The sequence below is a fragment of the Streptococcus sp. Z556 genome, from assembly GCF_053010225.1.
Genome location: NZ_JBRKNU010000006.1, coordinates 57,672 through 114,520 on the forward strand (window position 1 = coordinate 57,672; position 56,849 = coordinate 114,520).

Annotated in this window: 54 protein-coding genes and 1 tRNA gene (1 of these 55 only partly in view); 40 read left to right on the forward strand and 15 right to left on the reverse strand. The window is 41.9% G+C overall.

Annotated elements, in window-relative coordinates:
- From ACVC7S_RS07755 to ACVC7S_RS07800, 10 genes are all read left to right on the forward strand, one after another.
- Positions 1–228: the final stretch of a carbohydrate-binding domain-containing protein gene (locus tag ACVC7S_RS07755; protein WP_447266740.1), read on the forward strand. It extends 1,008 nt beyond the left edge of the window; only the last 228 of its 1,236 coding nucleotides appear in the window; its start codon lies beyond the left edge, outside the window; it ends in the stop codon at positions 226–228.
- Between the two features lie 125 nt (positions 229–353).
- Complete coding sequence (locus tag ACVC7S_RS07760) at positions 354–1,118, forward strand: nucleoside phosphorylase (protein ID WP_447266741.1); 765 nt, start codon at positions 354–356, stop codon at positions 1,116–1,118.
- A gap of 33 nt (positions 1,119–1,151) precedes the next feature.
- Entirely contained in the window at positions 1,152–2,531 is a 1,380-nt protein-coding gene (locus ACVC7S_RS07765; RefSeq protein WP_447266742.1) for a TrkH family potassium uptake protein, read from the forward strand.
- 13 nt (positions 2,532–2,544) lie between these two features.
- Positions 2,545–3,210 (forward strand): potassium channel family protein, encoded by a 666-nt coding sequence (locus ACVC7S_RS07770; RefSeq protein WP_447266743.1) that lies wholly within the window; start codon positions 2,545–2,547, stop codon positions 3,208–3,210.
- A 158-nt stretch (positions 3,211–3,368) separates the two neighbouring features.
- Positions 3,369–5,456 carry an SSURE domain-containing protein gene (locus ACVC7S_RS07775; protein ID WP_447266744.1) on the forward strand — a complete coding sequence of 696 codons (2,088 nt, stop codon included), beginning with the start codon at positions 3,369–3,371 and terminating at the stop codon, positions 5,454–5,456.
- A gap of 80 nt (positions 5,457–5,536) precedes the next feature.
- Positions 5,537–6,235, forward strand: coding sequence for a response regulator transcription factor (locus ACVC7S_RS07780; RefSeq protein WP_096405812.1), 699 nt, complete (start codon positions 5,537–5,539; stop codon positions 6,233–6,235).
- Positions 6,232–7,266 carry a sensor histidine kinase gene (locus tag ACVC7S_RS07785; RefSeq protein WP_447266745.1) on the forward strand — a complete coding sequence of 345 codons (1,035 nt, stop codon included), beginning with the start codon at positions 6,232–6,234 and terminating at the stop codon, positions 7,264–7,266. The genes ACVC7S_RS07780 and ACVC7S_RS07785 overlap by 4 nt, the downstream gene beginning before the upstream one ends.
- Before the next feature lie 202 nt (positions 7,267–7,468).
- Positions 7,469–8,080, forward strand: coding sequence for a 30S ribosomal protein S4 (gene rpsD / locus ACVC7S_RS07790; protein WP_447266746.1), 612 nt, complete (start codon positions 7,469–7,471; stop codon positions 8,078–8,080).
- 219 nt (positions 8,081–8,299) lie between these two features.
- Positions 8,300–9,106: a hypothetical protein gene (locus ACVC7S_RS07795; protein WP_080978818.1), complete on the forward strand. Its 807-nt coding sequence runs from the start codon at positions 8,300–8,302 to the stop codon at positions 9,104–9,106.
- A 21-nt stretch (positions 9,107–9,127) separates the two neighbouring features.
- On the forward strand, positions 9,128–10,375 hold the full coding sequence (locus ACVC7S_RS07800) for a toxic anion resistance protein (protein WP_447266747.1): 1,248 nt from the start codon (positions 9,128–9,130) through the stop codon (positions 10,373–10,375).
- 36 nt (positions 10,376–10,411) lie between these two features.
- Here ACVC7S_RS07800 and ACVC7S_RS07805 read toward each other — a convergent pair whose 3' ends face one another.
- The 3 genes from ACVC7S_RS07805 to rpmF form a co-directional block, all read right to left on the reverse strand.
- The gene (locus ACVC7S_RS07805) at positions 10,412–10,933 is read right to left on the reverse strand and encodes an HXXEE domain-containing protein (protein ID WP_447266748.1); all 522 of its coding nucleotides are present in this window, start codon (positions 10,931–10,933) and stop codon (positions 10,412–10,414) included.
- Positions 10,934–11,011: 78 nt separating this feature from the next.
- Positions 11,012–11,161, reverse strand: coding sequence for a 50S ribosomal protein L33 (rpmG, locus tag ACVC7S_RS07810; protein WP_001265622.1), 150 nt, complete (start codon positions 11,159–11,161; stop codon positions 11,012–11,014).
- Positions 11,162–11,176: 15 nt separating this feature from the next.
- The gene (gene rpmF / locus ACVC7S_RS07815; RefSeq protein WP_000290417.1) at positions 11,177–11,359 is read right to left on the reverse strand and encodes a 50S ribosomal protein L32; all 183 of its coding nucleotides are present in this window, start codon (positions 11,357–11,359) and stop codon (positions 11,177–11,179) included.
- A gap of 231 nt (positions 11,360–11,590) precedes the next feature.
- Between rpmF and ilvD the strand changes: the two genes are divergently transcribed.
- Positions 11,591–13,294 carry a dihydroxy-acid dehydratase gene (gene ilvD / locus ACVC7S_RS07820; protein WP_000137380.1) on the forward strand — a complete coding sequence of 568 codons (1,704 nt, stop codon included), beginning with the start codon at positions 11,591–11,593 and terminating at the stop codon, positions 13,292–13,294.
- A 166-nt stretch (positions 13,295–13,460) separates the two neighbouring features.
- Here the strand turns inward: ilvD and ACVC7S_RS07825 are convergent, their stop codons facing one another.
- Complete coding sequence (locus ACVC7S_RS07825) at positions 13,461–13,802, reverse strand: metal-sulfur cluster assembly factor (RefSeq protein ID WP_001204052.1); 342 nt, start codon at positions 13,800–13,802, stop codon at positions 13,461–13,463.
- A 123-nt stretch (positions 13,803–13,925) separates the two neighbouring features.
- Between ACVC7S_RS07825 and ACVC7S_RS07830 the strand changes: the two genes are divergently transcribed.
- The 11 genes from ACVC7S_RS07830 to ACVC7S_RS07880 all read left to right on the forward strand — a co-directional run bounded on the left by ACVC7S_RS07830 (position 13,926) and on the right by ACVC7S_RS07880 (position 22,963).
- Positions 13,926–14,777, forward strand: a complete 852-nt coding sequence (locus ACVC7S_RS07830) for an Rgg family transcriptional regulator (RefSeq protein WP_447266749.1) — start codon at positions 13,926–13,928, stop codon at positions 14,775–14,777.
- A gap of 188 nt (positions 14,778–14,965) precedes the next feature.
- Positions 14,966–16,213, forward strand: coding sequence for a transporter (locus tag ACVC7S_RS07835; RefSeq protein WP_447266750.1), 1,248 nt, complete (start codon positions 14,966–14,968; stop codon positions 16,211–16,213).
- A gap of 76 nt (positions 16,214–16,289) precedes the next feature.
- Positions 16,290–17,570: a histidine--tRNA ligase gene (hisS, locus tag ACVC7S_RS07840; protein ID WP_447266751.1), complete on the forward strand. Its 1,281-nt coding sequence runs from the start codon at positions 16,290–16,292 to the stop codon at positions 17,568–17,570.
- 146 nt (positions 17,571–17,716) lie between these two features.
- Positions 17,717–17,920: a helix-turn-helix transcriptional regulator gene (locus ACVC7S_RS07845; RefSeq protein WP_000916945.1), complete on the forward strand. Its 204-nt coding sequence runs from the start codon at positions 17,717–17,719 to the stop codon at positions 17,918–17,920.
- Entirely contained in the window at positions 17,920–18,117 is a 198-nt protein-coding gene (locus tag ACVC7S_RS07850) for a hypothetical protein (RefSeq protein ID WP_061587480.1), read from the forward strand. Before ACVC7S_RS07845 ends, ACVC7S_RS07850 begins: the two co-directional genes overlap by 1 nt.
- A gap of 2 nt (positions 18,118–18,119) precedes the next feature.
- Positions 18,120–18,470, forward strand: a complete 351-nt coding sequence (locus tag ACVC7S_RS07855) for a PspC domain-containing protein (protein ID WP_447266752.1) — start codon at positions 18,120–18,122, stop codon at positions 18,468–18,470.
- Between the two features lie 18 nt (positions 18,471–18,488).
- Entirely contained in the window at positions 18,489–19,223 is a 735-nt protein-coding gene (locus ACVC7S_RS07860; protein WP_447266753.1) for a DUF3169 family protein, read from the forward strand.
- 9 nt (positions 19,224–19,232) lie between these two features.
- Positions 19,233–19,874 carry a CPBP family intramembrane glutamic endopeptidase gene (locus ACVC7S_RS07865; protein WP_447266754.1) on the forward strand — a complete coding sequence of 214 codons (642 nt, stop codon included), beginning with the start codon at positions 19,233–19,235 and terminating at the stop codon, positions 19,872–19,874.
- A 17-nt stretch (positions 19,875–19,891) separates the two neighbouring features.
- On the forward strand, positions 19,892–20,122 hold the full coding sequence (locus ACVC7S_RS07870) for a hypothetical protein (protein WP_096405856.1): 231 nt from the start codon (positions 19,892–19,894) through the stop codon (positions 20,120–20,122).
- Positions 20,123–20,280: 158 nt separating this feature from the next.
- Positions 20,281–22,044 carry an aspartate--tRNA ligase gene (gene aspS, locus ACVC7S_RS07875; RefSeq protein ID WP_447266755.1) on the forward strand — a complete coding sequence of 588 codons (1,764 nt, stop codon included), beginning with the start codon at positions 20,281–20,283 and terminating at the stop codon, positions 22,042–22,044.
- Positions 22,022–22,963 carry a YitT family protein gene (locus ACVC7S_RS07880; RefSeq protein ID WP_447266756.1) on the forward strand — a complete coding sequence of 314 codons (942 nt, stop codon included), beginning with the start codon at positions 22,022–22,024 and terminating at the stop codon, positions 22,961–22,963. Before aspS ends, ACVC7S_RS07880 begins: the two co-directional genes overlap by 23 nt.
- Before the next feature lie 30 nt (positions 22,964–22,993).
- Here ACVC7S_RS07880 and ACVC7S_RS07885 read toward each other — a convergent pair whose 3' ends face one another.
- The 5 genes from ACVC7S_RS07885 to ACVC7S_RS07905 form a co-directional block, all read right to left on the reverse strand.
- Positions 22,994–23,980 carry a LacI family DNA-binding transcriptional regulator gene (locus ACVC7S_RS07885; RefSeq protein WP_447266757.1) on the reverse strand — a complete coding sequence of 329 codons (987 nt, stop codon included), beginning with the start codon at positions 23,978–23,980 and terminating at the stop codon, positions 22,994–22,996.
- A gap of 9 nt (positions 23,981–23,989) precedes the next feature.
- On the reverse strand, positions 23,990–24,790 hold the full coding sequence (locus ACVC7S_RS07890) for a DUF1189 domain-containing protein (RefSeq protein ID WP_447266758.1): 801 nt from the start codon (positions 24,788–24,790) through the stop codon (positions 23,990–23,992).
- Positions 24,791–24,970: 180 nt separating this feature from the next.
- On the reverse strand, positions 24,971–25,813 hold the full coding sequence (locus ACVC7S_RS07895) for a sugar ABC transporter permease (protein WP_096405864.1): 843 nt from the start codon (positions 25,811–25,813) through the stop codon (positions 24,971–24,973).
- A 1-nt stretch (position 25,814) separates the two neighbouring features.
- A complete protein-coding gene (locus tag ACVC7S_RS07900) occupies positions 25,815–27,107 on the reverse strand; it encodes an ABC transporter permease subunit (RefSeq protein ID WP_447266759.1) in 1,293 nt (430 codons plus the stop codon).
- Between the two features lie 126 nt (positions 27,108–27,233).
- Complete coding sequence (locus ACVC7S_RS07905; protein ID WP_447266760.1) at positions 27,234–28,505, reverse strand: extracellular solute-binding protein; 1,272 nt, start codon at positions 28,503–28,505, stop codon at positions 27,234–27,236.
- A 476-nt stretch (positions 28,506–28,981) separates the two neighbouring features.
- On the opposite strand from ACVC7S_RS07905, the gene malQ reads away from it, so the two are divergent.
- The 6 genes from malQ to ACVC7S_RS07935 all read left to right on the forward strand — a co-directional run bounded on the left by malQ (position 28,982) and on the right by ACVC7S_RS07935 (position 35,905).
- Positions 28,982–30,499 carry a 4-alpha-glucanotransferase gene (malQ, locus tag ACVC7S_RS07910; RefSeq protein ID WP_447266761.1) on the forward strand — a complete coding sequence of 506 codons (1,518 nt, stop codon included), beginning with the start codon at positions 28,982–28,984 and terminating at the stop codon, positions 30,497–30,499.
- Positions 30,500–30,521: 22 nt separating this feature from the next.
- Positions 30,522–32,780, forward strand: a complete 2,259-nt coding sequence (glgP, locus tag ACVC7S_RS07915) for a glycogen/starch/alpha-glucan family phosphorylase (protein ID WP_447266762.1) — start codon at positions 30,522–30,524, stop codon at positions 32,778–32,780.
- A gap of 241 nt (positions 32,781–33,021) precedes the next feature.
- Positions 33,022–33,918 carry a helix-turn-helix domain-containing protein gene (locus tag ACVC7S_RS07920; protein ID WP_070657030.1) on the forward strand — a complete coding sequence of 299 codons (897 nt, stop codon included), beginning with the start codon at positions 33,022–33,024 and terminating at the stop codon, positions 33,916–33,918.
- 157 nt (positions 33,919–34,075) lie between these two features.
- Positions 34,076–34,297, forward strand: a complete 222-nt coding sequence (locus ACVC7S_RS07925; protein WP_070657026.1) for a hypothetical protein — start codon at positions 34,076–34,078, stop codon at positions 34,295–34,297.
- 41 nt (positions 34,298–34,338) lie between these two features.
- Positions 34,339–35,163: an ABC transporter ATP-binding protein gene (locus ACVC7S_RS07930; RefSeq protein ID WP_447266763.1), complete on the forward strand. Its 825-nt coding sequence runs from the start codon at positions 34,339–34,341 to the stop codon at positions 35,161–35,163.
- The gene (locus ACVC7S_RS07935) at positions 35,156–35,905 is read left to right on the forward strand and encodes an ABC transporter permease (protein ID WP_447266764.1); all 750 of its coding nucleotides are present in this window, start codon (positions 35,156–35,158) and stop codon (positions 35,903–35,905) included. Before ACVC7S_RS07930 ends, ACVC7S_RS07935 begins: the two co-directional genes overlap by 8 nt.
- Positions 35,906–36,008: 103 nt before the next feature.
- Here ACVC7S_RS07935 and ACVC7S_RS07940 read toward each other — a convergent pair whose 3' ends face one another.
- Positions 36,009–36,857 carry a putative RNA methyltransferase gene (locus tag ACVC7S_RS07940; protein ID WP_447266765.1) on the reverse strand — a complete coding sequence of 283 codons (849 nt, stop codon included), beginning with the start codon at positions 36,855–36,857 and terminating at the stop codon, positions 36,009–36,011.
- Positions 36,858–36,910: 53 nt separating this feature from the next.
- Positions 36,911–38,167, reverse strand: coding sequence for a tyrosine--tRNA ligase (gene tyrS / locus ACVC7S_RS07945; RefSeq protein WP_447266766.1), 1,257 nt, complete (start codon positions 38,165–38,167; stop codon positions 36,911–36,913).
- Between the two features lie 140 nt (positions 38,168–38,307).
- Between tyrS and pbp1b the strand changes: the two genes are divergently transcribed.
- From pbp1b to ACVC7S_RS07975, 6 genes are all read left to right on the forward strand, one after another.
- Complete coding sequence (pbp1b, locus tag ACVC7S_RS07950) at positions 38,308–40,803, forward strand: penicillin-binding protein PBP1B (protein ID WP_447266767.1); 2,496 nt, start codon at positions 38,308–38,310, stop codon at positions 40,801–40,803.
- 76 nt (positions 40,804–40,879) lie between these two features.
- Positions 40,880–41,791: a DMT family transporter gene (locus tag ACVC7S_RS07955; protein WP_061409855.1), complete on the forward strand. Its 912-nt coding sequence runs from the start codon at positions 40,880–40,882 to the stop codon at positions 41,789–41,791.
- An 85-nt stretch (positions 41,792–41,876) separates the two neighbouring features.
- Positions 41,877–42,575 (forward strand): 2,3,4,5-tetrahydropyridine-2,6-dicarboxylate N-acetyltransferase, encoded by a 699-nt coding sequence (gene dapD, locus ACVC7S_RS07960; protein WP_447266768.1) that lies wholly within the window; start codon positions 41,877–41,879, stop codon positions 42,573–42,575.
- Between the two features lie 69 nt (positions 42,576–42,644).
- Positions 42,645–43,775 (forward strand): N-acetyldiaminopimelate deacetylase, encoded by a 1,131-nt coding sequence (locus ACVC7S_RS07965; RefSeq protein ID WP_447266769.1) that lies wholly within the window; start codon positions 42,645–42,647, stop codon positions 43,773–43,775.
- 11 nt (positions 43,776–43,786) lie between these two features.
- A complete protein-coding gene (locus tag ACVC7S_RS07970) occupies positions 43,787–44,326 on the forward strand; it encodes a 5-formyltetrahydrofolate cyclo-ligase (protein WP_447266770.1) in 540 nt (179 codons plus the stop codon).
- Positions 44,310–44,990 carry a rhomboid family intramembrane serine protease gene (locus tag ACVC7S_RS07975; RefSeq protein WP_447266771.1) on the forward strand — a complete coding sequence of 227 codons (681 nt, stop codon included), beginning with the start codon at positions 44,310–44,312 and terminating at the stop codon, positions 44,988–44,990. The genes ACVC7S_RS07970 and ACVC7S_RS07975 overlap by 17 nt, the downstream gene beginning before the upstream one ends.
- 81 nt (positions 44,991–45,071) lie before the next feature.
- Here the strand turns inward: ACVC7S_RS07975 and ACVC7S_RS07980 are convergent, their stop codons facing one another.
- The 4 genes from ACVC7S_RS07980 to ACVC7S_RS07995 all read right to left on the reverse strand — a co-directional run bounded on the left by ACVC7S_RS07980 (position 45,072) and on the right by ACVC7S_RS07995 (position 48,849).
- Complete coding sequence (locus ACVC7S_RS07980) at positions 45,072–45,971, reverse strand: hypothetical protein (RefSeq protein WP_447266772.1); 900 nt, start codon at positions 45,969–45,971, stop codon at positions 45,072–45,074.
- A gap of 289 nt (positions 45,972–46,260) precedes the next feature.
- Complete coding sequence (locus ACVC7S_RS07985) at positions 46,261–46,548, reverse strand: hypothetical protein (RefSeq protein WP_447266773.1); 288 nt, start codon at positions 46,546–46,548, stop codon at positions 46,261–46,263.
- 363 nt (positions 46,549–46,911) lie between these two features.
- Positions 46,912–47,811, reverse strand: coding sequence for a UTP--glucose-1-phosphate uridylyltransferase GalU (gene galU, locus ACVC7S_RS07990; protein WP_447266774.1), 900 nt, complete (start codon positions 47,809–47,811; stop codon positions 46,912–46,914).
- A 21-nt stretch (positions 47,812–47,832) separates the two neighbouring features.
- Positions 47,833–48,849, reverse strand: coding sequence for an NAD(P)H-dependent glycerol-3-phosphate dehydrogenase (locus ACVC7S_RS07995; protein WP_447266775.1), 1,017 nt, complete (start codon positions 48,847–48,849; stop codon positions 47,833–47,835).
- A 206-nt stretch (positions 48,850–49,055) separates the two neighbouring features.
- Here ACVC7S_RS07995 and ACVC7S_RS08000 point away from each other — a divergent pair, with 206 nt between their 5' ends.
- The 6 genes from ACVC7S_RS08000 to ACVC7S_RS08025 all read left to right on the forward strand — a co-directional run bounded on the left by ACVC7S_RS08000 (position 49,056) and on the right by ACVC7S_RS08025 (position 56,724).
- Positions 49,056–50,762: an ABC transporter ATP-binding protein gene (locus ACVC7S_RS08000; RefSeq protein WP_447266776.1), complete on the forward strand. Its 1,707-nt coding sequence runs from the start codon at positions 49,056–49,058 to the stop codon at positions 50,760–50,762.
- A 1-nt stretch (position 50,763) separates the two neighbouring features.
- The gene (locus ACVC7S_RS08005; protein ID WP_447266777.1) at positions 50,764–52,530 is read left to right on the forward strand and encodes an ABC transporter ATP-binding protein; all 1,767 of its coding nucleotides are present in this window, start codon (positions 50,764–50,766) and stop codon (positions 52,528–52,530) included.
- 138 nt (positions 52,531–52,668) lie between these two features.
- The gene (locus ACVC7S_RS08010) at positions 52,669–53,358 is read left to right on the forward strand and encodes a gamma-glutamyl-gamma-aminobutyrate hydrolase family protein (RefSeq protein WP_447266778.1); all 690 of its coding nucleotides are present in this window, start codon (positions 52,669–52,671) and stop codon (positions 53,356–53,358) included.
- Between the two features lie 168 nt (positions 53,359–53,526).
- Positions 53,527–54,876: a glucose-6-phosphate isomerase gene (locus ACVC7S_RS08015; protein WP_447266779.1), complete on the forward strand. Its 1,350-nt coding sequence runs from the start codon at positions 53,527–53,529 to the stop codon at positions 54,874–54,876.
- 127 nt (positions 54,877–55,003) lie between these two features.
- Positions 55,004–56,464 (forward strand): glutamate--tRNA ligase, encoded by a 1,461-nt coding sequence (gene gltX / locus ACVC7S_RS08020; protein WP_447266780.1) that lies wholly within the window; start codon positions 55,004–55,006, stop codon positions 56,462–56,464.
- Positions 56,465–56,652: 188 nt separating this feature from the next.
- A tRNA-Glu gene (locus tag ACVC7S_RS08025) sits at positions 56,653–56,724 on the forward strand.
- Positions 56,725–56,849 lie beyond the last annotated feature (125 nt).

Consider the following 56,849-nt stretch of genomic DNA (forward strand, 5'->3'; position numbering starts at 1 on the left):
GGAGATACAGACCCAATCGACTCAAACGGGAACGTGACAGTTGCTGGAGGAACCATTAAAATGATTGGTCAATCAGGTTTTGACTTTGATGGAACTGCGACCTACACAGGTGGTGACATCTATCTCAATGGTGAAAAACAAACGGAAATCGTCAATTCTATGCCTGGAGGCGGTGGGCCGAATGGAGCTCCTCAAGGCACAGGTTCAGCCCCTAGCGGACAAGGATAAGTAAAATTCTCCTTTCTCGAAAGAGAAGGGAGAGTTTTGTGTTCTTACTAGAGGAAATGTAAAGACAACTCCTTGACACTCCGTCAGTTTTTGATACAATAGTACAAAATTAGAGGAGGTGGGCGATGATTCAGAAGCATGCGATTCCTATTTTAGAGTTTGATGATAACCCCCAAGCGGTCCTTATGCCAACACATGAGGGGTTAGACTTGAAGTTGCCAAAGAAGTGTATCTATGCATTTTTGGAGGAGGAGATTGACCACTATGCTCAGGAAGTAGGGGCGGACTGTGTTGGTGAGTTCGTTTCTGCCACCAAAACCTATCCAGTATATGTCATCAACTACAAGGACGAGGAGATTTGTCTGGCCCAAGCGCCCGTTGGTTCTGCCCCAGCGGCCCAGTTTATGGATTGGTTGATTGGCTATGGTGTGGAGCAAATCATTTCCACTGGTACTTGTGGAGTCCTAGCCGATATAGAGGAAAATGCCTTTCTCGTCCCTGTTCGCGCTCTGCGAGATGAGGGGACCAGCTACCACTATGCAGCGCCTTCTCGTTATATGGAGATGCAGCTTGAGGCTATCTCTGCCATTGAGCAAGTCTTGGAACAAAGAGGCATTCCTTACGAGGAGGTCATGACCTGGACGACAGATGGTTTTTATCGAGAGACAGCTGAAAAGGTTGCCTATCGCAAGGAAGAAGGCTGTGCTGTTGTGGAGATGGAGTGCTCTGCTCTTGCGGCAGTTGCCCAACTACGTGGGGTTGTCTGGGGGGAATTGCTCTTTACCGCAGATTCCTTGGCAGATCTGGACAACTACGACAGTCGTGACTGGGGCTCAGAAGCTTTTGATAAGGCACTCGAACTCTGTCTTGCCATTGTGCACCACATGTGAGTGTTCTTGCTGTTTTTATGGTAGAATGTAGTTATGTTATTCAAATCTTTTTTGGAAAAAATCAAGACGATACTGGGACGCTTGTCGCCAGCCCGTCGCATCTTTTTAAGTTTTGCCCTAGTGATCTTCTTAGGTTCGCTTCTTTTAAATCTCCCCTTTGTGCAGGCAGCTACGTCACAAGCGACCTACTTTGACCATCTCTTTACGACCGTGTCCATGGTCTGTGTGACAGGGCTCTTTACCCAGCCGGTAGCCTCTACTTACAATATCTGGGGCCAGTTGATTTGTATGATTTTGATCCAGATTGGTGGTTTGGGGCTCATGACCTTTATCGGAATCTTTTATATCCAAGGCAAGCAAAAGCTCAGTCTTCGTGGTCGTGAGACTATTCAAGAAAGTTTTGCTTATGGAGAAACCCAGTCTCTAAAGGACTTCATCCGCTCAATCTTTCTGACGACTTTTCTAGTGGAAGGGCTCGGTGCCTTTCTCTTGAGTTTCCGCTTTATTCCTGAATTTGGCTGGGGGCGAGGAATTTTAACCTCTATCTTTTTGGCTGTTTCCGCTTTCTGTAATGCTGGATTTGATAATTTTGGAAGTACGAGTTTGGTAGCCTTTCAAACGGATCCCTTGATCAATCTAGTGATTGCAGGATTGATTATCACGGGTGGTCTAGGATTTATGGTCTGGTTTGACCTAGCGACCCAGTTTGGGAAAAAGAAAAAACGCCGCCTGCGTTTCCATACCAAGTTAGTTCTCTTTTTAACGGTGGGAATTTTACTCTTTGGAACCGTATCGACTTTGTTCATCGAGTGGAATAATCCTGGGACGATTGGAAATCTCAGCGCTCCAGAGAAACTGCTGGTTAGCTTTTTCCAGACCGTCAGCATGAGAACGGCAGGCTTTGCTTCAATTGACTACACCCAGACTCGACCAGTTACCTTACTGATCTACATCTTGCAGATGTTTCTGGGAGGGGCACCTGGAGGGACAGCAGGGGGGCTCAAGATTACGACCTTCTTTGTCTTGTTGGTCTTTGCTCGTAGCGAACTATTGGGCTTGCCTCATGCCAATGTAGCTCGGAGGACCATTGAACCCCGAACCGTGCAAAAATCTTTCAGTGTCTTTATTATCTTCTTGCTGACCTTCTTGCTGGGCTTGATCCTGCTAGGAATAACAGCAGAGGGAAATCCGCGTTTTATCTACCTCATGTTTGAGACCATTTCAGCCCTTGCGACAGTTGGAGTGACGGCAAATTTAACGCCGGAGTTAGGTAAGTTAGCCCTCAGCATCGTTATGTTGTTGATGTTTATCGGCCGTATTGGTCCCTTGACACTACTGGTCAGTGTAGCGGAATACCAGCCAGACAAGAAAGACACGATTCACTATATGAAAGCAGATATCACTATCGGATAAGAAAGGAAGAACGATGTCAGATCGGACAATTGGAATTTTAGGCTTGGGAATTTTTGGGAGCAGTGTTTTGGAAGCTCTAGCCAAGCATGACATGAATATCATTGCTATTGATGACCACGAGGAACGCATTAATCAATTTGAACCAGTGTTGGCGCGAGGGGTAGTTGGAGATATCACGGATGAAGAACTCCTTCTATCAGCGGGGATTGACACCTGTGATACCGTAGTTGTCGCAACGGGTGAAAATCTGGAGTCCAGTGTTCTCGCGGTTATGCACTGTAAGGGTCTAGGAGTGCCGACCGTCATTGCCAAGGTCAAAAGCCATACAGCTAAAAAGGTGTTGGAAAAAATTGGTGCAGACGCAGTCATTTCACCAGAGTTTGAAATGGGGCGCTCATTAGCACAGACCATCCTCTTTCATAACAGCGTGGATGTCTTTCAGCTAGATAAGAATGTTTCGATTGTCGAGATGAAAATCCCCCAATCGTGGAAGGGTAAAAGCCTCAGTCAGTTAGATTTACGTGGAAAATACAACCTCAACGTACTTGGTTTTCGTGCCTACGAAAATGCTCCTCTGGATGTCCAATTCGGACCTAATGACCTCTTGCAGGCAGATACCTATATCATGGCAGTCATTAATAACCAACATTTGGATACCCTAGCTGAACTGAGTGAGTAGGAGAGGAAGGGCTACTCTCTTTCCTAATAATCAACGAGTCAATATAAGTATTTTATAAGAGGGATTTAAGAAAAATTTTAACTTTTTCTTAATCCTTTTTAATTTTAGGAGATTATACTAGAGTCATCAAAAAAAAAGAAAACTCTAAGGAGAATCCTATGAAATTCAATCCAAATCAGAGATATACTCGTTGGTCTATTCGCCGTCTCAGTGTCGGTGTTGCTTCAGTTGTTGTGGCTAGTGGCTTCTTTGTCCTAGTCGGTCAACCAAGTTCTGCACGTGCTGATGTCGTCAATCCGACTCCTGCCCAAGTCGTGTCAGACGCAACTTCGGTGAGTGAAAAGAGCGACTTACCAGCAGAGCTTCTCAAAAAAGTAGTCGATGTAGCTCTTCCTTCAGAACAGTCTATTCCAACACCTAAAGCAAGTGTGGATACCACAAGCTCTTCAGAAAAAGCGGACGAAATTGCTAAAGAGCCAGTAGTAGCACCAAAAGAAGAAGTGCAAGCACAATCTGACTCTAAGAAACAAACAGAAGATGCAGTTAAACCTGTGGAAAGTTCTGCGTCTACAGTTTCTGGACAAGACCGTGAAGCCAGTGAAGCACAACCAGCGACCACACCAGCTGAAGTGCAAAAAGGTGTAGCTGACAATACCAAAGATACAGTAGATGTCCCAGCTTCTTACTTGGATAGAGCTAATTTCCCAGGACCATTTACAGCTGGTGTCAACCAAGTCATTCCATACGAATTCTTCGCTGGTGATGGCATGTTGACTCGCCTCTTGTTAAAAGCTTCAGACAAAGCTCCGTGGTCAGACAACGGAACGGCTAAAAATCCCGCCCTCCCACCAGTAGAGAAATTGGGCAAAGGCCTTTACTTCTACGAAGTAGACTTGGCAGGCACCCAAGGCAAATCAGATAAAGAGCTGCTTGACCTCTTGAAACAAAATGGAACACAAAGTTATAAAGCTACTATTAAAGTGTACGGTGCGAAAGACGGCAAACCTGACTTAACTAATCTGGTAGCGACTAAAGATTTGACTGTTAACTTGAATGGCTTGACCACACCAGCTGAAGTCCAAAAAGGTGTGGCTGACAACACCAAAGACACAGTAGATGTTCCAGCTTCTTACTTGGATAGAGCTAATTTCCCAGGACCATTTACAGCTGGTGTCAATCAAGTCATTCCATATGAATTCTTCGCTGGAGACGGCATGTTAACTCGTCTTATCTTGAAAGCATCCGATAAGGCTCCATGGTCAGACAACGGTTCGGCTAAAAATCCTGCTCTCCCACCAGTAGAAAAATTGGGCAAAGGTCTCTACTTCTATGAAGTAGACTTGGCCGGAACTCAAGGCAAATCAGATAAAGAGCTTCTTGACCTTTTGAAACAAAATGGTACGCAAAGTTATAAGGCAACCATCAAAGTGTACGGTGCAAAAGACGGCAAGCCTGACTTAACTAATCTGGTAGCGACTAAAGATTTGACTGTTAATTTGAATGGTTTAACCACACCAAGTCAGGTTAAAGAGTCTGTTGTTAACAATGTCAAAGACATGATTGATGTTCCAGCTAGCTACCTTGAAAAAGCAAATGTTCCAGGTCCATTCTTGGCAGGTGTCAATCAAGTTATTCCATACGAAGCTTTTGGTGGAGATGGTATGTTGACTCGCCTCTTGTTAAAAGCTTCAGACAAAGCTCCATGGTCAGACAACGGCTCAGCTAAAAATCCTGCTCTATTGCCACTTGAAGGCTTGGCTAAAGGCCAATATTTCTACGAAGTGGATTTGAATGGCAACACGACAGGCAAAGAAGGACAAGCCCTTCTAGACCAACTTCGTGCCAATGGCACTCACACTTACCAAGCTACTGTCAAGGTGTACGGTGCAAAAGACGGCAAACCTGATTTGACCAATCTGATTGCTACTCGTCAAGTAACGATTCAGCTTCGTGGAAAAGAAATGGCGACAATACCATCTCAACAAGGTCAGATGAATACGAAGCCTTCTGAAACAGGCTCTACAGGTATGACTGAGGGTATGGTGGGTACAAATCACCATATGTCAGATATGAAGGTCGATCAATCAGCTTCTAGCCCAATGGCTAATATGATGAAAAAAGATGATAAAGCGATGCTACCAAATACTGGTGAAGCTCAAACGGCTACAGCTGGCCTTGGTATCTTTGGTCTAGCCTTGGCAGGTCTTGTTGGACTTTTGGGTTTGACAACCAAACGAGAAGATTAAGATTCAAATCACTTAAACATTAGGGAAAATAGTGTTATACTAAAGCAAGTATAACACTGTTTTTATCGAAGGAGTGTCAGATGAAAAAGACAATTTTGCTGGTTGATGATGAGATAGATATTCTAGATATTCAAAACCGCTATCTTATACAGGCAGGTTACGATGTTTTGGTCGCCCATGATGGTAAGGAGGGGTTAGAACTTTTCAGAAAAAAATCTATCGACCTCATTATCACAGATATCATGATGCCCAATATGGATGGCTATGATTTTATCAGTGAAGTTCAATATATCGCTCCGGATCAACCCTTCCTCTTTACAACTGCTAAGACAAGCGAACAGGATAAGATTTATGGCTTAAGTTTGGGGGCAGATGATTTTATAGTCAAACCCTTTAGCCCACGCGAATTGGTTTTAAGAGTGAATAATATCTTGCGTCGCCTTAGCCGTGGAGGAGAGACAGAACAGATCGAGTTTGGTGACTTAGTGATCAACCATGTGACTCATGAGGTTCGCATTGGGGGTCAACCTTTGGAATTGACAGTAAAATCCTTTGAACTTCTATGGGTATTAGCCAGCAATCCTGAGAGAGTCTTTTCAAAGACGGAACTTTACGAGAAGGTATGGCAAGAGGACTATGTGGATGATACCAATACACTCAATGTTCATATCCATGCTTTGAGGCAAGAGTTGACCAAGTATACGAATTCCAATGCTCCTGCTATCAAAACTGTCTGGGGTTTGGGCTATAAGATGGAAAGACCAAGAGGTAGAAAATGAAATTAAAAAACTATATTTTAGTGGGGTATCTAGTGTCGACTCTACTAACGATTTTGGTCGTTTTCTGGGCAGTCCAACGAATGTTGATCGAGAAAAGTGAAGTTTACTTTCTAGTTGGAATGACTTTGATTGCTAGTTTCATTGGCGCTGCAGTGAGCATCTTTCTTTTGTCACCTGTTTTTTCTTCTCTGAAACATTTGAAAAAACAAGCTCAGAATATAGCTGGCAAAGATTTCAGTACAGAAATTGAAACCAAAGGGCCGATAGAATTTCAAGAGTTAGGCCAGGCTTTTAATGACATGTCCCGCAATTTACAGGCTACCTTTCAATCACTTGATGAGAGCGAGCAAGAAAAGAGAATGATGATTGCGCAGCTCTCTCACGATATTAAAACTCCCATTACCTCCATTCAGGTTACTGTGGAGGGAATTCTAGATGGAGTGATTAAGGAAGAGGAGCGGCTCCACTACTTAGCCACGATTGGTCGGCAAACTGAGCGTCTAAACAAGCTAGTGGAGGAATTGGATGTTTTGACTCTTAACACACAACCTCAAGATACTGCTGATGAAGAAGTCGAAGAGGTATTTTTAGATCAGTTGCTGATTGAGTCAATGAGTGAATTTCAACTCCAGATTGAACAAGAGGAGCGGGATGTTTACATTCAAGTATCACCTGAGTCAGCGAAAATCAAGAGCCATTCTGACAAACTTTCTCGCATTCTAGTCAATTTGTTAAACAATGCCTTTAAATATTCAGAACCAGGAACCAGAATCGAGGTTCTTGCCCAATTAACAGAACAAGAGCTGACAATCAGTGTGAAAGACGAGGGTCAGGGGATTCATCCTGAGGATTTGGAAAAGATCTTTAAACGACTTTATCGTGTAGAAACTTCGCGCAATATGAAGACAGGTGGACATGGCTTAGGTCTTGCGATTGCACGAGAACTAGCTCATCAGCTTGGTGGCGAAATCACAGCAGAAAGTCAATATGGCTTAGGAAGCAAGTTTACATTCAGCCTCAATTTGAAATAAAGCCGTAAAATCCCTTTACAAATCTAGCTTTTCATGGTAAAATAGCCTTTGTGTGAAATAGCAGCAGGAAAGCATGAAGCTCGTCAACAGGTGTCTTATGACAAGTAACCTTGGCTGTTTAGGCGAAGGGCATCTGCACGAATCAGGGCTTTCTAAGTGACTATTTCCACCGAAATATTATTTATATCAGGAGGACATTCACATGTCACGTTATACAGGACCATCTTGGAAACAAGCTCGTCGCCTTGGCCTTTCACTTAAAGGTACAGGTAAAGAATTGGCACGTCGTAACTACGTACCAGGACAACACGGACCAAACAACCGTTCTAAATTGTCAGAATACGGTTTGCAATTGGCTGAAAAACAAAAACTTCGTTTCACTTACGGTGTAGGTGAAAAACAATTCCGTAACTTGTTCGTACAAGCTACAAAAATCAAAGGCGGAATCCTAGGTTTCAACTTCATGCTTCTTTTGGAACGTCGTTTGGATAACGTTGTTTACCGTCTTGGTCTTGCGACTACTCGTCGTCAAGCTCGTCAATTCGTAAACCACGGTCACATCCTTGTTGACGGAAAACGCGTTGATATCCCATCATACTGTGTAACTCCAGGTCAAGTGATCTCAGTTCGTGAAAAATCATTGAAAGTTCCAGCTATCCTTGAAGCAGTAGAAGCTACTCTTGGACGTCCAGCATTCGTATCATTCGACGCTGAAAAGTTGGAAGGTTCATTGACTCGCTTGCCAGAACGCGACGAAATCAACCCAGAAATCAACGAAGCGCTTGTCGTTGAATTCTACAACAAAATGCTTTAATTTTAAGAAATATCTTACAGAAAGCCTACAAGAGTGGGCTTTTTGATTTGTCTTAAAACGTTGATTTCTGGGTTTAGGCAATGTCGGAAGGAGTGCTTTTAGTCATCGAAAATCTTCCTAGCTATAGTCTAAAGAAATCCGTGTTTTAGGTGACTTTTCCGCCCTCATTTTCAGCTTTTGTGCTAAAATAGATTTATAAACTTAAGATAAGGAATGTTTATGAAATCGGGTAATGTATTATTGAAAGGATGCCTTTATTTCTGGGGTGGCTTATTTTTACTAGGTCTCTTGGTTCAGGTAGCTCTGCCTTTGGCAATTTGTGGCTTGATAGGTTTCGGGGCTTATCTAGCCTATAAGCGTTGGCGTTATCCTCTTTTGAAGGATCGTTCTTTGGAAGATCAGATTGAGCTTTTAAAAGCGCGGATTCGTCAGGCCGATAAAGATATCCAGCAGTTAGAAGAGACCTTGTCTGAAAAAGGATCAGCAGCCTATAAAAGCCTAGCTAACCAGGTCTTGATTGAACTTCAAGAAATTCATCAAGAGGCCAATCGTTTGAAATCTTATATTGACGAAGCTGTTTATAGTCGCATTGATAAAAAGGTTCGCTCAGTAAGGGCGACCATAGACGTCCAGCTAGAGCGACTAGAAAGAGAGAGTCTGGTAGATATCGAAAATAAGGAGCCCGAAGAATTGGCGCCTGAATTGTCTCAGACCTTGGCAAATATTGCTGCGGACCATCAAGCGATTCTCGACAAAATTGAGTCATCGGATGTTGGAGCCAAAGAAGAGCTGACGGCCATCCATAGTTTAAAAATGGAGAAATTCCAAACGATTTTAGAGGGCTATTTAAAGATTAAGGCAAATCCCAAAAATTATAATCGGGCGGAAGAACGCTTGGAACAAGCTAAAGCAGCTATCGAACAATTTGACCTTGAGCTAGACCAAGTTTTGAGAGAACTCAATGAAACAGATATGCGCGATTTTGATATTAGCCTGCGTATCTTAGGAAAAGATCGCAAAGAATAGGGTAGACACAAAGGAGTAACCATGACAGAATTTAATTTTGATATTGATCAGATTGCTAATAATACAGTGGTCAAAGTGGACAAGACAACCGAAATCATCGAGACCAATACAGGCTCAGCCCAGACGATCACTTTTCTTGAAAAGCTAAGTCCTGAGCAACAAGAGCAGATTAAGGGGCGCGTGCCTCAGTTGGTAGATCAGTTTGTCACAGACCAAAATGCTCTCTTGGACTTTGGTCAATCAGCGGTGGAAGGTGTCAATGGTACGGTTAACCGTATCTTGACCGAGCAGAAGAAACTGCAAATTCCTCAGGTGGATGACTTGCTGAAAAATACCAACCGTGAACTCCAAGGTTTTGTAGCCAAATACAAAAATGCTGAAATTGCAGAATTGGAAGAAAAGCCAAACTTTTTGCAAAAATTGTTTAAAAAAAGTCAGAACAGTCTGCAAGAATTTTATTTTGACTCAAAAACAGTTGAGCAAAAGCTAGATGGTATGGCTGCTGCTGTGGTCAAGCAAGAAGATGTGCTGGCGCGAAATATTGTTTCTGCTGAAATGCTGATTGAGGACAATACCAAATCCATTGAAAATCTAGTGGGAGTTATTTCCTTTATCGAGGCCAGTCAGGCAGAAGCTGGGAATCGCGCTACAGAATTGAAGGCTCAAGTTGATCAACTAGATTCAAGTACGGTAGAATATCAAACCAAGTCCCAAGAATTAGCTCGTATGGCAGAAGTGGTCAATACACTGGAACAACAACATACAGAGTATGTTAGCCGCCTTTACGTAGCTTGGACGACGACTCCACAAATGCGTAATCTCGTCAAAGTTTCATCGGACATGCGCCAAAAATTGGGCATGCTTCGTCGCAATACCATTCCAACCATGAAGCTTTCGATTGCCCAACTTGGTATTTTGCAACAATCGATGAAATCAGGTGTCGTGGCAGATGCCATTGTCAATGCCAACAATGCTGCTCTTCAGATGCTAGCTGAAACCAGTAAGGAAGTGATTCCGCAGATGGAACGAATTGCCCAAAGTCCAACAGTAGCTGTTGAATCGGTTACCAAACTTGCTGAAAGTCTAGTCGCTCAAAATCAAGGTATCGTTGCTGCCATTGAGTTGGGACGCCAGAAACGTGCTCAACTAGAAACAACCATCGTCAAATCTGCAGAAATGATCAACGACTCTGTTAAACTCCGCGATGAGAAAATCGTCCAAGCCCTTCTAGACCAAGGAAAGGCTGCTCAGAAAGAAGTGCAAGAATAAAAATAAATCCTCTGCAATGTAGATTTGCAGGGGATTTTATTCGTTTTTGTGGACAAGCCAGGTGGAATACTTTTTCCCAATCCAGAGAGCAAAGAGGAGATTGATGACGACGATTCCTGAACTGACCAGTGAAAATAGGAAAAATTCGCTAGTCGAAACTTGCCACAAATGCACGATGTCTGTAATCAAATAAGCACTGATAGGAAAACAAAGGATAGAAGTAATCAGAGCAGGGATATACTTGCGGAGAAGAATTGATTGTCCGATATGGAGCAAGAGATGAAGCGCAAAGGCCACAAATCCCCCTAACCATACTAATTCGAAAACTCTAGATTGAGTAAAATACGTTAATAAAGTGATGGTTAAGACAAGGAAAAATTCTTCAAAAACAGCAAGGGCAAATCCCTCTGTTGTCATTTCTTTGTGGATTTTGAGAATAGTTGGCGCCTTTTGGGTCAGTAAGGTTTTGTTGAGACGGATCCAAGGGACAAGACCGATAATTTCTTCCATATCGTGAAAGATAAAAAGTAGAGGAAACATCCAAAGATAAAATGCCATAAATCTCTCCTGAAAAGCTATAGACTGCCAGCCAATAAAGCAAAAAACGCCCAGTAAGGCGTTTTGAGTTAGGTATGCTTATTTCACTTCTGTAAACACAACGTGTTTGCGAAGTTTTGGTGAGTATTTCTTCAATTGAAGACGGTCTGGAGTGTTACGTTTGTTTTTAGAAGTAAGGTACAAGCGTTCACCAGATTCTTTGTGTTCAAGTGTAATATTTACGCGCATGGTATCTCCCTTCTATTATTCAGCTGATGCGGCTTTAGCGATCTTACGTCCTTTGTAGTATCCTTTAAGTGATACGCGGTGAGAACGTGAGTAATCTCCAGTAGTTTCGTCAAAGTTTACAGATGGAGCTGTTACTTTGTAGTGTGTGCGACGTTTGTTTTTCTTCGCTTTTGAGGTGCGACGTGCAGGTACTGCCATTTTCTTTTCTCCTTTAGGTATTTAAATTCGATTCAATCTACTGATTTTCATCAACCATATTAGAATAACACATTTTTTTTGTAAAGTAAAGTTACTTGACAAAAAAAGATGAAAAAATTAGAAGTCATTCAATCAAATTAATCGAAATTTTCTGAAAATTCAAGAATTTTATTCTGTTCTTCATGCGGAAATTATGCTATAATGGTAAAAACTGAAATGGGAGGGAACATAATGACAGAATTAGATACACGTCACCGCAGTAGCGTTTATGACAGCATGGTTAAATCACCAAACCGTGCCATGCTTCGTGCCACTGGAATGACAGATAAGGACTTTGAAACACCGATTGTGGGAGTGATTTCGACTTGGGCGGAAAATACACCATGTAACATTCACTTGCATGATTTCGGGAAATTGGCCAAAGAAGGTGTCAAATCGGCAGGTGCTTGGCCTGTTCAGTTTGGAACTATCACGGTAGCGGACGGGATTGCCATGGGAACGCCTGGGATGCGTTTCTCTCTAACATCTCGCGATATCATTGCGGACTCAATCGAAGCGGCAATGGGTGGTCACAATGTGGATGCCTTTGTGGCTATCGGTGGCTGTGACAAGAACATGCCTGGTTCTATGATTGCCATTGCCAATATGGATATCCCGGCTATTTTCGCTTATGGGGGAACCATTGCGCCTGGAAATCTTGATGGCAAAGACATCGACTTGGTTTCGGTATTTGAAGGAATCGGTAAGTGGAACCACGGTGACATGACAGCTGAGGACGTGAAGCGTCTCGAATGTAATGCCTGCCCTGGACCTGGTGGCTGTGGTGGTATGTATACGGCTAATACCATGGCGACTGCTATCGAAGTTCTAGGGATGAGTTTGCCAGGATCTTCATCTCACCCAGCTGAATCAGCTGACAAGAAAGAAGATATCGAAGCAGCAGGACGAGCTGTTGTTAAGATGTTGGAGCTCGGTCTCAAACCTTCAGATATCTTGACTCGTGAAGCCTTTGAAGATGCCATCACTGTAACTATGGCTCTCGGTGGGTCAACCAATGCCACTCTTCACTTGCTCGCTATTGCCCATGCGGCTAATGTTGACTTGTCACTTGAGGACTTCAATACGATCCAAGAACGTGTGCCTCACTTGGCTGACTTGAAACCATCTGGTCAGTATGTCTTCCAAGACCTCTACGAAGTCGGTGGTGTGCCAGCGGTTATGAAATACCTTTTGGCAAATGGTTTCCTTCATGGCGACCGTATCACATGTACTGGTAAGACAGTCGCTGAAAACTTAGCTGACTTTGCAGACCTTACACCAGGTCAAAAAGTCATTATGCCACTTGAAAATCCAAAACGTGCAGACGGTCCGCTTATCATCTTGAACGGGAATCTTGCCCCTGATGGTGCGGTTGCCAAGGTATCAGGTGTTAAAGTGCGTCGCCACGTTGGACCAGCTAAGGTCTTTGACTCAGAAGAAGATGCTATCCAGGCTGTCTTGACAGACGAAATCGTTGATGGCGATGTTGTCGTTGTTCGTTTCGTTGGACCTAAGGGTGGTCCTGGTATGCCTGAGATGCTATCACTTTCATCAATGATCGTTGGTAAAGGTCAAGGAGACAAGGTTGCCCTCTTGACAGACGGCCGTTTCTCTGGTGGTACTTATGGTCTGGTTGTTGGACATATCGCTCCTGAAGCTCAGGATGGTGGACCGATTGCTTACCTTCGTACAGGTGATATCGTTACGGTCGACCAAGATACCAAAGAAATTTCCATGGCCGTATCCGAAGAAGAACTTGAAAAACGCAAGGCAGAAACAACCTTGCCACCACTATACAGCCGTGGTGTCCTCGGTAAATATGCCCACATCGTATCATCCGCTTCTCGCGGAGCAGTGACAGACTTCTGGAATATGGATAAGTCAGGTAAAAAATAAACTCATACTCTTCAAAAATCAAATTCAAACCACGTCAACGTCGCCTTGCCGTACTCAAGTACAGCCTGCGGCTAGTTTCCTAGTTTGCTCTTTGATTTTCATTGAGTATCAAAAAGCAAGCCATCTTCGGCTTGCTTCTTTTTATCTTCAAAAGTGATTTGCCTACTTAACGAGGTGGCAGTCCAAGGGCAATACGGCCGTAGCGACTGATTCGTGTGATCTTCCAGGCAGGCGACCAGGTAACTTCAACCTTGACATCTTCGATACCCTCGATTTGTTTTAGACCTGCGACGATTTCGATAGGCAAACTTTCTGCACAATCGCAGGCAGTGTCGGTGAAGGTCATGACAATCTTGCAGAGACCTGTTTCGTCCAGATTGATTTCATAAATCAACCCTAGATTGTAAACATCCAATTCCACATCTGTGTCAAAAACCTTCTCTAGTTTTTCGATAATTTGGTCTTGTAAGGCCAAAGCGCGGTCATTGATTTTGATATCGTCTCTCATAACAGTCCCTCCACGTGATAAATATCCTCTATTTTCTCATAATTCTGACAATTTGGCAAGTTTTTGATGAATTTTCTGAAAAATATGATAAAATGAAGAAAATACTCAATTAAGGGGAAGTCTATGGAGCAGATTGGAAAAGTCTTTAGACAATTACGAGAGTCAAGAAATATCTCGCTGAGACAAGCAACTGGTGGACAATTTTCGCCGTCCATGTTGTCCCGATTTGAAACAGGTCAGAGTGAACTTTCGGTGGGAAAGTTTCTGTTTGCCCTAGAAAATATATCTGCGAGTGTAGAGGAAATCCTCTTTCTGGCGAGAGGTTTTCAGTATGATACAGATTCTGAGTTGAGAAAAGAAATCACAGATATCTTGGACCCAAAGAACATAGCACCTCTCGAGGACTTGTATCGCAAGGAGTATCAAAAGTATGCTAATTCTCAAAACAAACAAAAACATATTCTAAATGCCATTATGATCAAGTCTTATATGAAGAGCATGGATGAAACGGTAGAGTTGACAACAGAGGAAGGGGAAGTCCTTCATGATTACCTGTTTTCTACCGAGATTTGGGGGAACTATGAACTTAATTTGTTCTCAGTTAGTTCCCCACTCTTATCTGTTCCTCTTTTTACTAGATATGTACGAGAAATGGTCCGAAAATCTGATTTTCTAATGGAGACGAAGGGCAACCGAAACCTTTTTCATACTATGCTATTGAATGGTTTTTTAGCTAGCATTGAGTGTGAAGAATTTACCAATGCCTATTATTTTAAACGTGTTATCGAAGAGCATTTCTACAAGGAAAACGAGACCTATTTCCGAATTGTCTATTTGTGGGCGGAAGGTCTCCTTGATAGCAAGCAAGGCAGAGTTAAGGAAGGACAAAAAAAGATGGAAGATGCTGTCCGTATTTTTGAGATGCTTGGCTGTAACAAATCTGCCGAATACTATAGAAAAACGACTGATGCTTGAATATCTGCAAGGTAAGAAAATAATTTAAAATTTGAAGCGATAGAACTCCTGATCTCTCTCAGGCCATTAAAGAAGTTCTATCTTTTTTTATTTGTTGCATATATTCAAAAGTTCTCCCTCTTAAATTTCTAAGTGCTATACTATAGTCATACTTCATATAGGGATTAGAACAGGAAGGGAGATTATCTATGAAATTATTGTTTAGAAATCAAGCTTATCGACTCTTGACTTTGTCACGATTCTTCAATGCTTTTGGTGCTTCGATTTTTAACCTGGTATTTATCGTCTATGCATCGACCTTACCACAAGCATCTTTTGCGGTTGCTATGGCGAATATTGTCATGATTCTTCCGACTCTCTTTACAGTTTTTGTAGGGATTCGGGCAGATTATACGAGGGACAAGGTCAAATGGATGGTCTATAGCGGTTTGTTTCAGGCGGTTTTATTTTTTCTAGCAGCTTTAGTTGTCCAGCAAGCTAGTTTCTTTGCCTTTTCTAGCCTGTGTTTGATTAATGTCATTAGTGATATCATCAGTGATTTTGCTGGTGGTTTGCGCATGCCTCTCATTAAGGAAAAAGTGGCTGAAAATGATTTGATGGAGGCTTATTCTTTTTCCCAGTTCATCACCTATATTTCAGCTATTGGTGGTCAAGCTTTCGGAGTCTGGCTTTTAGGGCTATCGGTTAACAATTTTTCCCTCGTTGCGGGAATCAATGCCTGTTTTTTCCTAGTATCAGCCTCTATTCTCTTTTTAGGAAAAAGCAAATTAAGCCTGTCGATTTCATCTCCTGGTGGTGAATCACTAAAAAATGAGAAGCTTCCTATCAAAGACCAGTTCCTAACGATTTATCGAAATTTACGTCTCGTTTTTCTTAAAAGCGGACAGAAAAACTTTGGTTTTATGCTCTTTGCTGTCTTGCTTATCAATGCCTTGGGTGGCGCTTTGGGTGGAATTTATAATATCTTCTTTTTGAGCCATTCTCTCTTGAATTTTTCTTACACAGAGACACTATTTATCAATCAAGTCTGTGTTTTGTTAGCAGTCATCATCAGTAGCCTTACGGGCAATGATTATTTTGGTAAGCAGTCCCTGGCTAGATTGATGATGTGGGCGACCGTAGGACTTAGTTTAGTTGGTCTGGCGAATGTATTCAATCAAGTCGTACTTGGTTTACTATTTCTCTTTTCAACTCTGTATGTGTCTGGTAAAGTTCAACCAAAGATTAGTGCCATGCTCATGAAAAATCTAGCTCCAGAGGTTCTAGCTCGTACCAGTAATTTTTTAGGTTTATTGTTTACCTTATCCATACCTGTGGGAACAGCTTGTTTTTCACTTCTAGCTGTATGGAATATACAGTTGACTTGGATCTTATTTGTTGGTCTTTCTTTGCTGGCTATCCTTTTGACAAGTCTTAATATCAAAAATGATATTTGAATCCTAATTTTTTCTCACTGTTTTAATCCCTCTATTTATGGTAAAATAAGACTATTAAGTTTAAAGAGGATTCCCTATGAAATTACAAAAACCAAAAGGAACGCAGGATATTTTACCTGCCGAGTCTGCCAAGTGGCAGTACGTTGAGGGCTTTGCCCGTGAAATTTTCAAGCGCTATAACTATGCAGAAGTGCGTACACCTATTTTTGAGCATTACGAGGTTATCAGTCGCTCTGTCGGAGATACAACGGATATCGTAACCAAGGAAATGTACGATTTCTATGATAAGGGTGACCGTCATATCACCCTCCGTCCAGAAGGAACTGCGCCAGTTGTCCGTTCCTATGTGGAAAATAAACTTTTCGCGCCAGAAGTGCAAAAGCCAAGTAAGTTCTACTACATGGGCCCAATGTTTCGTTATGAGCGTCCACAGGCAGGGCGTTTGCGCCAGTTCCACCAGATTGGTGTTGAATGTTTTGGCTCTAGCAATCCAGCTACCGATGTGGAAACCATCGCTATGGCAGCCCATTTCTTGAAAGAAATTGGCATCCAAGGTGTCAAGTTGCACCTCAACACTCTTGGAAATCCTGAGAGCCGTGCGGCCTACCGCCAAGCCTTGATTGACTATTTGACACCGCTTAAGGAGACCTTGTCTAAGGATAGCCAACGTCGTTTGGAGGAAAATCCTCTTCGTGTCTTGGACTCTAAGGAAAAAGAAGACAAGGTGGCAGTGGAGAATGCGCCGTCTATCTTGGACTTCCTTGATGAAGAAAGCCAAGCTCATTTTGATGCTGTGCGTCAGATGTTGGAGAATCTTGGAGTAAACTATATCATCGATACCAATATGGTGCGTGGTCTGGACTACTACAACCACACCATTTTCGAGTTTATCACTGAGATTGAGGGCAATGACTTGACCGTCTGTGCGGGTGGTCGCTACGATGGTCTGGTTGCTTACTTTGGTGGCCCTGAAACTGCTGGATTTGGTTTTGGACTTGGTGTAGAGCGCCTGCTTCTCATTCTTGAGAAGCAAGGTGTTGCTCTTCCTATCGAAAACGCCCTAGATGTCTATATCGCAGTCTTGGGTGAAGGAGCAAATGTCAAGGCCTTGGAATTGGTACAAGCCCTTCGCCAACAAGGATTCAAAGCAGAACGTGACTACCTCAACCGAAAGCTCAAAGCTCAGTTCAAGTCCGCCGATGTCTTTGCGGCTAAGACTCTCATCACGCTAGGGGAGAGCGAAGTCGAAAGCGGACAAGTGACGGTTAAGAACAACCAAACTCGAGAAGAAGTTCAAGTGTTACTTGATGCTATCAGCCAAAACTTCTCAGAAATCTTTGAAAAATTAGGCTTTTAATAGTAGAAAAACTGGTCAGGATCTTATTCCTGACCTTTTTCTTTTGCATAATGACAAAAATCTTAAACTTTTTGACAAATATGATTGTCAAAAATAAAAAGATGTGTTACAATGAAATCAAGATAAGAACAAAGGAGAAAAAAGACATGCTAAAAAATCGTCTAAAAGAGCTTCGGGCTCGCGATGGCCTCAATCAGACCGAACTTGCCAAACTAGCTGGCGTGTCCAGGCAAACTATCAGCTTGCTTGAGCGGGATGAGTACACGCCATCCATCGTCATTGCCCTGAAGATTGCTCAGATATTCAATGAACCCGTCGAGTCGGTCTTTCGCTTAGAGGAGGATGAGTGATGAACAAGTATAAAGTGATTTATTATGTAGTTGCCATAGTTCTATTAGTCAGTGTGTTTTTACTGATTGGGATGGACTTAGGCTGGTTTAATCCCTATCAAAGTGACCAATTTATTTGGGTTTACTTTGCTCTCATCCCAGTAGTTGACTGGATTGAAAAGAAATCAAAAAATTTAGCAAGTGAAAAAGGAGAATGAATATGAAAGAGTTTTTAGCGGGTTTTCAAGTCGATACTGAACACAAAGAACTTGCCGGTGTTTGTGCAGGTTTAGCAAATTATTTTAACATTCAAGCCAATATCGTTCGTTTGGTGACAGTCTTGTTATTTCTCTCTTCGACAGAGATTGGGATTATAACAGTAACTCTCTATGCCTATCTAGCAGGTTGGCTTGGGAATGAACCCTTGGGAGATGGAGCAAAAAAAGCTAGAAATCAAGCTATTATCTTACTTGCTGTTTGTTTGATTTTGGTATCACTTGGAACAGAAGGCTTAACAGCTATTTATGAATCAGGGAAAGCATTTGGTCAGTGGTTAGTTGGATTGGTTTAGTTTAGAAAGAGGTTGAATATGAAAAAGAAACGTGAATTGTTATTTTTAATGGCTTTGATCTTGGGAGGCTTCTTGGGCATGCTTGCAGGGATGTTTAAGGCCTATACCGAAAACTATGGAAGCATTTTAGATGTCAAAACCGTGATTCCATGGATATCATCTATTTGTTTACTGTTAGGTTTCATTAGTATGTTTTTGACTTTCGATTTCTTAAAGAAAAGCAGAAAATTTCACTCCTTGTATCAAGAGGAAATGGATGATGATCTGAATGAAACCTATTATGTACAAATGTATCGTAATCTCGAGTTTGGAACTATTGCTTTTAATAGTGCAAGCGTAGCGATTTTTTTGGCTCTATTCATTTCAGGAAGTGAAGTAATTGTACTAAATGTAAGCCACCTAACCTTATCTCTTTCTTTTTTGGCATTAGTGATGATTTTCAGTGCTCAAAAATCTCTCTATAAGACCATTGCGATTGTTCGTCAGTTTGATTTGGAATTTTTCTCTACACCAAAGGATGTTTTGGACTACGTAAACTCCTATGATGAAGGGGAACGTCAGGCTAATTTGGAACAAAGTTTTCGAATTTTATTCCAATTAAATCAGTATGTCTTACCAGGTCTCTATTTTTTGATTGATATCTTTTCTTTATTGACAGGAGAGATTCAGCTGCTAGCCTTCTTGCTTGTAGGAGCTATCCATGTTTATATCAATGTGATGCAGTTACCTATGGTAAAACGCTATTTCAAATAGGAGATCTTTATGAAAATACTTAAAAATCTTGGCTGGTTTCTTCTAGCTGTTCTATCCTTTTTCTTTGGTTATGGTCTGGTTCAGAGTATGGCGTTGTCAGCTCTTGGACTAGGGGCTTCAATCTATGGAGTCTTGCCACTTTATATCGCCCTGTCAGGGGCCTATGTTTATGGAGTTTACAAGTGGTATCAGACAGAAAAGGTTAGCATCCAGACGACTGCTTTTAATCGTTATATCTGGTTGCCTATCCTGGTTTTGCTAGTGGCGATTACAGCCCAGTTCTTTTTGCCAGATGATCCGTCGGTCAATCAACAAATCGTATCACAACTGACAGTTGCTCAGCCTGTCTTTGGTTTCTTTATGGTGGTAGTCTTTGCTCCTCTGACGGAAGAACTCATCTTTAGAGGAATCTTGGCGCGCTATCTCTTTCCTAAGCAGGACAATAGCAAACAGACAGCTCTGTTTCTCCTTGTATCGAGTGTGCTCTTTGCCTTGATTCATTTTCCAGGGACTTTGCAACAGTTTTTAGTCTATGCTAGTCTGGGATTGAGTTTGGGTCTGGCTTATGTGAGTCGAAAAGGCCTTCTTTACAGCATTTCTTTACACGCTTTGAATAATTTAATCGGCTTTTTGATGATACTCATGCTATAATAGAGTCAGGAGGTCACATGAAACGAGTAATTTTATTAGCAGTGATACAGGCAGTCGTTCTCTTCTTTATTATCGGGGGGCTTGCCTATGCCTTTAAAGGCGATTTCTTCTACAACAATCTAGCAGTGATTTTTGCACCTATTGCAGGAATCATGCGCTTTGCGACGGCCTATGCAACAGCGATTGTTCTGCCTAAAAAAGCGGCTGAAATCGCAGAAAAACGCAAAGAAGGTCAAGAATCAAAATAAGAAAATCCGATGGCGTCTTCATCGGATTTTTCGATGTTGTCACGATTTTTTAGCTCTTCGTTTTGATTTTTACAGACAATCAAACTTTTCTGCTGATTTTCATGAAGAGCCTGCCCTTTTATGGTAAAATAGTAACAGAATAAAAGAGGAGAGAAACAATGAAACGTAGTATGTATGCTGGTCGTGTTCGTGAGGAACACATCGGACAAGAAATCACCTTGAAAGGATGGGTTGCCCGTCGTCGTGACTTGGGCGGTTTGATCTTTATCGATCTTCGTGACCGTGAAGGAATTATGCAGCTGGTTATCAATCCAGAAAAAGTTTCAGCTGAAGTCATGGCAACAGCTGAAAGCCTTCGTAGTGAGTTTGTCATCGAGGTGACGGGTCAGGTTGCTGCGCGTGAACAGGCCAATGATAAATTGGCGACGGGAGCAGTTGAATTGAACGTGACAGCCCTTACTGTACTCAATACAGCTAAAACAACACCTTTTGAGATTAAGGATGGCATTGAGGCTAACGATGATACGCGTCTACGTTACCGTTACCTTGACCTTCGTCGTCCAGAGATGTTGGAAAATCTTAAACTTCGTGCTAAGGTGACCCATTCTATCCGCAACTACTTGGATGAGTTAGAGTTCATCGATGTGGAAACACCCTTCCTTTCTAAGTCAACACCAGAAGGAGCGCGTGACTATTTGGTGCCATCTCGTGTCAATAAAGGACATTTCTACGCCCTTCCTCAAAGTCCGCAGATTACAAAACAGCTCTTGATGAATGCTGGTTTTGACCGTTACTATCAAATCGTTAAATGTTTCCGTGACGAGGACTTGCGTGGAGACCGTCAGCCTGAGTTTACCCAGGTCGACTTGGAAACTTCATTCCTTACGGAGCAAGAAATCCAAGATATTACAGAAGGCTTGATTGCGCGCGTGATGAAGGAAACAAAAGGGATCGAAGTAACCCTTCCCTTCCCACGTATGAAGTATGACGATGCCATGGCCCTTTATGGTTCTGACAAGCCTGATACGCGTTTTGACATGTTGCTTCAGGATTTGACAGCAGTGGTTAAGGATGTTGACTTCAAGGTCTTTTCAGAAGCTCCTGCAGTTAAAGCCATTGTAGTCAAAGGAGCTGCGGACAACTATTCACGTAAAGACATCGACAAGATGACCGAAGTAGCCAAGCAGTACGGTGCCAAAGGTCTTGCTTGGGTCAAGGTTGTGGATGGAGAATTGAACGGACCAGTTGCCAAGTTCTTGACTGGGATCCAAGCAGACTTGACTGCAGCGCTTGGTTTAGAAGACAAGGATTTGGTTCTCTTTGTGGCTGATACACTTGAAGTGACGAATGCAACCCTTGGTGCCCTTCGTGGTCGTATTGCTAAAGAGCTCGGCTTGATTGACAGCGACAAATTCAACTTCCTTTGGGTTGTTGACTGGCCGATGTTTGAATGGTCTGAAGAAGAAGGTCGTTACATGAGCGCCCACCATCCGTTTACCCTTCCACAGGAAGAGACAGCTCACGAATTAGAAGGTGATTTGGCCAATGTCCGTGCTATTGCCTATGACATCGTCTTGAACGGTTATGAGCTGGGTGGTGGTAGCCTTCGTATCAACCAAAAAGACCTTCAAGAACGCATGTTCCAGGCTCTTGGTTTCTCAGCTGAGGAAGCCAATGACCAGTTCGGTTTCCTTCTGGAAGCCATGGACTATGGTTTCCCACCACACGGTGGATTGGCTATCGGACTTGACCGCTTTGTCATGCTCTTAGCAGGCGAAGAAAACATCCGTGAAGTCATTGCCTTTCCTAAGAACAACAAGGCGACAGATCCAATGACACAAGCGCCATCAACAGTCGCTCTCAAACAACTAGAGGAACTTAGCTTACAAGTAGAAGAAGATGAAACAAGCAAAACAAATTAAGCGGTGGCGCTATTATCTGCGCCGCTTTGCTTATCAGATAAAGATGTTACGAGTCTTGCAGGGCATCTCTAAGGAAAAATATGATGAGAAGATTTCTGCTTCTCTGGTATACGGTTTTCTATCAGCAGTTGCTGTCAATTTCTTTTTCCAACCAGGGCATGTTTATTCGAGTGGTGCGACAGGTTTGGCGCAAATTATCTCCAGTTTGAGTACTCATTGGTTTGGTCTCCAACTACCCGTATCCGCAACCTTTTATGCCATTAATATCCCACTGATGATTTTGGCTTGGTATCAGATTGGACATAAATTTACAGTTTTTACCTTTATCACGGTATCCATGAGTTCTCTTTTTATCCAGTTTGTGCCCGTTGTGACGCTGACAGAGGATCCCATTATCAATGCTCTCTTTGGGGGTGTTGTCATGGGCTTGGGAATCGGATTTGCTTTGCGCAATAGTATTTCCAGTGGAGGTACAGATATTGTCAGTCTGACCATTCGCAAGAAAACAGGGAGGAATGTCGGCAGTATTTCCTTCTTGGTCAATGGGACCATCATGTTGATTGCAGGCTTGACCTTTGGTTGGAAATACGCCCTCTACTCCATGATTACCATTTTTGTCTCCAGTCGTGTGACAGATGCGGTCTTCACCAAGCAAAAACGGATGCAGGCCATGATTGTGACCAGCAATCCTGACAAGGTAATCGAAAAAATCCATAAAAAATTGCACCGAGGCGCTACCATGATCCACGATGCAGAAGGAACCTATAATCATGAGAGAAAAGCAGTCTTGATTACCGTTATCACACGAGCAGAGTTTAATGATTTTAAACACATCATGAAACAAGTTGATCCTACAGCCTTCGTCTCTGTATCCGAAAATGTCCACATCCTAGGACGATTTGTAGAAACAGACAATTAGACATGAAAAAACCAGCTCTGGAGCTGGTTTTTATTTTTCGATAATTGTGTGGGCAATCAACTGCCGGTAACAAATCTGTCTATTATTTTTCGCGTCATTGATAATCTGCAAAATCGTTTCAAATGATGTTCGTCCAAGTTCAAGACTATTGATGTCAACATAGGCTACTAGATCGAGTCGAGGATTGACAGAGTCAAAACTCAAGACGGGAACATTTAATTGGTGTTTACTGATGTAGTCGCAAACCCCTTCAGCTAGAAGGCTGTCGGTTGTGATGATGGCATCAATCTGCGGATCGTGTTTGAAGAGGCGCTTACTAAATTGATACCCCTTTTCTTCTAGAAATTCATTTGCAAAGTAGGTCAGGTTCGTATCAATCGAAAGTTGGTGTTGTTTGAGTGCCAATTCGTAACCTTTTAGACGATCTTGTGTAACGAAAAGTTTCTTTGTTCCTCCGATAAAGGCGATTCGTCTGCACCCCTTTTTGATGAAATACTCTGCTGCATCAAAACCAGCTTGGACATTATCATTGTCGACAAGGGGGATAAAGGGTGAGAGGGATTTTCCGAGGATGAGGAAAGGAAACTGTTCTTCCGCTACGAGCTTAACCAGTGGATCTTCCTCTTGAGCATAGAGGAAGATTAGGCCGTCAACACGTTTCCCATAGACCATTTGTGAGATGGCATTGAGACGTTCCTTCTCATCTTTACCAGTTGCGATCTGGATAGCATAGTGGTTTTCAGACGCGACTTGGGCAATTCCTCGTAGGACAGATGGGAAGAAAGGATTTTGGTAGAAGGCATCCGAGTCGTCAGGCAATACCAAACCGATAACTTGAGTATAGCTGCTAACGAGGCTACGAGCATTAAGATTGGGATGGTAGTTGAGTTCCTTCATAGCCTTGCGAACTCGTTTTTTGGTTTCATCACTAATTGTTGATTTGTTTTGAATAACGCGGGTTACAGTTGAAGGTGAGACACCTGCAGCCTTGGCCACATCTTTAATCGTAACGGGCATAAAAATCTCCTATTTATGATAATCTGGATCGCGGTAATGTGTTTTATAAAAGATGATGACCAGATAAAGAACAAAAAGAATGTTTTGTACAGTGATAAGGGTTGTCATATTTTGGCCAAAAAGTCCCAAAATAAGTGTAATCAAAGTTGGTAATCCTAAACAGTTCAAGATAAAATGGTAGCACTCTTTAAAGCTCCTAAATGAAAAGAGGCGTGATTTTTTGGTGATATAAAGGAGAAGACTAGCTCCAAGAGAGACAATGAAGAAATTCAATCCGAAGAGGAAGCTAGCACCAAGGACGAGAAAGAGACTGATATAGACACGATTCTGTTGGTACCAGTCTTTAGAAATAGCCTGGGTTAAAGCTTCCTTACTCTGGAAACTCTCCGTTTGAATGGCGTGGTAGCGAATGCGAGTCAATTCCTTGCTTTCCTTGCTGATGATGAGTTCTTCAGTATCAAAATGAAGTTGCAAGTCCTTTGGCAATTCCTTACTTGGACTTGGACCAATTAGAAGAGAAGCTTGCTGATTTTTAGTTCCAGCATAGCTCAGTTTACCATCTATTATCTGCGCATTCTCCGACAAATCCATGATTGCTTCATCTGTCAGGGGTGTGTAGACATTATCGATAAAGGTATCCAGTGGATACGTTTCCTGCGAGCTGTTTTGAATGGCAATCGGAACCATGGACAAGCTGATGAGGAAAATACTGGTAAAAATCAATTGAAACCAGTTGAGACCGAAACGTTTTGACAGGGGCTTACGAAATCCCCAGATACTAGTAAAATACGAGAATGGATATGGAAGCATAGGCATCTTTCTAAAAGTGTTTTCTATATGAGTATTATTATATAGAGAAATGTACTTTATTTCAAGTCTAGTAGATAAATTGCTTATTGAAAAGCTGGTTTTGCTACTATTTGCGGTCTTGTGTCTAATCTTTCAACTTTAGAAACAAAATTCAAAATGAAAAAGGGTGGCGGGGATAAATTATCCCTTGTCGCCACCACTTGTAAGTCCTGAAACAAAGTTCTTTTGTAGGAAGAAGAAGAGAATACAGATTGGAAGGGCGATGAGGATAGCACCTGCTGAGAAGTAGGCAATCTTCATATTTTTCACGTTGTTAACGAAGGTTTGGAGACCAACGGCAACAGTAAAGTATTCTTTCTCACGAAGCAAGAAACTAGAGAGGATATAGTCCCCGAAAGGTCCCATGAAGGCCCAGAGAGCTTGTACAGCGATCATTGGGCGAACAAGTGGGAGAACAATTTGCCAGAAGCGGCGGAAGTGTCCTGCACCATCTAGTTTTGCAGATTCGTCTAGAGACATTGGTACTGTGTCGAAGTAGCCTTTCATCAACCAAGCGTTCATCGGGATACCTCCACCAACGTAGAGGAAGATGAGGAACCAGTTTTGGTTAAGAGCGTTCAACATAAGGGCCATAACGAAGAAGGCTGTCAAAGCGGCCATAGTTGGCACCATTTGGATAATCAAGAAGAAGACTAAACTTTGTTTACGAGCCAAGAAATTGTAACGGCTGTAGGCATAACCAGCAAGGACGATGATACTTGTTTGAACAGCCATGGTAATAAAGGCGATGATCAAAGTATTGAGGTACCAAGTGCCGTACAAGGTTTCTGTGAAGAGTCCTTGGAAGTTGGCAAAGCTAAAGTCAATGTTACTATCTAATTTAAAGGCTACAACGTTACCAGTCTTGAAGGCTGACATAATGGTAATCAAAAGTGGATAGATAATCACGATTGAAAGGCCGATCAAGTAGAGGTAAGTGAGGGTTTGAGTCAGTCTACGTTTGAGTTTGATTGAGTTATTCATCTTAGACGTCCTCCATATCAAATGCGTGTAGTTTCTTGAATGCAATCATAGAGATAGAGATGACAATGATAGAGATAATCAAGGTAACAGCTGCCGCCATAGAGTATTGAGGAGATGTACCTGTAGTCAAACGATAAATCCATGAGATCAAGATATCGGTTGAACCGGCTCCACCACCAACGCTACCAGGTCCTCCAGCATTGAAGAGGTACATGATAGAGAAGTTGTTAAAGTTAAAGGTGTACTGGCTGATCAATGTTGGTGCCGCAACAGCCAAAATCATAGGGAAAGTGATGTTGCGGAATTTTTGCCAAGCATTGGCACCATCGATATAAGCCGCTTCGTAGAGGTCATTAGGAATAGACTGCAAGATACCCAAAGTCAAAACGTAGATGTATGGGAATCCTAGCCAACCTTGCATCATAATCAAGGCAATCTTCGTCCAAGTTGGGTCTGTTTTCCAAGGGATAAGTGCTCCGTCAAGGAAAGGAAGGACTTTAGCCAAGATAGGCAATACTTGAGTGTTGATTGCTCCTACACTATCGTTAAACATGTTTGAGAATGTCAAGATAGTGATGAAAGCTGGAACAGCCCAAGGAAGAAGGAAAATAACACCAAAGATACGTTTTCCTTTGATAAATGGTTGGTTAGCAATGATTGCTGTGAAAATACCAATCACAATCTGCAAAGTAGAAGCAGACAAGGCCCAGATGATGGTCCAAGAAAGAACGGCACCGAAGGCTGAACGGAAGGTGCTTAAGCTCCAGATATTTGTAAAGTTAGTCAAACCAACCCAGTCCAACAATTTGTTTGGTGGCAAGTGTTGGAAGTCATAGTTGGTAAAGGCGATCATCAATGTTACCACAACAGGGAAGATAATCGCAAATGTCATAGCGACGTAAGATGGGATGATCAAGAGGTAAGGGAAACCATTCTCATAAATACCTTTGATCATATCTTTAAAAGTACGAGGGACAGGAATTCCGTTGTTGATGCGCTTAGCAATTGTATGTGCGTCTTTAATGTTGTAGAAGTAGAAGAGCACGTAAACAGCAACAAGAATTGAGTGGAAGGCACCACGAATCAGCATGAAGAGTGAATTGTCACGACCAGGTTTGTCACCAAGAGTGATCAAATTGTGCAATTCAGGCGCAGCAAGGGCTAGAAAATAAAGGACAAAAACGAGCGTTACAGCAAGAAAAATAAAACCTTTGATTTTTTGCTTGTTGTAAATTTGCCCTAAGCCAGGAATCACTGAAAGCAAGGCTGCTTTGCTAGGTTGTTGGTTTTCCATGAATACTCCTTTCATAGGATACGATATTGAAGTTTGTCTCCAATCACAAGATAGGCAACTGCAATCATTCGTAAATTTATAAAATCAAAGGGGGACTTGTATTCTCCCCCCTTGTAACGAATTCAATTATTCACCAAATTTTTGTTTGATTGTTTCTTTGATCAATGTAACAGCATCGTTAGCAGCTGTCTTAGCATCTTTCTTACCACTTACAGCGTCAAAGAGCATGTTCGCAGCTGGTTCCCAAACAGCTGACATTTGTGAGATGTTTGGCATTGGTTGAGCATTCTTGAACTGTTTGATAACAGCTGTAGTCAACTCATCGTTTTTGCCTTCAGCATATGCACGTGCTTCAGTGTTAGCTGGGATTTCGTTAGTTGCTTCGTAGAATGCTTTTTGTTGTTCAGTTGATACAAGGTAGTCTACAAATTTTTGTGCGCCTTCAAGGTTCTTAGTGCTTGATGGGATGATCCAAGCTTTACCACCACCGAATGCTGAGTATTCTTTTCCGTTTGGAAGAGTTGGGATAGTAGCAACACCGTAGTTTACTTTAGCATCTTTGAATGCTTGAGCTTTCCAAGGACCATCGATGATAGCAGCTGTTTTACCTTCTTGGAATGAAGTTTGGATCAAGTTTCCAGCAGCTGTTCCATCTTGCATACCTTTAGGCCATTTTTCGTACCAAGACTTAGCGTATTCGATACCTTTGATTGCTCCATCGTTAGCAAGACCGATGTCTTTAGGATTTTTACCGTTATCACCAAATACGTAAGCTCCGTTACCAGAAAGAAGTCCGTATGCGTAGTAGAAGTTTGTCCAGTCAGCTAAGAATGCTGAAGTTTTACCTTCTTCACCAGCAAAAGCGTATTTGCTATCTTTTGCAAGTTCTTCCAATTCAGCAAAAGTTTTTGGAGCTTCTTTTAGCAAGTCTTTGTTGTAGTACATAACAAGTGACTCAATAACTGCAGGAGCACCGTAAACTTTTCCATCAGCAGCTGTTACAAGAGATTTAGTAGTATTGTCTGTTTTAGCACCGTCGCTCAATGTAACTTCTGAAAGTTGTCCGTCAGTACCAAGGCTACCTACGCGGTCGTATGGTGCCATCATAACGTCAGCAGCTTGACCTGATTGGTTGTCAAGTGAAAGTTTGTCAAGTCCACCAAGTTGGTCACCAGATTTGATGTTAACTTTTGTACCTGATTCTTTTTCATAAGCTGCAGCAACTTTTTCAGCGTAGGCTTTATACTGGTCTTCAACGTAAAGAGTGATTTCTTTTGCTTCAGATGAGCTAGTATCAGCTGGTTTATCAGCAGTTTTGCTTCCGCAAGCTACCAAAAGTAAGCTAGCAAGAGTAGCAGTTCCAAGCACAGCAGCGCTCTTCATGAATTTAGATGACATAGTGTATTCCTCCTAAAGAATAACAAAAATAATTTAATGAGAAAACGCAAACGTTTTCTTTTACGAACCTAGTATAACACAAATAGAAAACGGTTGCAAGCTTTTTTAGAAAAAAATTTAAAAAAATTTTAAGGTTTCAAACATTTGTCAATGCCTTTATATAGGAAGAAACTGGAAAAATTTCTTTTTCTTGATTTGAAAATGCACAAGGGAAACGATTGCATTGATTAGGCTGATTTCTTAGCAAAAATGAGGCTGTTTTTAATTTCAACTATCTTAAATTAGAAAAACTTTATAAGAAAAGTGATCGTTTCATAAAATAACAGTGGAACCAAGATTCATTCGAAGAAAAAGAAATCAAAAAAAGTTTCTAAAACCGCTTGCATTTGTTTTTGAAATGCGTTATACTTAAAATAACGCAAACGTTTGCGCCTTAATTTGCGCAGCGTTATATTACAAACACATGAGGTGCTATTATGAAAAAACGTCAAAGTGGTGTGTTGATGCACATCTCTTCTCTTCCAGGAGCATACGGGATTGGATCATTTGGCCAAAGCGCCTATGATTTCGTTGACTTCTTGGTTCGTACCAAGCAACGTTACTGGCAAATCCTCCCTCTTGGGACAACAAGCTATGGAGATTCTCCATACCAATCATTCTCAGCCTTTGCTGGGAACACGCATTTTATCGATCTTGACATCTTGGTAGAGCAAGGCTTGTTGGAAGCTAGCGATCTTGAAGGTGTTGACTTCGGTAGCAATCCAGCAGAAGTTGACTATGCTAAGATTTACTACGCACGTCGTCCTCTTTTGGAGAAGGCGGTCAAACGTTTCTTGGAAGTGGGAGATGTCAAAGCTTTTGAGAAATTTGCTCAAGACAACCAAGCCTGGCTTGAACTCTTTGCTGAGTATATGGCAATTAAAGAGCATTTTGACAATCTAGCATGGACAGAATGGCCAGATGCAGATGCTCGTGAGCGTAAAGCTTCAGCACTTGAAAGCTACCGTGAGAAATTAGCAGACAAGTTGGTTTACCACCGTGTGACTCAATACTTCTTCTTCCAACAATGGTTGAAATTGAAAGCATACGCTAACGACAACCACATCGAGATCGTTGGGGACATGCCTATCTACGTTGCGGAAGATTCAAGCGACATGTGGGCAAATCCACACCTCTTCAAGACAGATGTCAGCGGCAAGGCGACTTGCATCGCTGGATGTCCACCGGATGAGTTTTCTGCAACTGGTCAACTTTGGGGGAACCCAATCTATGACTGGGAAGCAATGGATAAAGACGGTTACAAATGGTGGGTTGAACGCTTGCGTGAAAGCTTCAAAATCTACGATATTGTTCGTATCGACCACTTCCGTGGCTTTGAATCTTACTGGGAAATCCCTGCTGGTTCCGATACAGCGGCCCCTGGTAAATGGGTGAAAGGTCCAGGCTACAAACTCTTCGCAGCCGTTAAGGAAGAACTTGGTGAGCTAAACATCATCGCAGAAGACCTCGGCTTCATGACAGATGAGGTTATCGAGTTGCGCGAACGTACTGGTTTCCCGGGGATGAAGATTCTTCAATTTGCCTTCAATCCAGAAGATGAAAGTATCGATAGCCCACACTTGGCACCTGCTAACTCTGTTATGTACACAGGAACACACGATAACAATACGGTTCTTGGTTGGTACCGTAATGAAATCGATGATCCAACTCGTGAGTACATGGCTCGTTACACGAACCGTAAAGAGTATGAAACAGTGCCACACGCAATGCTTCGCACAGTATTTTCATCAGTGAGCTTCATGGCTATTGCCACTATGCAAGATTTACTAGAATTGGATGAGGCGGCTCGCATGAACTACCCATCTACTCTTGGCGGAAACTGGTCTTGGCGTATGACTGAAGATCAATTGACACCAGCTGTCGAGGACAATTTGCTTGACTTGACTACAATTTATCGCCGAGTCAATGAGAATTTGGTAGAATTAAAGAAATAAGACATTATCAGGAGACACAAAAATGTTACCACTAAAAGAATTTGTACAAAAACGTTACAATAAAACCATTGCAGAATGTAGTAACGAAGAACTTTACCTTGCTCTTCTCAACTACAGCAAGCTTGCTAGTAGCCAAAAACCAGTCAACACTGGTAAGAAGAAAGTTTACTACATCTCAGCTGAGTTTTTGATTGGTAAACTCTTGTCAAACAACTTGATCAACCTTGGTCTTTACGACGATGTGAAAAAAGAACTTGCTGATGCCGGTAAAGAGTTGATCGAAATCGAAGAAGTAGAATTGGAACCATCTCTAGGGAACGGTGGATTGGGACGTTTGGCAGCCTGCTTTATCGACTCAATCGCTACTCTTGGTTTGAATGGTGACGGGGTTGGTTTGAACTACCACTACGGTCTTTTCCAACAAGTTCTTAAAAACAACCAACAAGAAACGATTCCTAACGCTTGGTTGACAGAGCAAAACTGGTTGGTACGCTCAAGCCGTAGCTACCAAGTGCCATTTGCATACTTTACCTTGACATCAACTCTTTACGATATCGATGTACCTGGTTACAAAACAGCGACTAAAAACCGCTTGCGTTTGTTTGACTTGGATTCAGTTGATTCTTCAATCATCAAAGATGGTATCAACTTTGACAAGACAGACATCGCTCGCAACTTGACTCTCTTCCTTTACCCAGACGATAGTGACCGTCAAGGTGAATTGCTCCGTATCTTCCAACAATACTTCATGGTTTCAAACGGTGCGCAATTGATCATCGATGAAGCAATCGAAAAAGGAAGCAACTTGCATGACCTTGCGGACTACGCAGTTGTACAAATCAACGATACTCACCCATCAATGGTGATCCCTGAATTGATCCGTCTTTTGACTGAACGTGGTATCGAACTTGATGAAGCAATCTCTATCGTTCGTAGCATGACTGCCTACACGAACCACACAATCCTTGCTGAAGCCCTTGAAAAATGGCCTCTTGAATTCTTGGAAGAAGTGGTTCCTCACTTGGTACCAATCATCAAAGAATTGGACCGTCGTGTGAAAGCAGAATACAAAGACCCAGCTGTCCAAATCATCGACGAGAGCGGACGTGTACACATGGCTCACATGGATATCCACTACGGATACAGTGTTAACGGGGTAGCAGCACTCCACACTGAAATCTTGAAGAACTCTGAGTTGAAAGCTTTCTACGACATCTACCCAGAAAAATTCAACAACAAAACAAACGGTATTACTTTCCGTCGTTGGCTCATGCATGCTAACCCACGCTTGTCTCACTACTTGGATGAAATTATTGGACGTGGTTGGCACCATGAAGCGGATGAACTTGAAAAACTCTTGTCTTACGAAGATAAAGCAGCCCTTAAAGCAAAACTTGAAGAAATCAAGGCTCACAACAAACGTAAATTGGCTCGACACTTGAAAGAACATCAAGGTGTGGAAATCAATACAAACTCTATCTTTGATATCCAAATCAAACGTCTTCACGAGTACAAACGCCAACAAATGAACGCTTTGTATGTGATTCACAAATACTTGGACATCAAGGCTGGTAACATCCCTGCTCGTCCAATCACAGTATTCTTTGGTGGTAAAGCGGCTCCTGCCTACACAATCGCTCAAGACATCATCCACTTGATCCTTTGCTTGTCAGAAGTCATTGCAAATGACCCAGCAGTAGCTCCACACTTGCAAGTCGTAATGGTTGAAAACTACAACGTTACTGCAGCAAGCTTCCTTATCCCAGCATGTGACATCTCAGAACAAATCTCACTTGCTTCTAAAGAAGCTTCAGGTACTGGTAACATGAAATTCATGTTGAACGGAGCCTTGACTCTTGGTACTATGGACGGAGCTAACGTGGAAATCGCTGAGTTGGTTGGCGACGACAACATCTATATCTTCGGTGAAGATTCTGAAACTGTTATCGACCTTTACGCAAAAGCAGCCTACAAATCAAGCGAATTCTATGCTCGTGAAGCTATCAAACCATTGGTTGACTTCATTGTGAGCGATGCTGTTCTTGCAGTAGGTAAGAAAGAACGCTTGGAACGTCTTTATAACGAATTGATCAACAAAGACTGGTTCATGACTCTCCTTGACTTGGAAGACTACATCAAAGTCAAAGAGCAAATGCTTGCTGACTACGAAGACCGTGACGCATGGTTGGATAAAGTCATCGTTAACATTGCCAAAGCAGGATTCTTCTCATCTGACCGTACAATCGCTCAGTATAATGAGGATATCTGGCACTTGAACTAAGATACAAATTCATACTAATACATTTTGTAAAAAGCGAGTTTCAATTGAAATTCGCTTTTTTGAATACTTGAGTAGAGATAGACCTCAGATACTATATTAAAATGGGTCAGTTATATAGAGTGGTGGCTTAAAACTATTAGTTATCATTATTTTTATCTGAAAATTGTAAGAAAGTATGTTAAAATAGGAATGTATACAAGTAGTTGTTTGAATATCAAATTAGAATTTGAAGAGGCTTATTATGAGTAATTTAGAAATTGGGAAACGGATTCGTACCTTACGGACTGAAAAGGGATTGAGTAGGGAAGCCTTTTGTGGAGATGAAAAAGAACTGACTGTTCGTCAGTTGGGCCGAATTGAAACAGGAAATAACTTGCCCAGTTTAGCGAAACTAGACTATATAGCCAAAGTATTGGGAGTTTCAATATCTCAGCTAATTGACGAGGGCTTGTTAATTGTTCCTAAAGAGTATTTAAAACTAAAAACGAAATTGATTCGTCAATCTATTCATGGAGATGAAGAAAAAATTCGTCAACGTGAGGAAATCTTTGAGGAAATTCAGGAACGCTTTTATGACCAACTACCTGAAGATGAGCAAGTAGCAGTTGAAGTCCTACAAGCCATTGATGATGTATATGTTTCTGAAAACGCTGAATTTGGGGAAGGTTTAATTGAGGAGTATTTTGAGCAAACAATGCTGCGAACAGAATATTCGACAAATGATCTACTACTATTGTACTTGTATTTTTTATCTTTAGCGGTTAATGCAGAACGAGATGAAATAACTTTAAAAAAAGTTTGTCTAAATATTGTATCTCAAACAAATTATGATGATACAAACTATATTCACTTGCTTCAAAGGGTGCTAATAGGTTTAGTCCTTTATCAGCTTGACATCGATTATCATGAATTTATACCTGAAATATTGAGCATTTTAAGAGAAATTATGATTGACATCGGAGATACTAGTTTAAAACCAACTGTAGACTTCATTGAAGCAAAATATTACTTATATGGAGAAAAAGATAAAGAAAAAGCCCTACAATACTATGAAAAAGCTATTAACGGAGCAGAATTTTTGAATGACATGAATTTTAAAAATCGAGTGATAGAGGAAAAAAATAAGGATTTTTCATAATTTCAATATAAAACAGGACATAAATGTCAGTGGACATAAATGTCCTGTTTTTTTACTCTCGTAAGGTATATACTGTTATTGTAAATAAGTTAAGAAGAGCGCAATGCTAGAAACATTCCTATTTAATGGGATGGAGATTAGCAGGCGGGAGGAAAATATGGTAAAAACAATTGACTATTATATGGATGAAAAGTTTGTCAAGAAGAATTATCTGATTATAAAAAATAGTCTAGATAGCAGACGCCTATGTAAAGTAACACTTGATGAGAAGTTGCTAAAATTAGTTCTCTTGCTTCCAAATGAAATGAGGGAAATCAAACTGGACTCCAACTTAAAGCCTAGAATTAGAGTTGTTGACATAACCGATGGGAGTGAGTGAAGTTTCTAAAATACAATTTATCATTAGAAAGAGGTAATAAAATGATTAAGGTAGAAAGAGTTACAAAGCGATTTGGAGATAATATTGCTTTAAATCAAATTAGTTTTTCAATAAACGAAGGAGAAATTTTTGGATTCCTAGGTCCATCTGGTTCAGGGAAGACAACAATGATCAATATTCTGACAGGACAGCTACAGGCTAACAGCGGAAAGACAGAATTATTAGGGAAAGATTCTCAAAAATTACTTCCGTCAGATTTTGAAGAGTTAGGTTTAGTAGGTGACACAAGTGGTTATTACGAAAAGTTAAGTTTGTACAATAACTTGTTGCTATTTGCAAGACTATACGGAGTTTCAAAATCTCGAATTGAAGAAATTCTAAAACAAGTTGGTCTGTATGATAGTAAAGACACCCCAGCTGAAAAACTTTCTACAGGAATGCGTCAACGAATGCTTTTAGCTCGTGCTTTAATCAATTACCCTAAAGTTCTATTTTTAGATGAACCTACAAGTGGGTTAGATCCCACCACCTCAAAGAAGATTCACAAATTACTACAGGAGTTAAAGGAAAGAGGAACAACCATTTTCTTAACTACTCATGATATGAATGAGGCGACTTTATTATGTGATAACCTAGCTCTTTTGAATAAAGGTGATCTTATTGAACAAGGAAGCCCAAGCGAAATTATACAAAAATACAACACGGAAAAAAAAGTTGCAGTAACTTATAGTGATTCTACTAAAAAGGTAGTGCGCTTTGAAGACTTGCAGCAAGAAGATTATAAAAAAATGATGACGATTCACTCATGTGAACCAACACTTGAAGATATTTTTATTAAATTGACAGGAGAAAAATTAGATGCTTAAACGAATTTTAGCCCTTATTTGGTTGAGGACACAAGTATTATTGAATAACAAAAACACTTTAGTTCAGGTAATATTCCCGTTCTTTCTAGTTCTGCTTTTCCAAAATTTTATGAATACAGATGGCACTCAAGGGAAAACACTATTGTTTAGTTCTTTAACAATGGCATTCTCATTTTCTTCTGGGTCAATGATTTCAAACTCTATTGCAGAGGAAAAAGAAAAAAGAATTTTTAAAACTCTTATCTTAAGCGGAGTTCGCCGTGGAGAATATCTTGTTTCCGTTTTGTTTTATCCTGTAATCTTTGCCTCAGTAGCAATGATTGCCTTCCCTATAATGGTTGAATTTGATTTTGGAACAGATTACCCTGTATATCTTGCTGTAGTTTCGTTAGTAGCCTTATGTACTATACTTCTGAATTTAGTTATTGGTTCTATATCAGAAACACAAACACAGGCTCAAGTGTATGGTTTAATTCCCATGTTAGCTTTATCATTCTTACCAATGTTTTCACAAGTTAGTTCAGAAATTAAGAATTTTATGGACACAACTTTCTTAGGTGTTTATGTTGACTTTTTTAATAAAGCTGATTTTAAATTAAATTTTGATAGTTTAATCGTATCTCTTTTATGGATTGTTACTCTACTCGCGCTAAGTTATTGGGCTCTCAAAAATACAAAAAAATCAAAACTTCGAAAACTAACCATCGATAAACTTCATAAATTGTCACTGCTAAAAGTATAGGATAGGAGGGGAATAGAGATAGATTTAAAATATCTCAGTTTTCTATAATCAAATCCGCACCTTAATCAAGTGTGCGGATTTTTGTCTTATCTGAAAGATTGATTTACCCTACTTTCCCCAAAAGTATCTCTGCTTCGATGGTAATCTCTGTCAGTTGGCTCCAGTCAATCTTGGTCTGGTCAACATGAAAGAGGAGAGGCGTCATGGCAAGCAGGGCTTGGCGTTGCTCTGCTGTGATAGGTTTTGTTAAGGAAGCAATCTGACTAGATTGGATGCTGAAATGTTCCTGGAAATGTTCTTTGATATCTTGGTTGGAATAGTCCTTCTTTGTCAGTTGGTCCTGCACTATTTGACGGATTTCTTTGAGGTGATTTTCAGTTGGGATGACCTTTATCAAGATACCGTCTTTGGATAAAACACGGCGAAATTCTCCATAATTGGCAGGCGAAAAGATGTCGAGCAGGATATCCATACTGGCGTCTTTTATAGGAAGTCTAGCCAGATCACCGACAAACCAATTGACTGCCCAGTTGGGTTCACTCTTAGCAGCGATTTGGACCGAGTCTTTTGAAATATCAAAGGCATAGAAGGTTTTGTCCGGGTGATTTTCTTGGAGTTTACGAGAGTAGAAGCCTTCGCCACAACCGATGTCCAAGACAGTTTTTGCAGATGATTTAGTCGCTAGTAGGTCAGAAATGCCTTCTAAGATAGTCTGATAAAAGCCAGCTTCTAGGATTTGCTGACGGTTTTGAAAGTTTTCCTTGTCATAGTTGGCAGGTTGTCTGATTTGTGGTGCTAGATTAACATAGCCGAATTTTGCCAGGTCAAAAGAATGGCGATTGCTACACTTGAGGCTAGACTCTACCAAGGTCAGATCTTCTTGGCAGATAGGGCAGGAAAAGGCAGTCGCAGTAGCGAAACGTTGAAGTTTTGGTTTGAGGTTTGTATTCATAGTTTAAGTCTAGCAAAAAAAGAACTGGATGGCAAATGCCTCCAGTTTGCTTTTTAATATGTAAGGACGAAGTATTTCTTCTTCCCGCGGCGGATAACAGTTAGTTCGTTTTCGAGCTTGTCTGCGTCGCTCAAGACATAGTCAAGGTCTTGGATGCGGTCACCGTTGATGTAGATGGCTCCGTTTTGGACATCTTCACGGGCTTGGCGTTTTGAGTTGACTACACCAGATGATACGAGGATTTCCACGATGTTGTGGTTTTCGTCTGCTTGTACTTGGTAGTTTGGCACTCCACGAAGTCCTTGTTTGAGTTCTTTGACAGAAAGGTTTTTGATGTTTCCAGCAAAGAGTTGCTCAGTGATGTTGAGGGCTTCTTTGTAAGCTTCTTCTCCGTGGACAAGAGTCACGACTTCACGAGCCAGGACTTTTTGAGCCAAGCGTTCGTGTGGAGCTGCTTCAAACTGTTTGCGGATGTCTTCAATCTCATCGAGTGACAAGAAGGTAAAGATTTTCAAGAAGCGAACAGCGTCAGCGTCCATGACGTTCATCCAGAATTGGTACATTTCGTATGGAGAAGTCTTTTCAGGGTTGAGCCAGACTGCGTTTCCTTCTGATTTACCAAATTTCTTACCAGTCGCATCAGTGATAAGGGGAACTGTGATAACGTGGCCTGTCTTGTCAGCCTTACGACGAAGCAATTCGGTACCAGCTGTCATATTTCCCCACTGGTCAGAACCACCGATTTGCAGGGTAACATTGTGGTTTTGATTTAGGACAAAGAAGTCGTAACCTTGCATGATTTGGTAGGCAAACTCTGTGTAAGAAATCCCTGTTTCGATCCGTTTTTTAACAGACTCCTTGCTCATCATGTAGTTGACAGTGAAGTATTTTCCGATATCACGGAGGAAGTCAATGAAGCTGATGCTGTCAAACCAGTCGTAGTTGTTGACCATGACAGCTTTATTTTCACCATTTTCAAAGTCAAGAAAACGAGAAAGTTGTCCTTGGATAGACTTGACCCAGCCATCTACTGTGTCTTTTGTTTGGAGACTACGCTCAGCATCTTTGAAGGACGGATCTCCAATGAGACCTGTAGCACCGCCAACGAGCGCATAAGGTTTGTGACCTGCTAGTTGCAAACGACGACTTGTCAAGATTGCTACAAGGTGACCTAGGTGAAGGCTGTCAGCAGTTGGATCGTAGCCGGTATAATAAGAAACTTGACCTTCTTCTAGGGCTTTACGCAAAGCTTCTTCATCAGTCGTTTGAAAAATCAAACCACGCTCTTTTAGCTCATCAAAAATGTGCATGTGTCTTTTCTCCTTTATAAAATATTGTTTCTACCTATTGTATCACAAACTTGGGCAATAGCCTAGTGGAATAGGGAAGAAAGTGCCTATTTTATTGAAAGTTTGCCTTTTATGGTATAATAGAGAAAGTGAGGACATTCATGAAAAAAAGAATTGATGAATTAAAAACAAAAATGCTGCATTTTTTCCAGCAACTAACTGCCAAATGGAAGAAAAAACAAGCAAGTAAAAAGACTGATAAGAAAGTAGCTTCTTCTAACAAACTCAAAAGGGTAGGGTCCATTTTTGCTAAGATTTTGAGTGCTTTTAAAGTGACCTTCAACACTCTCTTTATCCTAGCCTTTATCGGAGGTCTTTTGGGAGCGGGTGTGGCCATGGGCTATGGGGTTGCTCTATTTGACAAGGCCCAGGTACCTCAAGCAGAAGAGTTGGTCAAACAAGTGAAGGATATTGCCTCCATCTCAGAAATCACTTATTCTGACGGTAGTACCATTGCCTCAATCGAGGGCGATTTATTGCGCACTTCAGTCGCTTCAGATGCTATCTCAGACAACCTTAAGAAAGCTATTGTTGCGACAGAGGACGAGCATTTCCATGAGCACAAGGGAGTTGTGCCTAAGGCCGTTATTCGTGCGACTCTCGGAACCTTTGTCGGTTTGGGATCGTCTAGTGGTGGTTCGACTTTGACTCAGCAGGTCATCAAGCAGCAAGTGGTGGGGGACGCTCCCACTCTAGCTCGTAAGGCTAAAGAAATTATTGATGCCTTGGCTTTAGAACGGGCCATGGGTAAGGATGAGATCTTGACAACCTACCTTAATATTGCTCCTTTTGGACGCAATCACAAGGGACAAAATATTGCAGGTGCCCAGCAGGCTGCAGAGGGAATTTTTGGAGTCAATGCATCGGATTTGACAATACCTCAAGCTGCCTTTATCGCAGGTTTGCCCCAGAGTCCTATTAGTTATTCTCCTTATGAATCTGACGGCAGTATGAAGAGCGATGAGGATATGGCCTTGGGAATCAAGCGTGCCAAGGATGTCCTCTACAATATGTATCGGACAGGAGCTCTGAGTCAGGAAGACTACGACAAGTACAAGGATTATGACTTCAAGCAAGACTTTCTACCATCAGGTAGTGTCAGTGGTACTTCGCGTGACTATCTCTACTATGCAACCTTGGCAGAAGCAACTGATCGGATGTACGACTACCTCATCCAGAGAGATAATGTTTCTGCGCAAGAGCAAAAAAATGAATCGATCCAAAAAGCTTACCGCGATCTAGCGACGAAGGAAATCGAGAATGGTGGCTATAAGATCACCACGACTATTAATAAAAACGTCCACACTGCTATGCAAAATGCAGTTGCTAACTACGGCAGTTTGGTAGATGATTCGACAGGCCAGCCTGAAGTAGGGAATGTCCTCATGGACAACCAAACGGGAGCCATCCTTGGATTTGTTGGTGGTCGTAATTATCAAGAAAATCAGAACAATCACGCTATCGATACCAAAAGTTCTCCAGCTTCAACTACTAAGCCTATACTGGCCTATGGTATCGCCATTGACCAAGGTTTGATGGGAAGTGCAAGTATCTTATCAAACTATCCGACAAACTTCTCAAACGGCAATCCCATCATGCATGTCAATAGTCCTGGTACAGCGATGGTGACCTTGGGAGAAGCCCTCAACTATTCATGGAACATTCCAGCCTACTGGACTTATCGTACGCTTCGAGAGAAAGGCGTCGATGTCAAGGGATATATGGAAAAAATGGGTTATGAAATCCCAGAATATGGCATTGAAAGTTTACCGATGGGTGGAGGAATTGAGGTTACAGTTGCCCAGCATACCAACGGATATCAGACCATAGCCAACAACGGAGTTTACCACAAGAAACACATGATTGCCAAGATCGAATCAACGGATGGTCGAGTGGTCTATGAGCATAAGGATGAGCCTGTGCAGGTTTATTCAAAAGCGACAGCAACCATCATGCAAAGTCTGCTCCGTGACGTCATTTCTTCTCGGATTACTTCTAGCTTCCAGACCGACTTGGCTTCGATCAATCCAGGCCTAGCTCGTGCTGACTGGATTGGAAAAACTGGTACGACTAATGAAGATGAAAATATGTGGCTCATGCTTTCTACTCCGAGATTGACTCTAGGTGGCTGGTTAGGTCATGATGATAACCGACCACTAGCCAAGGGTGCTGGTCACTACCGAAATGCCAAATACATGGCTTACTTGGTCAATGCTATCCAGCAAGCTGAACCTGGAATATGGGGAAATGATCGCTTTAATCTTGACCCAAGTGTGACTAAGTCCCAAGTTCTCCGATCAACAGGCCAAAAGCCCGGCAAAGTATCCATCAATGGTAAGGAAATCGAACTTTCTGGTTCTACAGTGACAAGCTACTGGGCTAGCAAAGAAGGAGCGCCAGTAACCACTTACCGCTTTGCCATCGGAGGAAGCGACGCAGACTATCTGAACGCTTGGAAAACCATTCTTGGAAGCCTACCTGCAGTGACTCCTCCAAGTTCAAGCAGTGGATCAAGTTCAAGCAGTAGTTCAGGGGCAAATTCGAACAACAACACTCAAAGTGGTTCGTCAGGTCGTTTCCGTCTATTTAATCGATAATAAAAAAAGTAGCAAGAGGCAATTTTTCTTCTCTTAGCTACTTTTTTCTTTTTCTATTTCGTGTTACAATAAGGGAATGAATAAGTATCAAAAGAAGATTTTTAAGGGAACCTTGTATTCACTGTTCTCAGGTCTGATTTGGGGGATTTGCGGGATTTTAGGAGAGTATTTTTTCACTCATTACCCAGTATCGTCTGGTTGGATTACCTCTATGCGTTTGCTGGTGGCGGGGAGTTTGGTTTTAGCTTTATCTGCCTTTCAGTTGCGTGGTCGCTTGTTGGATATCTGGAAAGATAAGAAAAATTATCTACCTTTTTTAGCCTATGCTATTCTAGGTATTTTTTCTGTGCAGTTTTTCTTTTATCTTTGTGTTGAGTATTCCAATGCGACGACGGCAACCATTTTACAATTTATCAGCCCCGTTTTTATTTTGTTTTACAATCGCATTGTCTACCAGAAGAAGGCTTCGATTACAGCGATTCTTTATGTTTTGATTGCCATGCTAGGTGTTTTTTTGATGGCCACAAAAGGGGACTTGTCCCAGTTATCCATGACACCCTTGGCTCTAGTGACAGGTTTGCTCAGTGCAGTAGGGGTCATGTTTAATGTCATCCTTCCCCAACGATTTGCCCGCCACTATGGTTTTGTACCCACTGTTGGTTGGGGGATGATTCTCGCAGGGCTCTTTAGCAATCTGCTCTATCCAGTCCATCATGTCACCTTCCAGTTGGATGCTAGCAGCGTGATGATTTGTTTGATTATTGCCGTATTTGGAACAGCTTTTGCCTTCTTCCTGTCTATGAAGGCCGTCTCTCTCGTTTCTCCTCTGGTTGTCTCTGTAGTGAGCGCTAGCGAGCCTCTCTCTTCAGCGCTATTGAGCGTCCTCTTTCTCGGTCTCGTCCTAGATGGATTTCTAGTTTTGGCCATGATTTTGATCATCGTCCCTATGGTCTTCTTGTCTATCGAAGAAGCCAAAGAAGGGAAGTAAAGACGATTATTTTGATAGTTTAGGCTTCAAATTTGAAGTCTTTTTTGGTAGAATAGGTATCATTATAATGAACCAGGAGGCGCCTATGACTGCCACAAAAATGAATGCCCAAGAAATCATCCAATTTATCGCCAATGCAGAGAAGAAAACCAGTGTCAAAGTAACCTTTGAAGGACAACTAGCGTCTGCTGTTCCTAGCTCTGTTGTCAAACTAGGCAATGTTCTTTTTGGAGATTGGAAGGATATCGCTCCGCTTCTCGAAGGCTTGGTAGAAAATCAAGATTATATTGTCGAGCAAGATGCTCGTAATTCGGCAGTTCCCTTGCTAGACAAGCGTGATATCAACGCTCGTATCGAACCAGGTGCTATTATCCGTGACCAAGTGGAAATTGGTGACAATGCTGTCATTATGATGGGAGCGGTTATCAATATCGGAGCAGAAATCGGTGCAGGAACCATGATTGATATGGGTGCTATCCTTGGTGGTCGTGCCATCGTTGGGAAGAATAGCCACGTTGGTGCAGGGGCAGTTTTAGCAGGTGTGATTGAGCCAGCTAGTGCCTATCCAGTCCGTGTCGGGGACAATGTTCTTATCGGAGCCAATGCAGTGGTCATCGAAGGTGTCCAAATCGGTAGTGGTTCAGTTGTCGCTGCAGGAGCTATCGTGACTCAAGATGTCCCAGAAAATGTTGTGGTAGCAGGCGTTCCGGCTCGTATCATCAAAGAAATCGACAGCCAAACCCAACAAAAAACAGCGCTAGAAGATGCGCTTCGTACCTTGTAATTGCAAAAGTAAAAAAGAGGCGGAACCCTTTTTCCAGCCTCTTTCTTCTATCAAAAGGAGGATCGATAGATGTTAGATTTGATTCAGACTAGACGAGATTTACACCAGATTCCAGAGATTGGCTTGGAGGAGTTCGAGACTCAGGCTTATTTGCTGGATGTGATTGAGAAATTGATTGCGGGCAAGGACTTTGTTCAAGTTCGTACTTGGCGAACAGGAATTTTGGTCTATTTGCAGGGAAGTCAGCCGGAGCGTACCATTGGTTGGCGGACAGATATTGATGGCCTGCCTATCGTCGAACAAACAGGCCTGCCTTTTGCTTCTCAACACCAAGGTCGCATGCATGCTTGTGGCCATGATTTTCATATGACTGTTGCCTTAGGCTGTCTTGAGCGCGCCCTTGAGGAGCAACCCAAGAATAATCTGCTCTTCCTATTTCAGCCTGCTGAGGAGAATGAAGCTGGTGGTATGCTCATGTATGAAGATGGTGCTTTTAGAGACTGGTTGCCAGACCAATTTTATGGTCTCCATGTTCGTCCGGATTTGAAGGTCGGACAGATTGCTACCAATACCCATACGCTCTTTGCAGGGACTTGTGAGGTGAAGATTCGTTTCAAAGGAAAAGGAGGACACGCAGCTTTTCCGCATGAAGCCAATGACGCCTTGGTGGCTGCTAGTTACTTTGTAACCCAAGTACAGTCAGTTGTCAGCCGCAATGTCAATCCAATCGAGGGAGCGGTGGTGACCTTCGGCCTTTTCCAAGCTGGAACAACCAACAATGTCATTGCAGACACAGCTTTTTTACACGGAACTATTCGTGCCTTGACTCAGGACATGAGCCTCTTGGTACAAAAAAGAGTCAAGACAGTCGCAGAAGGTGTTGCAGCAGCCTTTGATATGGAAGTCGAAGTAGAACTCAAGCAAGGAGGCTACCTACCTGTTGAGAACAATCCAGCCTTGGCGCGTGAACTGATGGACTTTTTTGAAGAGAAAGACGGAATCGAGTTGATTGATATCGAGCCAGCTATGACTGGTGAGGACTTTGGTTATCTCCTTTCGAAGGTTGATGGCGTTATGTTCTGGCTGGGTATCGATAGTCCCTACGCCCTTCATCATCCTCAGATGAGTCCTAGGGAAGAAGCCTTAGCCGTTGGGGTGGAAGCAGTATCTAGTTTCCTGAAACATAAGGCAGCTGAGTAGAGGTGTTGTCTATGAAAGCAGAACTACGCAAGCAAGTCTTACACGAAATGAAGGCTTTATCTCAGGAGAAAAAACAGGCTATGGATCGAGCTTTAACCGAGCGTTTCTTACAACACCCTTTTTACCAAAAAGCTAAGGTCATTGCAACCTATCTCTCCTTTCTACATGAATTTCAAACGCAAGAATTGATCGAGCAGGCGCTGAAGGACGGCAAAAAGGTTCTGATACCCAAAACCTATCCCAAGGGGCGAATGGAGTTTGTGGTCTACGATCCGCAGCAGTTGGTAAAAACCTCCTTTGGTTTACTGGAACCGCAAGGAGACTTGGAAGTGGTGGAACCGTCTCAGATTGATTTGATTCATGTTCCGGGCTTGGCTTTTACAACAGAGGGCTATCGGATTGGATATGGTGGAGGCTACTACGACCGCTATCTGGAACATTTTGTTGGGCAGAACCTGAGTACAATTTATCCTTGTCAGGTTCAGGAGTTTAACTTGGAAGACCATGATATTCCCGTCCAGGAGGTGCTAATCTATGAAGGAAATCTTTGATAAACGCTATCCTGTGACTAGTTTCTTCCTCCTAGTAACGGCATTGGTATTTCTTTTGATGTTGGTTCTTACAGGTTTAAATTTTGAACGAGCAGATACCTTGCTTCAGTTTGGAGCCATGTATGGACCGATCATTCGTCTGTTCCCTGAGCAGATATGGCGCCTTTTTTCGGCTATATTTGTGCATATTGGATGGGAGCATTTTATTGTCAATATGATTTCGCTCTACTTTCTTGGACGACAAGTGGAGGAGATTTTCGGTTCTAAGAAATTTTTCTTTCTCTATCTCTTATCAGGAATGATGGGCAATCTCTTTGTTTTTGCTTTCACACCGAAAGTTGTAGCAGCAGGGGCCTCCACTTCTCTTTACGGACTATTTGCTGCGATTATCGTCTTGCGTTACGCAACTCGCAACCCCTATATCCAGCAGTTGGGGCAATCCTACCTGACACTTTTCGTGATAAATATCATCGGAAGTGTTTTGATTCCAGGAATCAGCCTAGCAGGCCATATCGGCGGTGCAGTAGGCGGTGCCTTTCTAGCAGTCATTTTTCCAGTCAAATGGGAGAGAAAGATGTATAGTACCAGCCAGCGAATCGGAGCAACTGTACTTTTTATTACACTAGCCGTTTTCCTTTTCTACAAAGGAATGAGTTATGTGTAAGGGGGAATAGTTAAAAAGCTACTCAAAAAATGAGTAGCTTTTTTTGGAACCATTCGAAACAACACAGCTCTAAAATAGTTATTAACGTTGTCTAAAATCAGTAATTCCTCCACCATAGTTTCCAAGGTGGTTTCCATTGTCGTCACGAACATCACCATTGCTGTGATTTGCTTGATAACTGCCTGAATGGCCAAAAGCATCAGTTCCCGTATATCTTGTATAGCCATCATTTCCTCCGCCGCTATTGCTGTTGCCAGATGAATATTGTTCGGCAGCTGGGGCTTCATAATTACTTCCGCCACCATTTGATCCAGAATCAGAAGATGAGTTAGAACTTGAACTGCTTGAACTACTTGATCCACCAGAAGATTCTTGTGTTTTAGCTTCTGATTGTTTCTTCTCTTCTTTAGCTTTTTCAGCTGCTTTTTGTTCTTCTTCTTTCTTCAAAGCTTCGATTTGCTTATTGAATTTATCTACAATATCAGTAAGAGATTTTGTAGTTTCTTCAAGATTATCTTGTTTGAATGTTTCATCAATTTTCTTGATAAAATCAATTTGTTTATTGATTTCTTTTACATTATTTTCTAAGGCTGTTTTATCTTTGAATTTGTCATCTGAATCTTTGATGTCATAAGCCAAACCTTTTTGCAAATGAAAATCTACAATGGCTTTAGATGATTCTTTGACTTTGTTATTAAGATAGTCTTTACCTGTATCGGTTTTAAGTGAAGTTTCAGATAATTCTTTCAACTTAGAAATAGATTCATCTGAAGATGCATCAAATGATTCAAATAGTTTATCAACTTGTTCTTTGTCTGATTTGCTATCTTTTTCTAATTGTACAATTTTTGCTTTTTGCTCTGCTTGATGTTGGTAATATGAATACCATCCAAACCCTAATACCAATACAACACCAACTGCAACTGATGAAATGATTACTTTTTTATTGTTTTTGATAAATTCCACAAATTTGTTCTCCATAATCTTTTACTTTGATAGTGTCCGCAATTACTTTAAAATTAAAATTACACCCATCTTTCTCCCTTATTATATTCTTATTAATAGCTTCCACAAAACTAAACAACTTATATTCGACTCGGTTGATTTAATTTAACCATGACTACTCCAACAGTTAAGTCAAATTTAAAATTATTTATTATTTTGGAACCATTCGAAACAACACAGCTCTATAACTAGGAAATATTGATACTATCAACTCCGCCCATCCTACATAGACAGTTTACCTAATGTTTTTTAATATTCTTCAAAACTATATCTTATACAAATTATTTAATCTTTCTAACTCTAATACATTCATACATACTTCTACTCCAGTAACTACCCCCTTGCTATGAATAAATCCACAAGAAAACACAATCCTCTCCTTACTCAAAATATTTGACAATATTACTAATGCTTCTAAAACATAATTCTCTATGGTAATAAAACTATTGTTTTCATCTTTAAAAAACTTTATAAATCCAATATCCTTACACCTATCACCAAAATAAAACCTAAGTGATTTTAAATAATAATCAAAAAACACATCAATCTCCATAGACCCCCCCTTCATTTTTAAAATATTCTGTTATATCATACAAAAAAGTTTTGGAACCATTCGAAACAACACAGCCAAAAGATTTTTCTTTTGAGTTAAAATATGGTTATCCATAATCAGTAATGCGCACCGATTCGGTGCTTTTTATTTTATTATACCAATTCATTGTACTCCTATTTTTGTTAAAAAACAAATAATATCATAGCGCTTTCATGAAGTTTGAGACCGTTTCGATGGAGTTTATAAGTAAGTGAACTGAGAAATACAGATTCCTTTTTAAGTAGATGTTTTAAAGAATAGCAATACAAAAAAGAACCAGGATAACTAACTATCCTAGTTCTTCTTTTTATAAGGACTGTTCTTCTATTCCCCCTCAGCTAACTCTTTCCCAAGTTGGATGAGGTAGTCTTTCAAGTCGTCTTTGACTTGTGGATGTTTGAGAGCGTAGTCGATGGAGGTTTTCATAAAGCCAAACTTGTCTCCAACATCGTAACGAGCCCCCTTGAACTCACGAGCGAATACACGTTGTGTTTTATTGAGGGTATCGATTGCATCTGTCAGCTGAATTTCATTTCCTGCACCTGGAGCTTGGTTTTCGAGGATTTGGAAAATTTCAGGTGTGAGGAGGTAGCGCCCAATGATAGCAAGATCGCTAGGAGCTTCCTCTGGTGCAGGTTTTTCAACGAAGGTTTCAACGCTGTAAAGGCCATCTTTTCCTTCACCTTGCGGAGCAATAACCCCGTAAGCAGATACTTCGTCGTGAGGAACTGGCATAACAGCGATAGTGGACGCGTGGGTACGTTCGTAGTCATCCATGAGTTGTTTGGTAAGTGGTACAGCCTTTTCGTCCGTGATATCCATCAAATCATCACCAAGCATAACGACAAAAGGTTCATTTCCGACGAAAGCCTTGGCTTGCAAAACAGCATCTCCGAGACCGCGTGGATGAGTTTGGCGGATAAAATGCAGACGCATGCCAGTTGTTTCATCAACTAGCTTCAAAAGGTCTGTTTTCCCTTTTTCTTTGAGGTTGTATTCCAATTCGAAGTTTGAATCAAAATGGTCCTCGATGGAACGTTTTGACTTACCTGTAACAACCAAGATATCCTCGATTCCAGACTTGAGGGCTTCTTCAACGATAAACTGGATAGTTGGCTTGTCTACGATTGGCAACATTTCCTTGGCCAAGGCCTTAGTTGCGGGGAGGAAACGAGTTCCCAATCCAGCAGCAGGGATGACCGCTTTTCTGACTTGTTGTTTCATGATGTTCCTTTCTATAAGGGTCTAAGACCACTCGTTTTCTGCTTTAAATTCATTACTCATGATGTCAGTGATTGCTTCTTTGATATTGACACCTTCATAGATAACTCGGTAGATGGCCTGTGTGATTGGCATGTAGACACCCAATTCCTGAGCCAATTCGTAAGCCGCTCGAGTTGTTGAAATGCCTTCAATGACCATGCCCATGTTGGCTTCGATGTCTGTGAGGGATTCTCCACGACCTAGAGCGTCACCGGCTCTCCAGTTACGAGAGTGGACAGATGTCCCCGTTACGATCAAATCACCAACTCCAGAAAGACCGCTATAAGTCAGAGGATTAGCTCCAAGAGCCACACCTAGACGGGTGATTTCTGCTAATCCTCGAGCGATGATGGCTGCCTTGGCATTGTCGCCAAATCCTAGGCCATGTAATGCTCCTGCACCAACTGCAATGATGTTTTTAAGAGCACCAGCGGTTTCAACACCGATAACATCTGTATTGGTATAGAGGCGGAAGTAGTGATTGCTAAAGAGATTTTGGACGTACTGGGCAGTTTCGAGGTCTTTAGAGGCTGCAGTAATCAAAGTGATATCCCGTACAATGGTTTCTTCAGCGTGGCTAGGTCCTGAAACAACAACGACTTCACTACGGAGGTCAGCTGGAATTTCCTCTTCAAGAATGGTTGAGAGGCGTTTGTGGCTATCTGGTTCCAAACCTTTGGAGGCATGCATAATGACAACCTTGTGATTGAGTACCTTTGCTACTTGTTGGGCAACCAGTCTCGTTACTTTTGTTGGGACTACAAATAGAACAGCATCCACATCCTTTAGTGTTTCTTCTAAGTTATGATAGGCTTTGATTTTTTCGTCCAGTAAGATATCTTTAAAATAGCGTTTGTTTGTATGCTGGTTATTAATTTCATCGATTTGTTCAGGGACATTTCCCCAAATACGAACTTCGTGTCCATTGTCGTTTAGGACCTGCGAAAGGGCAGTTCCCCAAGAACCAGGACCCAAGACAGCGATGGTTTGTTTCTTCATCTTTTCCTCCTTATAAGAGTTCTTCCTTTCATTTTACCATAAAAAGCCTTTTCATGCATCACCTGCAGATGAAAGCGCACTAATTTATAATAAGGAGACTTCTTTGACAAGATGCCTCTTTTTTGCTAGAATAGCATCAATATGAAGGAATGAGAAGGAGCTGACGCAGGATGTCGCTCCCTTTATCTATTTTATTAGGAGGAATTATGCTCATTAAAAAAATAAAAACCTATAAATGGCAGGCCTTGGCATCCTTAATGATGACAGGCTTGATGGTTGCGAGTTCGCTCTTGCAACCGCGCTATTTGCAAGAGGTGTTAGAGGCATTGTTGGCTGGTCAACATGAGGCTATCTATAGTATTGGTGTCTGGTTGATAGGAGTAGCCCTAGTCGGTCTGGTTGCGGGTGGGGTCAATGTAACGCTTGCTGCCTATATTGCTCAAGGAGTGTCTTCGGACCTTCGGGAAGACGCTTTTCGCAAGATTCAGACTTTTTCTTATGCCAATATCGAGCAGTTTAATGCAGGCAACCTTGTAGTCCGTATGACCAATGATATCAACCAAATTCAGAACGTGGTGATGATGGCTTTTCAAATCCTCTTCCGTCTCCCTCTTCTCTTTATCGGTTCCTTTATCTTGGCGGTTCACACTCTCCCGTCACTTTGGTGGGTGATTGTCCTTATGGTGCTCCTCATCTTTGCACTAACAGGCATCATGATGGGGATGATGGGACCACGTTTTGCGAAGTTTCAAACTCTTCTTGAACGGATCAATGCTATCGCCAAAGAAAATCTACGTGGTGTCCGCGTAGTCAAATCCTTTGTACAAGAAAAAGCACAATTTGACAAATTTACCGAGGTTTCAGATGAACTTCTCGGACAAAATCTTTATATCGGTTATGCCTTCTCAGTTATAGAACCTGTTATGATGCTAGTCGGCTATGGGGCAGTATTCCTCTCTATCTGGTTAGTGGCCGGAATGGCTCAGTCAGATCCATCTGTAGTGGGTTCGATTGCTTCCTTTATCAATTATCTCAGCCAGATTATCTTTACTATTATCATGGTTGGATTTTTAGGAAATTCTGTCAGTCGTGCCATGATTTCCTTGCGTCGTATCCGCGAGATTCTAGATACCGAGCCAGCAATGACCTTTAAAGATCTCCCGGATGAAGAGTTAGACGGAAGTCTCTCTTTTGAAAATGTGACCTTTACCTATCCCAATGATGACGAACCTATGCTGAAGAATGTAACCTTTGATATTGCGCCTGGTCAGATGGTCGGTGTGGTTGGGGCGACTGGAGCAGGGAAGTCCACTCTAGCTCAGTTAATTCCACGGCTTTTTGATCCACAGGAGGGATCCATCAAGATTGGTGGCAAGGATATTCGAGACGTCAGCGAGGGAACCTTGCGTAAAACAGTTTCCATCGTCTTGCAACGTGCTATTCTCTTTAGCGGAACCATTGCAGATAATCTTCGTCAAGGGAAAGGCAATGCTAGCGTATCCGAACTGGAACGTGCGGCACGAATCGCCCAAGCCAGCGAATTTATCGGACGCATGGAAAACAAATTTGAGAGTCAGGTCGAAGAACGTGGCACCAACTTTTCTGGTGGACAAAAGCAACGGATGTCCATTGCCCGTGGGATTGTCAGCAATCCCCGTATCCTGATTTTTGACGATTCGACTTCGGCCTTGGATGCCAAGTCAGAAAGACTCGTACAGGAAGCTTTGAACAAAGACCTGAAAGGGACGACAACCATTATCATCGCTCAAAAAATCAGTTCAGTCGTCCATGCAGACAAGATTTTGGTATTGGATCAAGGACGTTTGATTGGAGAAGGACGGCATGCAGACTTGGTAGCTAGCAATGCCGTCTACCGCGAAATCTACGAAACACAAAAGGGAAAGGAGGAATAAAATGAAAACCGTTCGATTTTTCTGGAATTATTTTAAAGTTTACAAGCTCTCCTTTGTCATTGTGATTCTGATGGTTGCGGTGGCGACAATTGCCCAAGCCCTCTTTCCTGTTTTTTCAGGCCAAGCAGTTACGGAGCTTGCTAACCTAGTTCTGGCTTATCAAAATGGAACTTCCGAACTAGCCTGGCAAAGTTTATCGGCTCTGATGCTGAATCTAGCTCTGGTTGTCCTCGCCCTAGTAGTATCCAGTTTGATTTACATGACCTTTATGACTCGTGTGATTGCTGAGTCAACAAATGAGATGCGTAAGGGCCTCTTTGGCAAACTTTCTCGTTTGACGGTTTCTTTCTTTGACCGCCATCAGGATGGCGATATCCTTTCTCGCTTCACGAGTGACTTGGATAACATCCTTCAAGCCTTCAATGAAAGTCTAGTTCAGGTTATGAGCAATATTGCTCTCTATATCGGTTTGATTTTTGTCATGTTTTCAAGAAATGTGACGCTCGCCCTGATAACAGTAGCCAGCACCCCAGTGGCCTTTCTCATGCTGGTCTTTATCGTGAAGATGGCCCGCAAGTACACCAATCTCCAGCAAAAAGAGGTTGGGAAACTCAACGCCTACATGGATGAGAGTATTTCTGGACAGAAAGCTGTTATCGTACAAGGAATTCAAGACGACATCGTAGCAGGCTTTGTGGAGCAAAATGAGCGCGTGCGCAAGGCAACTTTTAAAGGAAGAATGTTCTCAGGCATCCTCTTTCCAGTTATGAATGGGATGAGCTTGGTCAACACAGCCATCGTCATTTTTGCAGGTTCGGCTGTCTTGCTGAACGATCCAAGTATCGAAACAACGACAGCCCTAGGTTTGATTGTCATGTTTACCCAATTTTCTCAGCAGTACTACCAGCCGATTATCCAGGTGGCTGCGAGTTGGGGAAGCCTCCAGTTGGCCTTTACCGGAGCGGATCGTATCCAAGAAATGTTTGATGCGGAAGAAGAAATCCGCCCGCAAAATGCACCTGCCTTTACGGAATTGCGAGAAGGTGTTGAAATCAGTCACATTGATTTCTCTTATGTGCCAGACAAGCCGATTTTAAAAGATGTCAGCATTTCAGCTCCTAAGGGGCAGATGATAGCAGTTGTCGGTCCGACTGGTTCGGGGAAAACGACCATCATGAACCTCATCAATCGTTTCTACGATGTGGATGCAGGTAGCATTTCCTTTGATGGCAAAGACATTCGTGACTATGACTTGGATAGCCTGCGGAGCAAGGTCGGGATTGTCCTGCAGGATTCAGTCTTGTTTAGTGGAACGATTCGTGACAATATCCGCTTCGGTGTGCCAGATGCGAGTCAGGAAATGGTTGAATCTGCTGCCAAGGCAACCCATATTCATGACTATATCGAAAGCTTGCCTGATAAGTATGATACCCTTATTGATGATGAGCAAAACATCTTCTCAACTGGGCAGAAACAATTGATTTCCATCGCTCGGACCTTGATGACAGATCCTCAAGTCTTAATCTTAGATGAGGCGACTTCCAATGTGGACACTGTAACAGAAAGTAAGATTCAGCATGCCATGGAGGCAGTTGTAGCAGGTCGAACCAGTTTTGTCATTGCCCATCGTCTCAAGACCATCCTCAATGCCGATCAGATTATTGTCCTCAAAGATGGAGAAGTCATTGAACGTGGGAATCATCAGGAACTCTTGAAACTCGGCGGTTTCTACTCAGAACTCTATCACAATCAATTTGTATTTGAATAAGAAAAAAGTTGTCCTCTTGGGCAACTTTTTCTTGCCCATAAAAAATACTTATCACGGTCTTTTAAAAAACATATTAGACAGGAAAGGGTTGGAGTGATAAGATAAGACTGTCGCAAGAAAATCGAAAGGAGACACATCATGGCTAGAACGGTTGTAGGAGTTGCTGCAAATCTATGTCCTGTAGATGAAGAAGGGAAAAACATTCATTCATCTGTATCCTGTAAATTTGCAGAGAGCATTCGTCAGGTCGGCGGTCTCCCCTTGGTGATTCCTGTTGGTGATGAGTCCGTTGTGCGTGATTATGTGGAAATGATTGACAAACTCATCTTGACAGGTGGGCAAAACGTCCATCCCCAGTTTTATGGGGAGAAAAAAACCATTGAGAGCGATGATTATAACCTTGTGCGAGATGAGTTTGAACTAGCCCTCTTGAAAGAAGCGCTTCGTCAAAATAAACCAATTATGGCAATCTGCCGTGGTGTTCAGCTGGTCAATGTTGCTTTTGGCGGCACCCTCCACCAAGAAATTGAAGGTCACTGGCAAGGCTTGCCTTTCGGGACCTCTCATTCTATTGAGACAGTAGAAGGAAGCGTGGTGGCTAAGTTGTTCGGCAAAGAAAGTCAAGTCAACTCAGTCCATCGACAAAGTATCAAAGACCTAGCACCTAATTTCCGTGTGACAGCTGTAGATCCTCGAGATCAGACAGTGGAAGCGATTGAGTCTATCGACGAGCATCGTATCATTGGTTTGCAGTGGCATCCAGAGTTCCTGGTCAATGAAGAAGATGGCAATTTAGAACTCTTTGAGTATTTATTAAATGAATTGTAACGGTTAGAATCTCTAGCCGTTTTTATTCGTCCTTTCAGAATTTTAATATTTTAGCATTTTTACGCAAACGTTTGAATTGTGATAAAATTTGAGGAAATTCAGTATAAAAACTTGAAAAAATTGCTGGTAAGCGTTATGATAGTAAAGAAGAAATTATGGAGGATTATCATGTCACATATTAAATTTGATTATTCAAAAGTTTTAGACAAATTTGTTGCCCCACATGAAGTGGAATACATGCAAGCACAAGTAACAGCTGCAGACGAATTGATTCGTAAAGGAACTGGTGCTGGTAGCGACTTTTTGGGTTGGTTGGACCTTCCTGAAAACTACGACCGCGAAGAATTCGACCGTATCTTGAAAGCTGCTGAGCAAATTAAATCAGACAGCGATGTTTTGGTTGTAATCGGTATCGGTGGATCTTACCTTGGTGCCAAAGCAGCTATTGACTTCTTGAACCACCACTTTGCGAACTTGCAAACAAAAGAAGAACGCAAAGCTCCACAAATCCTTTACGCTGGAAACTCAATCTCATCTACTTACCTTGCTGACTTAGTAGAGTACGTAGCTGACAAAGACTTCTCAGTAAACGTGATTTCTAAATCAGGTACAACAACAGAACCAGCCATCGCTTTCCGTGTCTTCAAAGAACTCTTGGTTAAGAAATACGGACAAGAGGAAGCCAACAAACGTATCTATGCTACTACTGACCGCCAAAAAGGTGCTGTTAAGGTTGAAGCAGATGCCAACGGTTGGGAAACATTCGTGGTTCCAGATGACATCGGTGGACGCTTCTCAGTATTGACAGCAGTTGGATTGCTTCCAATCGCTACATCAGGTGCAGATATCAAAGCCCTTATGGAAGGTGCCAACGCAGCTCGTAAGGATTATACTTCAGACAAGATTGCTGAAAATGAAGCTTACCAATACGCAGCCGTTCGTAACATCCTTTACCGTAAAGGCTATGCTACTGAAATCTTGGTAAACTACGAGCCATCACTTCAATACTTCTCAGAATGGTGGAAACAATTGGCTGGTGAGTCAGAAGGAAAAGACCAAAAAGGGATTTACCCAACTTCAGCTAACTTCTCAACAGACTTGCACTCATTGGGTCAATTTATCCAAGAAGGAACTCGTATCATGTTTGAAACAGTTGTCCGTGTTGACAAACCACGTAAGAACGTGATTATCCCTAGCTTGGAAGAAGATCTTGACGGACTTGGTTACCTTCAAGGAAAAGACGTTGACTTTGTAAACAAAAAAGCAACTGACGGTGTTCTTCTTGCCCACACAGACGGTGATGTACCAAACATGTACGTAACCCTTCCTGAGCAAGACGCTTTCACTCTTGGTTACACTATCTACTTCTTCGAATTGGCAATTGCCCTTTCAGGTTACTTGAATGCCATCAACCCATTTGACCAACCAGGTGTTGAAGCATACAAACGTAACATGTTTGCCCTTCTTGGAAAACCAGGATTTGAAGAATTGAGCAAAGAGCTTAACGCACGTCTATAATAGAAGAAAAGAGTGGCTTGACCACTCTTTTTACTCTCTTTATTCGTAGACATTGGACTCAGGCGAGACTTGTGATATAATATAGAAAGCAAAAAGGCAGACGCCTAGAGACTTTATAGGAGAAACTATGTCAAAAGATATCCGCGTACGCTACGCACCAAGTCCAACAGGACTACTACACATCGGAAATGCCCGTACAGCATTGTTTAACTACCTTTACGCACGCCATCATGGTGGAACTTTTATCATTCGTATCGAAGATACTGACCGTAAACGCCATGTCGAAGATGGGGAACGTTCACAGCTTGAAAATCTTCGCTGGTTGGGGATTGACTGGGATGAAAGTCCAGAAACTCATGAAAACTACCGCCAATCAGAGCGTTTGGAACTCTATCAAAAATACATCGACCAATTGCTAGCTGAAGGAAAAGCTTACAAATCATACGTTACAGAAGAAGAGTTGGCAGCTGAACGCGAACGCCAAGAAGCAGCAGGTGAAACACCTCGCTACATTAACGAATACCTTGGTATGAGCCAAGAAGAAAAAGCAACTTACATCGCAGAACGTGAAGCAGCTGGTATCATTCCAACTGTTCGTTTAGCCGTCAATGAAGCTGGTATCTACAAGTGGCACGATATGGTCAAAGGTGATATCGAATTTGAAGGTGGGAATATCGGTGGTGACTGGGTAATCCAAAAGAAAGATGGTTACCCAACTTACAACTTTGCCGTTGTTATCGATGACCACGATATGCAAATTTCTCATGTTATCCGTGGAGATGACCACATTGCCAACACTCCAAAACAACTCATGGTCTATGAAGCCCTTGGTTGGGATGCACCTGAGTTCGGTCACATGACCTTGATTATCAACTCTGAAACAGGTAAGAAGTTATCTAAACGTGATACTAATACCCTTCAGTTTATCGAAGACTACCGTAAAAAAGGCTATTTGCCAGAAGCTGTCTTTAACTTTATTGCCCTTCTTGGCTGGAACCCTGGTGGGGAAGACGAAATCTTCTCTCGTGAGGAATTGATTAAACTCTTTGATGAAAACCGTCTCAGCAAGTCTCCAGCAGCCTTCGACCAGAAGAAACTAGACTGGATGAGCAACGACTACATCAAGAGAGCTGATCTAGCTACTATCTTTGAAATGGCGAAACCATACTTAGAAGAAGCAGGGCGTTTGACTGACAAATCAGAGAAAATGGTAGAACTCTACAAACCACAAATGAAGTCAGTTGATGAGATTGTTCCATTGACAGATCTTTTCTTTGCAGATTTCCCAGAGCTGACAGATGCTGAGCGCGAGGTCATGGCAGGAGAAACCGTTCCAGTTGTTCTAGAAGCCTTCAAAGCGAAACTAGAAGCAATGACAGATGAGGAGTTTGTGACAGAAAACATCTTCCCACAAATCAAAGCAGTCCAAAAAGAAACAGGTATTAAAGGTAAGAATCTATTTATGCCAATCCGTATCGCCGTTTCAGGTGAAATGCATGGACCAGAATTACCAGACACCATTTTCTTGCTCGGACGTGAAAAATCAATTCAGCATATCGATAACATGCTCAAAGAGATTTCTAAATAAGTAGGAAAAACATAGGGATATGAGCTCATCCTTTCTTGGAGAGTAAGGGAAGGCCCTTTGAATTAAAAATCAAAAGAGTCAGTTTAACTGGCTCTTTTCCCTTATCTTTTCAGAATTTCGATAAAGAGGTAAAAAAGTTCTTGACAAAGGCGGAAAAGAAGGTATAATAGAAAGAGTCGAAAAGCTCAGGTCCGTTGGTCAAGGGGTTAAGACACCGCCTTTTCACGGCGGTAACACGGGTTCGAATCCCGTACGGACTATGGTGTATTGTGGTTAGAAAAAACTTGGAAAAAAGTTTAAAAAACTTATTGACAGAGAGAGCTAGCTGTGATATACTAATATAGTTGTCGCTCACGAGAGATTGGGTGACAAAGACCTTTGAAAA

Coding starts and splice junctions, on each gene's coding strand:
- ACVC7S_RS07880 (WP_447266756.1), top strand. CDS start 22,022: ATGAAACAAGCAAAACAAATTAAGCGGTGGCGCTATTATCTGCGCCGC.
- ACVC7S_RS07780 (WP_096405812.1), top strand. CDS start 5,537: ATGAAAAAGACAATTTTGCTGGTTGATGATGAGATAGATATTCTAGAT.
- ACVC7S_RS07895 (WP_096405864.1), bottom strand. CDS start 25,813: ATGAATAACTCAATCAAACTCAAACGTAGACTGACTCAAACCCTCACT.
- ACVC7S_RS07860 (WP_447266753.1), top strand. CDS start 18,489: ATGAAAAAGAAACGTGAATTGTTATTTTTAATGGCTTTGATCTTGGGA.
- rpmG (WP_001265622.1), bottom strand. CDS start 11,161: ATGCGCGTAAATATTACACTTGAACACAAAGAATCTGGTGAACGCTTG.
- ACVC7S_RS07870 (WP_096405856.1), top strand. CDS start 19,892: ATGAAACGAGTAATTTTATTAGCAGTGATACAGGCAGTCGTTCTCTTC.
- ACVC7S_RS07920 (WP_070657030.1), top strand. CDS start 33,022: ATGAGTAATTTAGAAATTGGGAAACGGATTCGTACCTTACGGACTGAA.
- pbp1b (WP_447266767.1), top strand. CDS start 38,308: ATGAAAAAAAGAATTGATGAATTAAAAACAAAAATGCTGCATTTTTTC.
- rpmF (WP_000290417.1), bottom strand. CDS start 11,359: ATGGCAGTACCTGCACGTCGCACCTCAAAAGCGAAGAAAAACAAACGT.
- ACVC7S_RS07850 (WP_061587480.1), top strand. CDS start 17,920: ATGAACAAGTATAAAGTGATTTATTATGTAGTTGCCATAGTTCTATTA.
- ACVC7S_RS07905 (WP_447266760.1), bottom strand. CDS start 28,505: ATGTCATCTAAATTCATGAAGAGCGCTGCTGTGCTTGGAACTGCTACT.
- gltX (WP_447266780.1), top strand. CDS start 55,004: ATGTCAAAAGATATCCGCGTACGCTACGCACCAAGTCCAACAGGACTA.
- hisS (WP_447266751.1), top strand. CDS start 16,290: ATGAAATTACAAAAACCAAAAGGAACGCAGGATATTTTACCTGCCGAG.
- ACVC7S_RS07885 (WP_447266757.1), bottom strand. CDS start 23,980: ATGCCCGTTACGATTAAAGATGTGGCCAAGGCTGCAGGTGTCTCACCT.
- ACVC7S_RS07975 (WP_447266771.1), top strand. CDS start 44,310: ATGAAGGAAATCTTTGATAAACGCTATCCTGTGACTAGTTTCTTCCTC.
- ACVC7S_RS07830 (WP_447266749.1), top strand. CDS start 13,926: ATGGAGCAGATTGGAAAAGTCTTTAGACAATTACGAGAGTCAAGAAAT.
- ACVC7S_RS07925 (WP_070657026.1), top strand. CDS start 34,076: ATGGTAAAAACAATTGACTATTATATGGATGAAAAGTTTGTCAAGAAG.
- ACVC7S_RS07765 (WP_447266742.1), top strand. CDS start 1,152: ATGTTATTCAAATCTTTTTTGGAAAAAATCAAGACGATACTGGGACGC.
- glgP (WP_447266762.1), top strand. CDS start 30,522: ATGTTACCACTAAAAGAATTTGTACAAAAACGTTACAATAAAACCATT.
- ACVC7S_RS08000 (WP_447266776.1), top strand. CDS start 49,056: ATGCTCATTAAAAAAATAAAAACCTATAAATGGCAGGCCTTGGCATCC.
- ACVC7S_RS07940 (WP_447266765.1), bottom strand. CDS start 36,857: ATGAATACAAACCTCAAACCAAAACTTCAACGTTTCGCTACTGCGACT.
- ACVC7S_RS07930 (WP_447266763.1), top strand. CDS start 34,339: ATGATTAAGGTAGAAAGAGTTACAAAGCGATTTGGAGATAATATTGCT.
- ACVC7S_RS07985 (WP_447266773.1), bottom strand. CDS start 46,548: ATGGAGATTGATGTGTTTTTTGATTATTATTTAAAATCACTTAGGTTT.
- ACVC7S_RS07825 (WP_001204052.1), bottom strand. CDS start 13,802: ATGAGAGACGATATCAAAATCAATGACCGCGCTTTGGCCTTACAAGAC.
- ACVC7S_RS07800 (WP_447266747.1), top strand. CDS start 9,128: ATGACAGAATTTAATTTTGATATTGATCAGATTGCTAATAATACAGTG.
- ACVC7S_RS07760 (WP_447266741.1), top strand. CDS start 354: ATGATTCAGAAGCATGCGATTCCTATTTTAGAGTTTGATGATAACCCC.
- ACVC7S_RS07835 (WP_447266750.1), top strand. CDS start 14,966: ATGAAATTATTGTTTAGAAATCAAGCTTATCGACTCTTGACTTTGTCA.
- malQ (WP_447266761.1), top strand. CDS start 28,982: ATGAAAAAACGTCAAAGTGGTGTGTTGATGCACATCTCTTCTCTTCCA.
- ACVC7S_RS07845 (WP_000916945.1), top strand. CDS start 17,717: ATGCTAAAAAATCGTCTAAAAGAGCTTCGGGCTCGCGATGGCCTCAAT.
- ACVC7S_RS07900 (WP_447266759.1), bottom strand. CDS start 27,107: ATGGAAAACCAACAACCTAGCAAAGCAGCCTTGCTTTCAGTGATTCCT.
- ACVC7S_RS07970 (WP_447266770.1), top strand. CDS start 43,787: ATGAAAGCAGAACTACGCAAGCAAGTCTTACACGAAATGAAGGCTTTA.
- ACVC7S_RS07785 (WP_447266745.1), top strand. CDS start 6,232: ATGAAATTAAAAAACTATATTTTAGTGGGGTATCTAGTGTCGACTCTA.
- ACVC7S_RS07775 (WP_447266744.1), top strand. CDS start 3,369: ATGAAATTCAATCCAAATCAGAGATATACTCGTTGGTCTATTCGCCGT.
- ACVC7S_RS08005 (WP_447266777.1), top strand. CDS start 50,764: ATGAAAACCGTTCGATTTTTCTGGAATTATTTTAAAGTTTACAAGCTC.
- ACVC7S_RS07935 (WP_447266764.1), top strand. CDS start 35,156: ATGCTTAAACGAATTTTAGCCCTTATTTGGTTGAGGACACAAGTATTA.
- ACVC7S_RS07865 (WP_447266754.1), top strand. CDS start 19,233: ATGAAAATACTTAAAAATCTTGGCTGGTTTCTTCTAGCTGTTCTATCC.
- ACVC7S_RS08010 (WP_447266778.1), top strand. CDS start 52,669: ATGGCTAGAACGGTTGTAGGAGTTGCTGCAAATCTATGTCCTGTAGAT.
- rpsD (WP_447266746.1), top strand. CDS start 7,469: ATGTCACGTTATACAGGACCATCTTGGAAACAAGCTCGTCGCCTTGGC.
- ACVC7S_RS07980 (WP_447266772.1), bottom strand. CDS start 45,971: ATGGAGAACAAATTTGTGGAATTTATCAAAAACAATAAAAAAGTAATC.
- ACVC7S_RS07770 (WP_447266743.1), top strand. CDS start 2,545: ATGTCAGATCGGACAATTGGAATTTTAGGCTTGGGAATTTTTGGGAGC.
- ACVC7S_RS07855 (WP_447266752.1), top strand. CDS start 18,120: ATGAAAGAGTTTTTAGCGGGTTTTCAAGTCGATACTGAACACAAAGAA.
- ACVC7S_RS07995 (WP_447266775.1), bottom strand. CDS start 48,849: ATGAAGAAACAAACCATCGCTGTCTTGGGTCCTGGTTCTTGGGGAACT.
- ilvD (WP_000137380.1), top strand. CDS start 11,591: ATGACAGAATTAGATACACGTCACCGCAGTAGCGTTTATGACAGCATG.
- ACVC7S_RS07890 (WP_447266758.1), bottom strand. CDS start 24,790: ATGCTTCCATATCCATTCTCGTATTTTACTAGTATCTGGGGATTTCGT.
- dapD (WP_447266768.1), top strand. CDS start 41,877: ATGACTGCCACAAAAATGAATGCCCAAGAAATCATCCAATTTATCGCC.
- ACVC7S_RS07805 (WP_447266748.1), bottom strand. CDS start 10,933: ATGGCATTTTATCTTTGGATGTTTCCTCTACTTTTTATCTTTCACGAT.
- ACVC7S_RS07965 (WP_447266769.1), top strand. CDS start 42,645: ATGTTAGATTTGATTCAGACTAGACGAGATTTACACCAGATTCCAGAG.
- ACVC7S_RS08015 (WP_447266779.1), top strand. CDS start 53,527: ATGTCACATATTAAATTTGATTATTCAAAAGTTTTAGACAAATTTGTT.
- tyrS (WP_447266766.1), bottom strand. CDS start 38,167: ATGCACATTTTTGATGAGCTAAAAGAGCGTGGTTTGATTTTTCAAACG.
- ACVC7S_RS07795 (WP_080978818.1), top strand. CDS start 8,300: ATGAAATCGGGTAATGTATTATTGAAAGGATGCCTTTATTTCTGGGGT.
- galU (WP_447266774.1), bottom strand. CDS start 47,811: ATGAAACAACAAGTCAGAAAAGCGGTCATCCCTGCTGCTGGATTGGGA.
- aspS (WP_447266755.1), top strand. CDS start 20,281: ATGAAACGTAGTATGTATGCTGGTCGTGTTCGTGAGGAACACATCGGA.
- ACVC7S_RS07955 (WP_061409855.1), top strand. CDS start 40,880: ATGAATAAGTATCAAAAGAAGATTTTTAAGGGAACCTTGTATTCACTG.